The sequence below is a fragment of the Streptomyces sp. DSM 110735 genome (assembly GCF_016482685.1).
In the GTDB taxonomy this organism is placed as follows: domain Bacteria; phylum Actinomycetota; class Actinomycetes; order Streptomycetales; family Streptomycetaceae; genus Streptomyces.
In genome coordinates this window covers 1-56,079 of record NZ_JACYHF010000016.1, presented here as the reverse complement: position 1 = coordinate 56,079, position 56,079 = coordinate 1, and the positions used below count along the sequence as shown (strand labels likewise).

At 71.8% G+C, this 56,079-nt stretch carries 54 protein-coding genes (1 of these 54 only partly in view); 33 read left to right on the top strand and 21 right to left on the bottom strand.

The window, feature by feature from the left end; genetic code table 11:
• The 4 genes from IF655_RS22680 to IF655_RS31820 all read left to right on the top strand — a co-directional run.
• Positions 1-1,677, top strand: the 3' portion of a protein-coding gene (locus IF655_RS22680) for a hypothetical protein (RefSeq protein WP_206776289.1). It extends 297 nt beyond the left edge of the window; the window shows 1,677 of its 1,974 coding nt (coding positions 298-1,974); the start codon falls outside the window, past its left edge; it ends in the stop codon at positions 1,675-1,677.
• Entirely contained in the window at positions 1,674-2,378 is a 705-nt protein-coding gene (locus IF655_RS22675; protein ID WP_199586901.1) for a hypothetical protein, read from the top strand. Before IF655_RS22680 ends, IF655_RS22675 begins: the two co-directional genes overlap by 4 nt.
• Positions 2,379-2,573: 195 nt before the next feature.
• Positions 2,574-2,840: a helix-turn-helix domain-containing protein gene (locus IF655_RS31265; RefSeq protein ID WP_307815019.1), complete on the top strand. Its 267-nt coding sequence runs from the start codon at positions 2,574-2,576 to the stop codon at positions 2,838-2,840.
• A gap of 17 nt (positions 2,841-2,857) precedes the next feature.
• Complete coding sequence (locus IF655_RS31820) at positions 2,858-3,133, top strand: IS3 family transposase (RefSeq protein ID WP_374100319.1); 276 nt, start codon at positions 2,858-2,860, stop codon at positions 3,131-3,133.
• Positions 3,134-3,379: 246 nt separating this feature from the next.
• On the opposite strand, the gene IF655_RS22665 is transcribed toward IF655_RS31820, so the two are convergent.
• Complete coding sequence (locus IF655_RS22665) at positions 3,380-3,802, bottom strand: helix-turn-helix transcriptional regulator (protein WP_206776288.1); 423 nt, start codon at positions 3,800-3,802, stop codon at positions 3,380-3,382.
• A gap of 82 nt (positions 3,803-3,884) precedes the next feature.
• Entirely contained in the window at positions 3,885-7,541 is a 3,657-nt protein-coding gene (locus IF655_RS22660; RefSeq protein WP_199586899.1) for an NACHT domain-containing NTPase, read from the bottom strand.
• A 174-nt stretch (positions 7,542-7,715) separates the two neighbouring features.
• Between IF655_RS22660 and IF655_RS31260 the strand changes: the two genes are divergently transcribed.
• Positions 7,716-8,111 (top strand): hypothetical protein, encoded by a 396-nt coding sequence (locus IF655_RS31260; RefSeq protein WP_242488872.1) that lies wholly within the window; start codon positions 7,716-7,718, stop codon positions 8,109-8,111.
• Between the two features lie 15 nt (positions 8,112-8,126).
• Here IF655_RS31260 and proP read toward each other — a convergent pair whose 3' ends face one another.
• Positions 8,127-9,671, bottom strand: a complete 1,545-nt coding sequence (gene proP / locus IF655_RS22650; protein WP_374100314.1) for a glycine betaine/L-proline transporter ProP — start codon at positions 9,669-9,671, stop codon at positions 8,127-8,129.
• 321 nt (positions 9,672-9,992) lie between these two features.
• Here proP and mgrA point away from each other — a divergent pair, with 321 nt between their 5' ends.
• From mgrA to IF655_RS22620, 6 genes are all read left to right on the top strand, one after another.
• On the top strand, positions 9,993-11,039 hold the full coding sequence (gene mgrA / locus IF655_RS22645) for an L-glyceraldehyde 3-phosphate reductase (RefSeq protein WP_199586897.1): 1,047 nt from the start codon (positions 9,993-9,995) through the stop codon (positions 11,037-11,039).
• Between the two features lie 208 nt (positions 11,040-11,247).
• Positions 11,248-11,733 carry a cation:proton antiporter regulatory subunit gene (locus IF655_RS22640; RefSeq protein ID WP_199586895.1) on the top strand — a complete coding sequence of 162 codons (486 nt, stop codon included), beginning with the start codon at positions 11,248-11,250 and terminating at the stop codon, positions 11,731-11,733.
• Positions 11,734-11,738: 5 nt separating this feature from the next.
• On the top strand, positions 11,739-12,971 hold the full coding sequence (locus tag IF655_RS22635) for a cation:proton antiporter (RefSeq protein ID WP_199586894.1): 1,233 nt from the start codon (positions 11,739-11,741) through the stop codon (positions 12,969-12,971).
• 103 nt (positions 12,972-13,074) lie between these two features.
• On the top strand, positions 13,075-13,695 hold the full coding sequence (locus IF655_RS22630) for a DedA family protein (protein ID WP_199586893.1): 621 nt from the start codon (positions 13,075-13,077) through the stop codon (positions 13,693-13,695).
• 147 nt (positions 13,696-13,842) lie between these two features.
• The gene (locus tag IF655_RS22625; RefSeq protein WP_018545989.1) at positions 13,843-14,016 is read left to right on the top strand and encodes a CsbD family protein; all 174 of its coding nucleotides are present in this window, start codon (positions 13,843-13,845) and stop codon (positions 14,014-14,016) included.
• A 286-nt stretch (positions 14,017-14,302) separates the two neighbouring features.
• The gene (locus IF655_RS22620) at positions 14,303-14,731 is read left to right on the top strand and encodes an ATP-binding protein (RefSeq protein WP_206776287.1); all 429 of its coding nucleotides are present in this window, start codon (positions 14,303-14,305) and stop codon (positions 14,729-14,731) included.
• 30 nt (positions 14,732-14,761) lie between these two features.
• Here the strand turns inward: IF655_RS22620 and IF655_RS22615 are convergent, their stop codons facing one another.
• From IF655_RS22615 to IF655_RS22600, 4 genes are all read right to left on the bottom strand, one after another.
• Positions 14,762-15,775, bottom strand: a complete 1,014-nt coding sequence (locus tag IF655_RS22615; RefSeq protein WP_199586892.1) for an MASE1 domain-containing protein — start codon at positions 15,773-15,775, stop codon at positions 14,762-14,764.
• Between the two features lie 132 nt (positions 15,776-15,907).
• On the bottom strand, positions 15,908-16,738 hold the full coding sequence (locus IF655_RS22610) for a PP2C family protein-serine/threonine phosphatase (RefSeq protein WP_199586891.1): 831 nt from the start codon (positions 16,736-16,738) through the stop codon (positions 15,908-15,910).
• Between the two features lie 94 nt (positions 16,739-16,832).
• On the bottom strand, positions 16,833-17,153 hold the full coding sequence (locus tag IF655_RS22605) for a hypothetical protein (RefSeq protein WP_199586890.1): 321 nt from the start codon (positions 17,151-17,153) through the stop codon (positions 16,833-16,835).
• A gap of 72 nt (positions 17,154-17,225) precedes the next feature.
• Complete coding sequence (locus IF655_RS22600) at positions 17,226-18,446, bottom strand: hypothetical protein (protein WP_199586889.1); 1,221 nt, start codon at positions 18,444-18,446, stop codon at positions 17,226-17,228.
• Between the two features lie 219 nt (positions 18,447-18,665).
• Here IF655_RS22600 and IF655_RS22595 point away from each other — a divergent pair, with 219 nt between their 5' ends.
• From IF655_RS22595 to IF655_RS22585, 3 genes are all read left to right on the top strand, one after another.
• Positions 18,666-20,120: a glyceraldehyde-3-phosphate dehydrogenase gene (locus tag IF655_RS22595; RefSeq protein WP_199586887.1), complete on the top strand. Its 1,455-nt coding sequence runs from the start codon at positions 18,666-18,668 to the stop codon at positions 20,118-20,120.
• 157 nt (positions 20,121-20,277) lie between these two features.
• Complete coding sequence (locus tag IF655_RS22590; protein WP_199586885.1) at positions 20,278-20,856, top strand: TetR/AcrR family transcriptional regulator; 579 nt, start codon at positions 20,278-20,280, stop codon at positions 20,854-20,856.
• 58 nt (positions 20,857-20,914) lie between these two features.
• Positions 20,915-22,102, top strand: coding sequence for a GDSL-type esterase/lipase family protein (locus tag IF655_RS22585; RefSeq protein WP_199586883.1), 1,188 nt, complete (start codon positions 20,915-20,917; stop codon positions 22,100-22,102).
• Positions 22,103-22,197: 95 nt separating this feature from the next.
• Here IF655_RS22585 and IF655_RS22580 read toward each other — a convergent pair whose 3' ends face one another.
• Positions 22,198-22,839 (bottom strand): class F sortase, encoded by a 642-nt coding sequence (locus IF655_RS22580; RefSeq protein WP_199586881.1) that lies wholly within the window; start codon positions 22,837-22,839, stop codon positions 22,198-22,200.
• A gap of 168 nt (positions 22,840-23,007) precedes the next feature.
• Entirely contained in the window at positions 23,008-23,637 is a 630-nt protein-coding gene (locus IF655_RS22575; protein WP_199586880.1) for a hypothetical protein, read from the bottom strand.
• A gap of 326 nt (positions 23,638-23,963) precedes the next feature.
• Here IF655_RS22575 and IF655_RS22570 point away from each other — a divergent pair, with 326 nt between their 5' ends.
• The 6 genes from IF655_RS22570 to IF655_RS22545 all read left to right on the top strand — a co-directional run bounded on the left by IF655_RS22570 (position 23,964) and on the right by IF655_RS22545 (position 29,710).
• Positions 23,964-24,800 (top strand): fructosamine kinase family protein, encoded by an 837-nt coding sequence (locus IF655_RS22570; RefSeq protein WP_199586996.1) that lies wholly within the window; start codon positions 23,964-23,966, stop codon positions 24,798-24,800.
• A gap of 218 nt (positions 24,801-25,018) precedes the next feature.
• Positions 25,019-25,210, top strand: a complete 192-nt coding sequence (tgmA, locus tag IF655_RS22565; RefSeq protein ID WP_199586879.1) for a putative ATP-grasp-modified RiPP — start codon at positions 25,019-25,021, stop codon at positions 25,208-25,210.
• 17 nt (positions 25,211-25,227) lie between these two features.
• Complete coding sequence (gene tgmB, locus IF655_RS22560) at positions 25,228-26,211, top strand: ATP-grasp ribosomal peptide maturase (protein WP_199586878.1); 984 nt, start codon at positions 25,228-25,230, stop codon at positions 26,209-26,211.
• 35 nt (positions 26,212-26,246) lie between these two features.
• The gene (locus tag IF655_RS22555; protein WP_199586877.1) at positions 26,247-27,137 is read left to right on the top strand and encodes a Gfo/Idh/MocA family protein; all 891 of its coding nucleotides are present in this window, start codon (positions 26,247-26,249) and stop codon (positions 27,135-27,137) included.
• A 114-nt stretch (positions 27,138-27,251) separates the two neighbouring features.
• Positions 27,252-28,364 (top strand): PP2C family protein-serine/threonine phosphatase, encoded by a 1,113-nt coding sequence (locus tag IF655_RS22550; protein ID WP_199586876.1) that lies wholly within the window; start codon positions 27,252-27,254, stop codon positions 28,362-28,364.
• Between the two features lie 98 nt (positions 28,365-28,462).
• On the top strand, positions 28,463-29,710 hold the full coding sequence (locus IF655_RS22545; protein ID WP_199586874.1) for a serine hydrolase: 1,248 nt from the start codon (positions 28,463-28,465) through the stop codon (positions 29,708-29,710).
• A gap of 161 nt (positions 29,711-29,871) precedes the next feature.
• Here the strand turns inward: IF655_RS22545 and IF655_RS22540 are convergent, their stop codons facing one another.
• On the bottom strand, positions 29,872-31,377 hold the full coding sequence (locus IF655_RS22540; protein ID WP_199586873.1) for a helix-turn-helix domain-containing protein: 1,506 nt from the start codon (positions 31,375-31,377) through the stop codon (positions 29,872-29,874).
• Between the two features lie 161 nt (positions 31,378-31,538).
• On the opposite strand from IF655_RS22540, the gene IF655_RS22535 reads away from it, so the two are divergent.
• From IF655_RS22535 to IF655_RS22520, 4 genes are all read left to right on the top strand, one after another.
• Complete coding sequence (locus IF655_RS22535) at positions 31,539-32,159, top strand: L-threonylcarbamoyladenylate synthase (protein WP_199586872.1); 621 nt, start codon at positions 31,539-31,541, stop codon at positions 32,157-32,159.
• A 105-nt stretch (positions 32,160-32,264) separates the two neighbouring features.
• A complete protein-coding gene (locus IF655_RS22530) occupies positions 32,265-33,020 on the top strand; it encodes a dienelactone hydrolase family protein (RefSeq protein WP_199586871.1) in 756 nt (251 codons plus the stop codon).
• A 63-nt stretch (positions 33,021-33,083) separates the two neighbouring features.
• Complete coding sequence (locus IF655_RS22525) at positions 33,084-33,647, top strand: GNAT family N-acetyltransferase (RefSeq protein WP_199586870.1); 564 nt, start codon at positions 33,084-33,086, stop codon at positions 33,645-33,647.
• 96 nt (positions 33,648-33,743) lie between these two features.
• The gene (locus tag IF655_RS22520; RefSeq protein WP_206776286.1) at positions 33,744-34,940 is read left to right on the top strand and encodes a glycoside hydrolase family 64 protein; all 1,197 of its coding nucleotides are present in this window, start codon (positions 33,744-33,746) and stop codon (positions 34,938-34,940) included.
• Between the two features lie 79 nt (positions 34,941-35,019).
• On the opposite strand, the gene IF655_RS22515 is transcribed toward IF655_RS22520, so the two are convergent.
• Positions 35,020-37,428 (bottom strand): M4 family metallopeptidase, encoded by a 2,409-nt coding sequence (locus IF655_RS22515; RefSeq protein ID WP_199586869.1) that lies wholly within the window; start codon positions 37,426-37,428, stop codon positions 35,020-35,022.
• A 321-nt stretch (positions 37,429-37,749) separates the two neighbouring features.
• A complete protein-coding gene (locus IF655_RS22510) occupies positions 37,750-38,598 on the bottom strand; it encodes a helix-turn-helix domain-containing protein (protein ID WP_199586867.1) in 849 nt (282 codons plus the stop codon).
• Positions 38,599-38,786: 188 nt separating this feature from the next.
• On the opposite strand from IF655_RS22510, the gene IF655_RS22505 reads away from it, so the two are divergent.
• Positions 38,787-39,827 (top strand): LLM class flavin-dependent oxidoreductase, encoded by a 1,041-nt coding sequence (locus IF655_RS22505; RefSeq protein ID WP_199586865.1) that lies wholly within the window; start codon positions 38,787-38,789, stop codon positions 39,825-39,827.
• Here IF655_RS22505 and IF655_RS22500 read toward each other — a convergent pair whose 3' ends face one another.
• Entirely contained in the window at positions 39,828-40,790 is a 963-nt protein-coding gene (locus tag IF655_RS22500) for a TauD/TfdA family dioxygenase (protein ID WP_199586863.1), read from the bottom strand. It lies immediately after the preceding gene.
• A gap of 360 nt (positions 40,791-41,150) precedes the next feature.
• On the opposite strand from IF655_RS22500, the gene IF655_RS22495 reads away from it, so the two are divergent.
• Positions 41,151-41,759, top strand: coding sequence for a hypothetical protein (locus tag IF655_RS22495; protein ID WP_199586861.1), 609 nt, complete (start codon positions 41,151-41,153; stop codon positions 41,757-41,759).
• Positions 41,760-41,836: 77 nt separating this feature from the next.
• Here the strand turns inward: IF655_RS22495 and IF655_RS22490 are convergent, their stop codons facing one another.
• Positions 41,837-42,304: a peroxiredoxin gene (locus IF655_RS22490; RefSeq protein ID WP_206776284.1), complete on the bottom strand. Its 468-nt coding sequence runs from the start codon at positions 42,302-42,304 to the stop codon at positions 41,837-41,839.
• The gene (locus tag IF655_RS22485; RefSeq protein WP_199586859.1) at positions 42,301-42,684 is read right to left on the bottom strand and encodes a hypothetical protein; all 384 of its coding nucleotides are present in this window, start codon (positions 42,682-42,684) and stop codon (positions 42,301-42,303) included. Before IF655_RS22485 ends, IF655_RS22490 begins: the two co-directional genes overlap by 4 nt.
• A 183-nt stretch (positions 42,685-42,867) precedes the next feature.
• On the opposite strand from IF655_RS22485, the gene IF655_RS22480 reads away from it, so the two are divergent.
• Positions 42,868-43,821: an ATP-dependent DNA ligase gene (locus IF655_RS22480; protein ID WP_199586993.1), complete on the top strand. Its 954-nt coding sequence runs from the start codon at positions 42,868-42,870 to the stop codon at positions 43,819-43,821.
• A gap of 116 nt (positions 43,822-43,937) precedes the next feature.
• Positions 43,938-44,714: an NPP1 family protein gene (locus IF655_RS22475; RefSeq protein WP_199586857.1), complete on the top strand. Its 777-nt coding sequence runs from the start codon at positions 43,938-43,940 to the stop codon at positions 44,712-44,714.
• Between the two features lie 66 nt (positions 44,715-44,780).
• Here the strand turns inward: IF655_RS22475 and IF655_RS22470 are convergent, their stop codons facing one another.
• From IF655_RS22470 to IF655_RS22455, 4 genes are all read right to left on the bottom strand, one after another.
• Positions 44,781-45,305, bottom strand: a complete 525-nt coding sequence (locus IF655_RS22470) for a hypothetical protein (RefSeq protein WP_199586855.1) — start codon at positions 45,303-45,305, stop codon at positions 44,781-44,783.
• A gap of 222 nt (positions 45,306-45,527) precedes the next feature.
• Complete coding sequence (locus IF655_RS22465; RefSeq protein WP_199586853.1) at positions 45,528-46,373, bottom strand: ABC transporter permease; 846 nt, start codon at positions 46,371-46,373, stop codon at positions 45,528-45,530.
• Complete coding sequence (locus IF655_RS22460; protein ID WP_199586852.1) at positions 46,333-47,178, bottom strand: ABC transporter ATP-binding protein; 846 nt, start codon at positions 47,176-47,178, stop codon at positions 46,333-46,335. The genes IF655_RS22465 and IF655_RS22460 overlap by 41 nt, the downstream gene beginning before the upstream one ends.
• Positions 47,172-47,684 carry a MarR family winged helix-turn-helix transcriptional regulator gene (locus IF655_RS22455; protein WP_199586851.1) on the bottom strand — a complete coding sequence of 171 codons (513 nt, stop codon included), beginning with the start codon at positions 47,682-47,684 and terminating at the stop codon, positions 47,172-47,174. The genes IF655_RS22460 and IF655_RS22455 overlap by 7 nt, the downstream gene beginning before the upstream one ends.
• Before the next feature lie 174 nt (positions 47,685-47,858).
• Between IF655_RS22455 and IF655_RS22450 the strand changes: the two genes are divergently transcribed.
• Entirely contained in the window at positions 47,859-48,650 is a 792-nt protein-coding gene (locus tag IF655_RS22450) for an RNA polymerase sigma factor SigF (protein WP_199586850.1), read from the top strand.
• A gap of 286 nt (positions 48,651-48,936) precedes the next feature.
• Positions 48,937-49,752 (top strand): VOC family protein, encoded by an 816-nt coding sequence (locus IF655_RS22445; RefSeq protein WP_199586849.1) that lies wholly within the window; start codon positions 48,937-48,939, stop codon positions 49,750-49,752.
• 83 nt (positions 49,753-49,835) lie between these two features.
• Here the strand turns inward: IF655_RS22445 and glgX are convergent, their stop codons facing one another.
• Positions 49,836-51,977: a glycogen debranching protein GlgX gene (glgX, locus tag IF655_RS22440; RefSeq protein ID WP_199586848.1), complete on the bottom strand. Its 2,142-nt coding sequence runs from the start codon at positions 51,975-51,977 to the stop codon at positions 49,836-49,838.
• Positions 51,974-52,471, bottom strand: a complete 498-nt coding sequence (locus IF655_RS22435) for a pep a2 (RefSeq protein WP_199586847.1) — start codon at positions 52,469-52,471, stop codon at positions 51,974-51,976. The genes glgX and IF655_RS22435 overlap by 4 nt, the downstream gene beginning before the upstream one ends.
• A 303-nt stretch (positions 52,472-52,774) precedes the next feature.
• On the opposite strand from IF655_RS22435, the gene IF655_RS22430 reads away from it, so the two are divergent.
• The 3 genes from IF655_RS22430 to IF655_RS22420 all read left to right on the top strand — a co-directional run.
• Complete coding sequence (locus IF655_RS22430; RefSeq protein ID WP_018546029.1) at positions 52,775-53,074, top strand: DUF5133 domain-containing protein; 300 nt, start codon at positions 52,775-52,777, stop codon at positions 53,072-53,074.
• A 107-nt stretch (positions 53,075-53,181) separates the two neighbouring features.
• Positions 53,182-55,176: an alpha-1,4-glucan--maltose-1-phosphate maltosyltransferase gene (locus IF655_RS22425; protein ID WP_199586846.1), complete on the top strand. Its 1,995-nt coding sequence runs from the start codon at positions 53,182-53,184 to the stop codon at positions 55,174-55,176.
• Positions 55,173-56,079: alpha-amylase family glycosyl hydrolase (locus tag IF655_RS22420; RefSeq protein ID WP_242488871.1), on the top strand; the 907-nt coding region annotated here is incomplete at its 3' end. The genes IF655_RS22425 and IF655_RS22420, both read left to right, overlap by 4 nt.

Here is a 56,079-nt window from a genome sequence, read left to right as displayed (position 1 = left end):
GGCCAGATGCTGATGCTGTCCCGGCTGCTGTACCTGGTCGTCGGCTCGGTCGACGGGGTCCGCACCGCCGAGGCCGTCTCCCACCGGGTCAGCGGCCGCTACGGCGCCGAGGTCACCGCGCAGAACGTCATGTATCTGGTGGAGCGGCGCCTCACCCCGCTCGGGGTCACGCTCCCCGGGCCCGGCGAGGAGCGGGAGGCGAAGCTTCCGCGCTCCGATCTGATGCTGGCGCTGCGTGGCCACCGGGTGATCTTCCGTGAGGAGCAAGTGGCGCGGATCGCCTCGGCGTTGGCATGGCTGCACTGGCCGCCGGTGGTGGCGCTGGTGCTGGCCGGGGTGGCCGCGATCGACGTCTGGCTGTTCGCCGTCCACGGCGCGATCACCCCGCTGCTGCGGGTGCTGGAACAGCCGGTGTGGATGATCACCCTGTTCGTGCTCACCGTGGCCTCGCTGCTGTTCCACGAGTTCGGGCACGCCTCCGCCTGCCGCTACAGCGGGGCGGCACCGGGAAAGATCGGCTGCGGCATCTTCCTGATCTGGCCGTCGATGTACACGGACGTGACCGACGTGTACCGGGCGGGCCGTGCCGGGCGGCTGCGCACCGGGCTGGGCGGGGTGTACTTCAACGCCGTGTTCATGCTGGCGCTGGCGGCCGGCTACGCCCTGACCGGGCAGCCCGTCTTCCTCGCCGCCCTCTACCTCACCCACTTCGAGGTCCTCGAGCAACTGATGCCGGTCGTACGGCTGGACGGCTACTACATCCTCGGGGACCTCGCGGGCGTGCCGGACCTGTTCGGCAGGATCAAGCCGGTCCTGCTGGACATGGTGCCGGGCCGCCGCCGTCGTACGGGCGCCGGGGCGCACGATCTCAACCGCCCCGCGCGGATCACGGTCACCGCCTGGGTCCTGGCGGTGATCCCGGTGCTCGCCGCCGAGACGGCGTACGTCCTGTGGAACCTGCCCCGGCTGCTGACCACCGCGCTGCGCAGCCTCGCCCACCAGTGCACGGGGACGTACGCCGCCTTCGCCGACGGGCGTCCGGGCGCCGGGGTCGTGGGGGTCATCGGGACGCTGATGCTGCTGTGCCCGCTGGCCGGGGGCATCTATCTGGCCTGCCGGATCGGTGTCCGTCTGGCGCGTGCCGCGCTCCGGGCGACCCGGGACCAGCCCGCGAAGCGGCTGATCCTGGCGGCCGCGGTGTGCGTGAGTGTCCTCGGTCTGACGTTCGCGTGGTGGCAGGGGATCACCCCGCGACCGCTCCCGGCGGCGGCGCCGGTCACCCCCGCCCTGCAACCGGGCGCGCCCACGACCCGGACCCCGCGCCCCACGCCCGAGCCCTCCGGCTCCCCTTCCCCTTCCGCGTCGCGGCCGGGGGCGAGTGCTCCCGCCGTACGTCCGCTGCCGCGCCGTACGACCGTGGCACCGCGCCCTACCGCACGGCCCGCCGCGCCGCCCGTCACCGCCACGGCGACGCCGGACGAGCCGCCGGTCTCCGCGTCGGCACGTCCCACGTCCGCGCCCCCGGACCGGCCCTCGCCGTCCGAATCGGACGAGCCGGACCCCTCCGGTTCGGCGTCGGTGTCGCCCTCTCCGACCACCGACCCGCCCACGTCCGCTCCCGCGAGCCCGACCGGGCCGCCGGACGGACACCGCCCCCACCACAGGAGCCAGTCATGAAACACCGCAAGCCACACACCCGCCTTCTCAGGAGCCGGGTGGCCGGGATCGGCGTGGCGGCCACCGCTGCCTTTGCCGCGACCGCCACCGTTCCCGCCACCGCCGTCACCCTCCCGACCGCGCCCACCGCCCCGAGCGGCGCGGCCGGGAGGGCGGCGATCGCGGTGGACCTCGCCAACTCCCGTGCCGACAGGACCCACATGTACGACTTCGACGAGAGTTTCCGCATCCACGAGTACGGCCCCACGGTCGCCGTCACCGCCAACAACCGTGCCACCGCGATGTCGGTGGGCTGCTCGGCGGACGCCCCGTGCCGTTCGGTCGCGCTGTCCTTCCAGATCGTGACGACGGCGGGCAGCAACGCCCGCCTCATCAACGCCACCAACCTCAGCCGGGCGTCGAACGAGCACTGCCCGAGCTGCGAAACCCTGTCGGCTGCCTATCAGTTCGTGGTGGCCACCCCGCGCGAGTTCCATCTGAGCAAGGCGTCGCGGTCCGAACTCGCCGGTATCCAGCGGCAGGTGGACGCGCTGCGGACCTCGCGGCTGCCCATCGCCCGGATCCGTGAGCGGGCGGACGCGCTCGCGCAGCAGGTCAAGGTCATCCTCGACCGCGAGACGGCGCGTGCTCCGCGGGGCGACGCGCGTGACCCGCGCACCAACTTCGCGCCCACCGTGACCATGCACCGCCACATCCGCTGACCCCGGCCGGACCGAGCGGGGTCCGGTGCCCGCGGACGCGGCGCCGGACCCCGCTCGCCCGGCGCGGACACGGCCGCCGGAGACCCTCCCGCCCCGGTACGACGCGACCCGACCCACCCGGAAGAGACGTCAGGCTCCGCCCGTACGAGCGCGGGCGACGACCGGCATGAACCCCGACACCGGAGACGTGACCCCGTGAGCCCACACCACCCCGAGCTGCGTGACCTCGCCATGGAACTCCTCTCGCAAGGACGTCCGGCCAGGGAGATCGCGCAACGCCTGCGGATCTCGCCGCAGACCGTCTACCGCTGGCGCCGCACCCGTATCCCCCGCCCCGAGGCGGCGCAGACCCGCGGCCGCATCGCGGAGTTGGAGCGGGAGATCCTCATGCACCGCAGAACGATCGAGGCCCTGAAAGACGCGATGCCCCCAAAAGGCGCTACGCGGTCGTCTCTCAAGTAGCCGCGCACGGACACCCGATCAGCAAACTCGTCGCCCTCCTGGGTGTCTCCGAGTCCGGCTACTACGCCTACCGGAAACGGCCGCCGTCACCCCGCGCCCTGCGCCACGCCTGGCTCACCCAGCTCATTCTGACGATCCATCACGAGTCGGGCGCGTCCTACGGCTACCGCCGCGTCCACCAGGTACTCCACGACCGCTACGGCGTCACGGTCAGCCACGGCACGGTCGAACACCTCATGCGGCAGGCCCGCATCCACGGCAGGACCGGCCGCACCGCCGCCCCCAACCCCTGACGGACACCATGAACACAGCAGCAGCCCCGCTCGGTACGGCGCACCCGTACCTCCCCGTTCGGCCCGTGCCCGACGCTCCCGGTCCCCAGGCCCATCGCATCCGTCTCTACAGCGCGCTCGACACCCTGCGCGCGCCGCTGGCGGCGACCGACATCCAGGCCGTCTTCGACATCGCCGAACTCGACGCGGCCACCGTCCAGACGGTCATCGGCTGGATCACCGGTCCGCGCACGGCCGGACCGCCGACTATCCCGCCTCTTCCTCCGTCGGTTCTTCCGCTCCCGCCGTCAGCAGCGATTCCACCAGCACCGCCACGTGTCGGCGGTCCGCCGCGCTGAGCCGGCACACGCTCGCGATGAGGATCTCCACCTCGGGGTCGGCCTGTTCGGGCACCGACTCGTAGTAGAGGCTGACGCCCGCCGCCTCGGCCGCCGCCCGCCGCAGGGGCTCCACCGGAACACCGAGCCCCCGGGCCAGCCCCTCCAGCGTCGCCTCCTGCGGCATCCGTGCGAGCCGGGTCGCCGTCGCCAGGTGATGCACCGTGGACCGCGAGACGCCTCCGCGCCGCGCCACATCACCATAGGACCAGCCAAAACGATCCAACCTACTCCTGATCAGCTCCCGCAGCGAACTCGACACCACCGGCACATCCCATCGGAGACACAACATCCACCTGCCTAAGACCCAACGACCCGCCCCCCGAAGTCGTTCTGCCCCACACCCCGGTCGAGTGGCACGGGATCGACTCCCGTCACCGCCAGGCCACCTCGATCCGGTCCAGCGCCGCACGCAGTCCGGGGTCCCGCACGGCGGGGCGCAGCCAGTCGACGTCCGTCGGTCTCAACTGCCATAGACCGTCCTGGTCCAGGGGCAGCAGCAGACGTTCGGCGTGTACGGCCAGCCAGTCGTTAGCCCCGAGGTCGCGGGCGAGGCGGAGCAGCCCGACCACCAGCGTGGGCGATCGGCGGTCCTCCGGGATGTGATCGTGCAGGGTGAGGGCGGTGGCGAGGGTCGTCTCGGCGTCGACACGGTTCGCTCCTCGCCAGAGGTGCGTGGTCGTCGCCTGCTTGAGCAGGCTCTCCAGCCTCACTTCCGCCGTTCCGCCGTGCTCGAGCGCGGGCGCCTCGCGGCGGAACCTGCTGGTGATCCGGCGGAGTTCGGCGTGGGATACGTCCCGGCGTGCGGCCAGCCGCGCAAGACAGTCGGCCAACACCAGCCAGGTCCTGGCCGCGACTCCGCCGGAACCGGTGTGCTGGGGCGAGGTCAGGGCGTCCAGCAGGGCGATGGCAGCCTTGGGCGGTAAGTCGCCTGCCGCGTCGCGGAGATGGCGGGCGACAAGGTCGACTGCGAGGGCACGGTTATCGCCTCGCAGCGCCCTTAAGCCGATCAAGATGTCCGGGTGGAGTCCGTGCGGTGTCCTCGGGCTCGGGCGGCAGAGGAGGGCGTTGAGGTCGTGGGCTGCGGATGTGCCGGTGTCGCCGTCGAAGCGGTACGTGGTGAAGGCGTCCGGGAGGAGGTCGAGCAGGGGTGCCACAGCCTGGAGCAGACGCTGGAGATCAGCGTCCCAGGTGAAGGCGGCGAGGGCGTGCAGACGCGTGGAGAACGGCTGTTGCTCGACGACACGTGCGGTGTCCGTGGGCTTTTCGAGGTGGATCAGGTCGAGCGCCCACGCCGGGTCCAGCGGGGCGGGCTCGGTGTCGGGCAGGACGACGAGGTCCCGGGCGTCGCGGTCGGCGGGCTGGACTCGGAGCGAGGAGATGAAGGCGGTCCAGGATGCCTCCCCGAACTGTGAGCGCCACAGGTGGGTTTGGCGCTGCCATCGGTCGAGGGTGGCGTCCTCGCCGAGGACCCGGGAGAGCGGCAGGGGGGCATCGGTTCGGGCGGCGATGAGCAGGAGGTTCGCGGTGTAGATCGCGTCCTGCCGGGTGCGGTGCGGTGGGGCGGGGTGGTACGGGACGTGGGTGCGGCGGGAGTCGTCGTCGAGGGTCTGCCGGAAAAGTGAACCCAATAATTCCAACAGCTCGGAACGGTGTGAGGGCGGCAGCGGGGAGAGTAACTCCCCCACGTTCGCCAGAGCCTCCGCGCGGTCGCTGAGCGGGACGTGGGAGAGCAACGCGTGCAGGCGGCCGTCGTCTGTGGCGCCGCCGCCGATCAGGAGACAGTGCAGCTCGTCGGTGATCAGCCGGGCGAGGAGGTACTCCCCGAAGGTGGCGTGCAGGAATTCGTAGGAGCGCAGTTCCGTGTGGGTCACCACCGCCTGGGACTCGTGGATGAAGAAGAAGCGGCCGAACAGCAGCGGGGTGGGTTCTGGGGCGTCGTCGCCGAGGAGGACCGCCAGATCGTCCTCCGCCTCGTGCGCGGTGATGCTCTGCTTGCGGCGGTTGAACATGCCGATGGCGACGACGGAGAGGCGCTGCAACTCGCACTCGACCGCTTCCGTCCAGGTGGGTTTGCCGCCTTGGTACTTGGTGAGCTGTCGGCGCACGAATTCCGCCAACAGGCGTTCATACAGGCCGAGTCGGTCGATCCCGGTGCCCTCCTGCCTCGACAGCACGTTGTCCGAGGCGTCGTACAGGGCCAGCATCATCAACAGCAGCGGCTGAGAGGCGAGTTCGCGGTGCGGTCGGAGCGCCTCCGGAGTCAGAGGGCGCAGCCCGGTGTCGCGGAAGTACCGGCGGTTCGTGGCGTTCCATGTCCGGAGCCAGTGCGTGACGCGCGCGTCGTCGAAGGGTTCCAGGCGGATCACCGTGCTGGTGAGGGGAGTTCGAGCTTGGTCGGCCACGACCGTGCGGCTCGTGACGATCACGACGGTAGGGCGCCCCTGGTCGGTTTCGTTGCGCTGGAATCGCTCCACGCCCTGGAGGTAGTCGTAGTGGCGTCGGCTGTCGGCCTGGTCGGCGGCCGCCTGGAGCAGTTCGTCGAAGCCGTCAAGGAGGACGACGCGGACGACGCCGGAGTCGGGGCCCGTGACCTCGGACCAAGGTGTGCGGCGGCCGGTGGAGCGCCACAGTGCCTCCTCGATCTGGTCCCGGACGTCCAAGTCGGCCGACAGATGGCGGAGTTCGACGCGCAGGCAGGAGAACTCCGACGCCGGGAGCCGGGCGGCGATCAGCTTGGTGAGGAGGGACTTGCCGCTGCCGGGGTGGCCGAGGACGACCAAGGGGCCGTGGGTGGCGTCGTCGGTCAGCAGGTACGCCGCGAGGAAGTCAGCGAGGTCGTCCCGTAGCGGCATGTCCAGCCACCAGTCGTCGCGAGACAGTCCAGGGGAGGCGGTGTGTCCGGCGACGCGGAAGGCGGGGTCGACGTAGCCGGCCCCGAGCGTGGGGATACGCGGCCCGCCACCCTCGCCCGCCGCGAGAGGCGCCCGCAGTTGACCGCGGTGGTGGTCGGGCGCCTTGGCGCCCCCGGCGAACTGTTCCAGCAGGTCGGAGAGACCGGTGAGGGCGGTGGGGAGAGGTGAGTCGGTGGAGGGCGGCGGCTCCACGGCTTCGGGCGGGTCCTCCGTGTGGGAGGTGAGGCGCAGCTCGGGGCAGTCCCAGAGGACGTGGTCGAGGAGGGTCTCGTAGCGGCGCCAGGCGGTCCGGGCCAGGTCGCCGGGGTCGACCTCACGGGCTCCGGTGCCATGGACGAGGTCGGCCGCGTAGGAGTACGCCGTCTCGATCTCGTGGCGGCGACCCGCCGGGGTGCCGACCCTCGTGGAGCCCAGGGTGACCTGCTCCAGCTCGGTCACGATGTCGGTGGTGGGGTCGCCGTTGCGCGCCGGGCCCAGTTCGGGGTCGTACACGATGCCGGACTGCGCGACCGCCTGGCTGAACGCGGTCACGAGGACGGTCAGGTCGGCCGCGCACAGCAGGGCGGTGCGGGCGGTGCCGTGGCTCGACCGGACCCGTTCCGCGAACCCCTCCAGCACCGGGCGCGGGTCGGCCGACGTGCCGCCGGTCAGCCGCAGCGGTTCCAGGAGTTCCTCGGCCAGCCCGTGGAAGTCCGGGCGTCCGCCGACGAGGGTCCCGACCGCTCCGGCGAAGTCGAGCGGGGTGTCGACCGGCAGCGGCGGTGGCATCGCGCTCCGTCGCCCGGTACGCCGCCTCTCCGCCTGCCTCTCCGTCCGCCGCGCGGCAACCGCCGCCGCGTTCACCTCGACCTCCTCCAGCCGCAGCCGCCACCACCCCCGATCGAAGGTCAGTCCGGCGGGCGGACGAGGACCGCTTCGCGCGTGGCAGTACTCCACCACCCCGAGCACGTCGTCCCAGGAGGGCGGTGTGGCGCGTCGGGCGTTGAGGAGGGCCGAGACCGTCGGCTCGCTGCGGTGCAGGGCGCGGGCCAGATCGCTCTGCTGGACTCCGCAGCCACGGACCAGCCGACGGAGCAGCCCGCAGAAGTCCGCCACCGCGCCGGACGTCTCCCCCACCGCGCACCCCCGCTCTTCGGCCCGCTTCGGCGGGAACGGCGGACAGGTGCGGTCCGACCTGCCCCAACACCGAGGCTGTTTCGCGTGCTTTCGCGCTCCCGAACAGAAACTCCCCTTGCTGCCAAGGTCATTGCGTCACGCCGCGTACCCGAGCGACAAGAAGGAGACCAGCCCATGTCCCGGTTTTCCGCCGAACTGCCCGCGCTGTTGCTGTCCTTGACGCTCCTGAGCGCCTTCGTCGGAGTGGTGCTGCCCGCCGTGTGGTCATCACGGCCGGAGCGTCGGCGCGACGCCGCGCGTGTGCTCGGGCAATTGCTGGCGGGGCTGAGGCGTCCCGCTCCGCTCGCGCCGCCCCACACCGCGCTGTACACAGAAATCATGAGCGACGAGACATCTGCCGAGCTGTATCACCCCGGGGATGTGGTCCCCGCCTCCGGGATCTACGAGTGCGACTGCGGGCGGGCGCACGAGTACAGCACCGATGTGAAGGGGCACCGCTTCCCGCCGCTGCGGCACGACTGCGGGGGCCATGGGTGGCGGCTCAAGGCCGCCACCCCGTCGGGAGCCTGACGGCGCAGGACGGCGTCAGCCGCGTCCCGTCCCGGTCCGTTCCTCCGCCAGCGCGTACAGCTCCTTCGACGTGCTGATCAGCTCGCGGCGTTCCTCGCGCGAGCCGACCATCGGACGGGAGCCGTTGAGCGGCACCTGGGCGGTCTCGGGGAGGAACTTGACGGTGATCAGACCGATGAGACCCGCCAGCATGAGGTAGTACGCGGGCATCAGGTCGTCGCCCGTGACGTCGACCAGCGCGGCGGTGACCAGCGGGGTCGTGCCGCCGAACGCCGCGACGGCGAAGTTGAAGCCGATGCCCATGGCCGCGTAACGGACGGCGGTGGGGAAGAGGGCGGGCAGGGTCGCCGCGCTGGGGGCGGCGAAGCAGGCGAGCAGGGTGGCGAGGATCAGCACGCCGAGGATCGGCAGCCAGGTCCCGTGCGCCTTGATCAGCAGGAACGCCGGGATGGCGAGCACGATCATGGCGGCCGCTGCCCAGCCGTACAGCGGGCGTCGGCCCACCCGGTCGCTGAGGCGGCCGAGGAAGGTGATCAGGATGACGATCCACACCATGCCGATGAGCACGAGGACGTCGGCGGAGCTGCTGGATCGTTTCAGCGTCTCGGTCTGGTAGGTCGGCAGATAGCCGGTGACCATGTAGTTCGTGACGTTGTAGAGCAGGACCAGACCCATACAGATCAGCAGTCCGCGCCAGTGCCGCTGGATGATGTCCTTGAACTCGCTGCCCGCCGACTCCTGCGCGAGGCTCTTCTCGTGCTCGTCCAGTTGCTGCTGGAAGGCCGGGGACTCCTCCAGCTTGAGCCGCATGTAGAGGCCGATGACCCCGAGCGGTCCGGCGACCAGGAACGGGATGCGCCAGCCCCAGGAGAGCATCTGGGCGTCGGTGAGCCACAGGTTCAGCCCCGTGACCAGGGCAGATCCGAGGGCGTAGCCGACGAAGGTGCCGAAGTCGAGCCAGCTCGAGAGGAAGCCGCGCCTGCGGTCGGGTGAGTACTCGGCGACGAACGTGGTCGCGCCGCCGTACTCGCCCCCGGTGGAGAAGCCCTGCACCATGCGGGCCACCAGAAGCAGGATCGGCGCCGCGATGCCGATCGTGGCGTAGCCGGGGATGACGCCGATGGCGAAGGTGCCGAGCGCCATCATGATCATGGTGGTGGCCAGCACCTTCTGCCGTCCGACCCGGTCGCCGAGCGGGCCGAAGAAGAGACCGCCGAGGGGTCGTACGACGAACGCGGCCGCGAAGGTCGCGAACGAGGAGATGACCTGGGCGCCCGGGGAGGCGCCGGGGAAGAAGACCTTGCCGATGGTCGCGGCGAGGTAGCTGTAGACCCCGAAGTCGAACCACTCCATGCAGTTGCCGAGCGCCGAGGCGCCGACGGCCCGCTTGAGCAGCGGCGGCTCGACGACCTGGACGTCCTCCTTGCCGAAGGCTCCCCGGTTGCGGCGGAGTCTGCGGGTCAGCTCCTCGCGTACCTGGCGGGGCAGTGCCGTGACGGCCTGCGATGCCTTCGACCCCCTCCTGTGCGGCCTATCGCCGTCGGACGTCGCATCGCTCACGTGCCGCTCCCTTCACCGCCGGTGCCGCCGTCGTGCGCGCACCCCGGCGGCACCGGGTCATTGCCCTGTGCCTCATCCTGCTGCCCAGCGCCCCGCACGTCACACCGACAACAGGCACATGGGGGAACCGCACACACGAGGGCGGAAAATCCGGGGCGGTCGCACACAGGTGACGGGACCGGTCGCACACGGGTGATTCAGAAGCCGGGCCGCTCAATTCCATGACAGACGACGGTTGGACTTCCGAATCTTGAAGGCGCAGGGTGGACCAGCCCCTTTTTGTCTCGGGGCACCCCTACGGCACCACCCGGAGAACACCCGATGAACCACGTCGCGGACCCCGCTCGCTACGACGGCACCATGCGCTACCGGCGCACCGGCCGCTCGGGGCTGGACCTCCCCCTGCTCTCCCTGGGCTACTGGCACAACTTCGGCGACGACCGCCCCTTCGAGACCCAGCGCGAGATCGCGCTGCGCGCCTTCGACCTCGGGATCACCCACCACGACCTGGCGAACAACTACGGTCCGCCCTACGGCTCGGCGGAGATCAACTTCGGTCGGCTGATGCGGCAGGACCTCGCGCCGTACCGCGACGAGATGGTGATCTCCACCAAGGCGGGCTGGGACATGTGGCCCGGCCCCTACGGTCAGGGCGGCGGCTCGCGGAAGTATGTGCTGGCCTCCCTGGACCAGTCGCTGAAGCGTATGGGCCTGGACTATGTGGACATCTTCTACTCCCACCGGCTGGACGCCAGCACCCCGCTGGAGGAGACCATGGGGGCGCTCGACACGGCCGTCCGCCAGGGCAAGGCGCTCTATGTGGGCATCTCCTCCTACGACGCCGAGCGCACCCGGCAGGCCGCGGCCATCCTGCGTGAGCTGGGCACCCCGATGCTGATCCACCAGCCGTCGTACAGCATGCTCAACCGCTGGATCGAGACCGACGGACTGCTGGAGGCGGCCGAGGAGGAGGGCTTCGGCGTCATCGGCTTCACGGCGCTGGCGCAGGGCCTGCTCACCGGTCGCTACCTCGACGGCGTGCCGCAGGACTCGCGGGCCGCGCAGGGCAAGTCCTTCGACCCGGCCTGGCTGACCGAGGAGATGCGGGGTCGGCTGCGCGCCCTGAACGACATCGCCGCCCGGCGCGGTCAGACCCTCGCCCAGATGGCGCTGGCGTGGGCGCTGCGGGACGAGCGGGTGACCTCGCTGGTCATCGGCGCCTCGCGGGTGGAGCAGTTGGAGCAGAACGTGGCGGCTCTGGAGAACCTGGAGTTCACCGCCGAGGAGCTGGCCGAGATCGACAAGTACGCCACCGACGGCGGCGTCGACCTGTGGCGGGAGGCCCGGCTGGGCACCATGGGCGGCTGAGACCCCCCGCCCCCTGCCCGTGACTCCCGGCGTCCGGGCGATCTCCTCTCCCCCCTGTTTCGACAGTCGACCGACCTCCGAAACAGGGGGGACAAAAGACACATAACCCACCTGACCAGGCTGTTTCCCCCCGTGGCCGCGCACCGTCAAGATAAGGTGCCGGTAATGGCCACTTCAAGAAACAGTCAAGTCAGTCAGGGGGGTCGCCATGGGCGCCGCACGCACGAGTAGGACACCACTGCCGGGAATCGGCGTCCGGTACGACCTCACCACCAAGGAACAACGCCGCCTCTCGGTGGTGGCCCACCGGGACGGGTCACGCACGCTCAGCGCCTACCGCGAGGACGACCCCGACGCCTGCGCGCTCTCGGTCCAGCTCACCGGCGGGGAGGCGGACGCCCTCGCCGGTGCGCTGAAGCCGACGCACCACAGCCCGAACCTGCTGTCCACGACCGAGCTGGGTCTGGTGGCGGAGCGGATCGCGCTGTCCTCGGTCTCGCACTGGAACGGGCGGCTGCTCGGCGAGACCCGGATGCGCACCGAGACCGGCGTCTCGATCGTGGCGGTGCTGCGCCGCGCGGACGCCATCCCCTCCCCCGGTCCCGGCTTCCGGCTGGCCGGCGGGGACACGCTCATCGTGATCGGCACCCGCGAGGGCGTCGACGCGGCCGCGGCCATCCTCGGCAGGGAGTGATCGGGATGCACTCCTCCGCGGTCTTCCTGATCGAGTTCGGCGCCATCATCCTGGCCCTCGGACTGCTCGGCCGTCTCGCCGCGCGGCTGCGCTTCTCTCCCATTCCCCTCTATCTCCTCGCGGGTCTCGCCTTCGGGGAGGGCGGTCTGCTGCCGCTCGGCGCGAGCGAGGAGTTCGTGGCGATCGGCGCCGAGATCGGCGTGATCCTGCTGCTGCTCATGCTGGGCCTGGAGTACACGGCGGGCGATCTCGTCTCCAACCTGCGGACGCAGTACCCGGCGGGGCTGGTGGACGCCGCGCTCAACGCGCTGCCCGGCGCCGCGATGGCGCTGATACTCGGCTGGGGTCCCATCGCCGCCGTGGTCCTCGCGGGCATCACCTGGATCTCCTCCTCCGGCGTCATCGCCAAGGTCCTCGGCGATCTGGGGCGCCTCGGCAACCGTGAGACACCGGTGATCCTCAGCATCCTGGTGCTCGAGGACCTGTCGATGGCGGTCTATCTGCCGGTGATCACCGCGCTGCTGGCCGGGACCGGTCTCGCGGCGGGCAGCGTCACGCTCGCCGTCGCCCTCGGCGTCGCCGGGATCGTCCTGCTGGTCGCGGTGCGCTACGGCCGGGTCATCTCCCGGTTCGTCTCCAGCGACGACCCGGAGAAGCTGCTCCTGGTCGTGCTGGGTCTGACGCTGCTGGTCGCGGGTGTGGCGCAGAAGCTCCAGGTGTCGGCGGCGGTGGGTGCCTTCCTGGTGGGCATCGCGCTGTCCGGCGAGGTCGCCGAGGGTGCCCACAATCTGCTGGCGCCGCTGCGGGACCTGTTCGCGGCCGTGTTCTTCGTGTTCTTCGGCCTGCACACCGACCCGGCGAGCATCCCGCCGGTCCTGCTGCCCGCGCTCGCGCTGGCCGTCGTCACCGCGCTCACCAAGATCGCCACGGGTTACTGGGCGGCGCGGAGAGCGGGGGTTTCCGTGCGCGGCCGGTGGCGGGCGGGCGGCACGCTGGTGGCGCGGGGCGAGTTCTCGATCGTCATCGCGGGTCTCGCCGTCACCTCGGGCATCGACTCCCGGCTCGGTCCGCTGGCCACGGCGTACGTGCTGATCCTGGTCGTCGTCGGCCCGCTGACCGCTCGCTACACCGACGCGGTCGCGATGCGGCTGACCCGGTGGCGGCGGTCGCGCCCGGCGCCGGTGGAGGCGACGGCCGAGGCGGCGGAGCCCGCGGCGGACCCCGTCGGCCGCGCCTAGGGCGCGCGAAGACCGGCGGAACCAGCACCCGCTGGAGCCCCCCTGGGCGGTCTTCCCGCAGGTCAGTGCGGGCGAGCGGGCCGGTGCGGCGTACCGTTGGGGCATGGCGCCTCCGTTGCCCGGCCCGCTGGCCGATCTGGCCCCGCTGCTCGGCCATTACGGCTACTGGGCGGTGGGTGCCGTCGTCTTCCTGGAGGACTTCGGGGTGCCCGCACCCGGCGAGACGATTCTGCTCGCGGCGGGGGTCTACGCGGGCGCGGGCGAACTGAACATCGTGGCCGTGGGTTGCATCGCGTTCGTCGCGGCCGTGCTCGGCGACAACCTCGGCTACGTGATCGGTCGTACCGGTGGCCGGGTCTTCGTGGAGCGGTGGGGCAAGTACGTCTTCCTGACGCCCAAGCGCTTCCAGGCGGCCGAGGAGTTCTTCCACCGGCACGGCGGCAAGATCGTCACCGTGGCCCGGTTCGTCGAGGGGCTGCGCCAGGCCAACGGGGTGATCGCGGGCACCACCCGGATGCCCTGGCCGCGCTTCCTCGCCTTCAACGCGCTCGGCGCGGCCCTGTGGGTGGGCCTGTGGTGCACGCTGGCCTATGTGGCGGGCAGCCACATCACGACGGTGTACGACGAGATCGTCCGCTACCAGCGCTATGTGCTGATCGGCGTGGCCGTGGTGGTCGCGGCGCTGGTCGTACGCCATGTGGTCCGGCGCCGTCGGCATCGCTGACGGTGTGGGGACCCGGCACACGGGGTGTTCCGGCGAAGCCCTCGAAATGTTCCGGTGGGGACGGAAGTGCCGTACGGGTTTGGACCCGGGCGGAGCGGACAGGCGGAGGGGGACAGCGGACCCGAGACACGTTGGGATGTGAACCCCATGGCTGGCGACCAGAAGGCCAAGGCCAAGGCCGAACAGGCCAAGGGCAAGCTCAAGGAGACGATGGGCCGCGCCGTCGGCAACGAGAAGATGGAAGCCGAGGGCCGCATGGAAGGCGCGCGCGGGGATGCCCGCGAAGCCAAGGAGAAGACGAAGGACACGTTCAAACACTGAACCGGCGCCACACCGCACCGGTGCCGGGCGGGTCCGGAGTTCCCTTCACGGGGCTCCGGGCCCGCCCGTGTGTGCGGGCGCGGGCGTGTCACAGGAGCGCTCACCTGGGACGGGTGTGCGATCGGGCGATTGAGGGCCGGATGCTCTTGTCCGGCGGCACAGCGGGTAACCGCAACAGGGACGGCACGGCCTTCCGTGATCGCGAGGAAGGGATCGGAACGGCCCCTGAGGAGAAGGGCGACGACCCATGGACCTCCCCTTCAGGACGCAGACGACGGGGACACGCTTGCCCGCACGCATCGGCACGACAGCGCCTCTGCGCGCCAGGCGGGAGTGGGACGCCGGTGTGCCCTCGCTCTCCGAGGCGCGGGAGGCGGTCGGTGCGCTGCTGGCCCGGGTGCGGCCGGTACCGGCCCGCCGGGTGGTGCAGGACGCCCAGTTGGTGGTCAGCGAGCTGGTGACCAACGCGTTCAAGCACGCGGCGGGACCGTTCGCGCTACTGCTGGAGTTGTCCCCGGACGGGGGCGCGTTGCGCATCGGCGTCACGGACGGCTCCCCCGATCCGCCCCGGCCCCAGCCGCCGGACCCCGGACGCATCGGCGGGCACGGGCTGCGGCTGGTGACGCTGCTGTGCGCCACGTGGGAGGTCACTCCGCACCACGGGGGCAAGCAGGTGACCGCGACGCTCCCCCTGACGGTCCCGCCCAAGCACTGACGGTTCCGCCGGAACACCGAGGAGTCCCGGTCAGGGTCCCCGGCCGGGCGGTGTGGGCCGGTCCGGGGCGTAGGGGGTGGAGGGCGCGGGTCTGGGCGGCGGTCCGTCGCCGGTGGTGAGGTGTTCGAGCACCTCCACCAGTTCCTGGCAGGCGTGTTCGACGGAGCGCCGGGTGTGGCGCTGCTCGGTGATCACGGCGGACAGCAGGAGCGCGGTCAGCGCCATCGTCCCGTTGAAGCCCTGGAGCTTGGCCATGACCTCGACGCGGCTCAACTCGGCGAACGCCCCGGTGCCCTCGGTGGCGGCGCGGGCGGCCAGCACGGAGGTGAGCAGCGCGCAGCCCACGCTGCCCGCCAGTTCGAACCGCAGCGCGCCCCAGATGATGACCGGGTAGACGAGGAACAGCAGGCTGAAGGAGCTGTAGACGGCCAGGGGCACGACGCAGCAGGCGGCCACCGCGAGCGCCAGCGCCTCCTTCCAGCGCGTGGTCGGGGGTTTGCGGGCCTGGCGGAGCAGGAGCAGCAGCGGGGTGACGAGCAGGACGCCCATCGCGTCGCCCACCCACCAGGCGAGCCAGACGGTGGGGAACGCGTGCGGGGGCAGCGCGTCGGTGGCGACGAGCAGCCCGACGCCGGTGGTGGCGCTGATCAGCATGGCGCCGAGCGCGGCGAGGAACACCAGGGCGACGCCGTCGCGCAGGCGGCTCAGGTCGGTGCGGAAGCCGGTACGGCGCAGCAGTACGGCCGCGCACAGGGGGGCGGCGGTGTTGCCGAGCATGTAGCCGAGGGCGTAGGGCGCGGGGGTGCCGAGGTAGGCGACGACCAGGAACGCCCCGAGGGTGATCCCGGGCCAGCAGCGCAGCCCGAGGAGGAGCAGGGCGGCGACGGCGACGCCGGTCGGCGGCCAGATGGGGGTGACGACGACGCCGTCCACGACGAGGCGGCGCATGAGCCCGAGCCAGCCCGCCGTGAAGTAGCAGGCGGCGACGGCCAGGATCCTGAGGGCCGGGCCGGCCGCCCGGCGCGCGTCCAGGATTGCCACCACATGAGCACTTTCACACCGGCGCCGCGTCCTCGGCCACGCGAGAGGGGCGCCGACCGGCCCTAAGACTGAAACGGCGGGGCCGTATGGACCCGTGCGCCGTCGGGAAGCAGCCGCCCTGCGCGACGTTACGGTCTACCCCGCGTCGTCCGGGCCGTCGTGTCCGACCACGAGCACGGCGGCGTCGTCCTCGTGCCCGATGTTCTCCGCGCCCTTGATCACGGCGGCCGCGAGCGCGTGCACCTCGAGACCCGCGACGGCGGCGATGCCCGCGAGCCGTACGACCTGGTCGAGCCCCTCGTCGATGCTGAGCGAGGGGCCCTCCACCACACCGTCGGTGAGCAGGACGAACACTCCCCCGGTGGTCAGCCGGTGACGGGTGACGCGGTACTCCATGCCGCTCTGGATGCCGAGCGGCGGTCCGCCGAGGTCGTGGACGACCCCGGACTTGCCGTCCGCCGTGGCCCAGACGAAGGGGATGTGTCCGGCCCGCGCGCTCTCCAGGACGCCGGTGGCGGGGTCCAGGCGCAGGAAGGTGCAGGTGGCGAAGAGGTCGCTGCCGAGGGTGAGCAGCAGGTCGTTGGTGCGGGCGAGGAGTTCGCCGGGTTCGCTGGTGACGGAGGCGAGCGCGCGCAGGGCCGCCCTGACCTGGCCCATGAAGGCGGCGGCCTCGATGTTGTGGCCCTGGACGTCGCCGATGGACAGACCGATCCGGCCGTCGGGCATGGCGAAGGCGTCGTACCAGTCGCCGCCGACGTTCAGTCCCTGGTAGGCGGGGGCGTAGCGCACCGCCAGATGGAGTCCGGGCAGGCGTGGCAGGTCCCGGGGCAGCATGCCGCGTTGCAGGGCGATGGCCAGCTCGACCTGGGTGCGCTGCAGCTCCGCCCGCTCGCGCGCCTGCGCGGTGAGCGAGCCGAGTCGGGCCAGCAGTTCGTCGCCGTCGTCCGTGGAGCGCTTGCGGAACATCGGTCACTTCCGGCTGGGCGGAGACACCTGGGGCACCTTGTGAGCGATTCCTGGCGTCTTGTCGTCTCGTAGGGTGAATACCCGGTACGACCGGTCAGCGCACCTGCGAATCGATGCCGGTGATCACGGCGGGTCCGAGCGGCGCGGTGCGCTCGTCGAGCCCTGCGGTGCGCAGCGCGGAGTCGGCCAGGCGCCGGGCTTCCTGCTCGGCGTGCGGGCCGGTGTCCGCCTCGACGGTCAGGCGCAGGGTGAAGGTGTCGTCCTCGTTGACGGTGAGGGCGTCCAGGTCCTCGTCGCTGCCCATGGTGGTGGTGTGCGGGTCGGCGGGGCGCAGGGCCCGGCCGAGCCGTGCGCGGGCGTCGGGCTCGATCCCGTCGGTGAAGGTACCGGGCACGGTGATGACGTACGTGGTCATGGCGTTCCTTTCCTCGGGCCTGCCCTCCTACCCCCGATCGCGGCGCTCGCACAGCCCCAGCGGCCGTACGGGTCACAGCGGGGCGTGAGCCAGCATGACGTAGGCGCCGTAGACCAGGGAGACGGCGGCCAGGGCGCCGCCGATCAGCAGCACCTGGGCGCGGCGGGGCGCCCAGGCGCGGGCGAGCGCCCGGGCGGGCGGGATGAGCAGCGGGAAGTCCGGGAGCAGGAAGCGCGGTTTGGAGGAGAAGGAGCCGGAGCCGCAGAGCACGAGCAGGACGAGGACGCCGCTGAAGACCACGAGGACCAGCGGGGCGCGGTCCAGGCAGAGCAGTCCGAACAGGACGAGGGAGATCACGACGACGAGCAGGGCCACCGGGTAGACGAACTTGCCGCCGTGGGCGAAGAGGGCGCCGAGGAAGCGGACGGCGCCCGCGCCGAGGTCGAAGCGGGAGCCCCAGGCACTCTGCACGGTGAAGTAGCCGCCGGGCACGTCGCCGGTGCGCAGACCGACCCAGAGGACGTAGCCGAGCCAGCCCAGCGGGGAGAGGAGGGCGCCGATCCAGAGCGCGGGCGGTACACGGCCGTGCCGGCGCCATGCCTCGTGGGCGGCGGCGACGCAGACGGCGACGGCCACGGCGAAGCCGGTGGGGCGGGCGAGCCCGGCGAGCAGGGCGAGGGTGCCCGCCCACAGCCAGCGGCGGCGCAGCACGCAGTACAGGGAGAAGGCGGCGAGCGCGGCGAAGAGGGATTCGGTGTAGGCGACGGTGAGTTCGACGGCGTGCGGCAGGACCGCCCACAGCCCGACCAGGGCGGTGGCGACGGCGCGGCCGTGCAGCAGATGGCCGACGAGGTAGACGCCGTAGGCGGCGACGAGGGCGGCGGTCCAGGAGATCAGCAGGGCGGCGGCGCCGGGGGCGAGCGGGAAGACCTGGGTGAGGGCTCTGATCAGCGCGGGGTAGAGCGGGAAGAAGGCCCAGTCGGTCTGGACGCCGCCGGTCGGGGTGATCCAGATGAGGCGCCCGTATCCGTGCTCGGCGATGTGCAGATACCAGCGGGCGTCCCAGGCGTGGGCGAGGTTGTGGACCAGGGGGCGACCGGCGAGGAGGTTGCCGGTGATCACGGCGGCGATCCCGGCCAGCCGGACGCCCGCGAACAGCGCGAGGGCGGTGAGGGCGCCGTCCGGCATCCTGGCGCGGACGACGCCGGGCAGCGCTCGGGCGCGCAGGGGACGGGCGCGCGGGGGACGGAGGGGGGCGACCGGTTCGGGCCGCGGCACGGAGGACGTGATCACGTTCCGACCTTGGACACGGGGTGGGGGCGGTGCAACGCGCGGCCCGGGTGTCGCCCCGTCTTCCACCCTGATTCAGGAACGATCACCCCTGATTCAGGGCTGTTTCAGGGATGCCGAGGGGGTCGCGGCTGTTCGGAGGCACCCCCCGGCAGTGCCGTGAACAGGTAGAAGTAGGGTGTGTTCACCATATGAGCGCCGCCTAGCTCGAAAGATAGATCTGTGACTGTCAACGACGACTCGTTCACGAACTGGAAGAACCGCGAGGAGATCGCGGAGTCGATGATCCCGATCATCGGGAAGCTGCACCGCGAGCGGGACGTGACCGTCCTGCTGCACAGCCGCTCCCTGGTGAACAAGTCGGTGGTCAGCATCCTCAAGACGCACCGTTTCGCCCGGCAGATCGCGGGCGCGGAGCTGTCGGTCACCGAGACCATGCCGTTCCTCCAGGCACTGGCCGGTCTCGACCTCGGGCCGTCCCAGATCGACCTCGGGATGCTCGCCGCGCTGTACCAGGCGGACGACCGGGGGCTGAGCGTGGCGGAGTTCACCGCCGAGGCGGTCGCCGGGGCCGCCGGCGACGACAGGATCGAGCGCCGCGAGCCGCGTGACGTGGTGCTCTACGGCTTCGGCCGGATCGGCCGGCTCGTCGCCCGGCTGCTGATCGAGAAGGCCGGGTCGGGCAACGGTCTGCGGCTGCGCGCGGTCGTCGTGCGCGGCGGTGGCGCCCGGGCGGGCGGCGACCTGGTCAAGCGCGCCTCGCTGCTGCGCCGCGACTCGATCCACGGCCAGTTCCAGGGCACCATCACGGTGGACGAGGACGCGGGCACGATCGTGGCCAACGGCAACACGATCCAGGTGATCTACGCGGACGACCCGTCCGCCGTGGACTACACCGAGTACGGCATCCGGGACGCCATCCTCATCGACAACACCGGCAACTGGCGTGACCGCGAGGGGCTGTCGAAGCATCTGCGGCCCGGCATCGACAAGGTCGTGCTGACCGCGCCCGGCAAGGGCGACGTGCCGAACATCGTGCACGGCGTGAACCACGACACGATCAAGCCGGACGAGCGGATCCTGTCCTGCGCGTCCTGCACCACGAACGCCATCGTGCCGCCGCTGAAGGCGATGGACGACGAGTTCGGTGTGCTGCGCGGCCATGTGGAGACGGTCCACTCCTTCACCAACGACCAGAATCTGCTGGACAATTACCACAAGGCGGAGCGCCGGGGCCGGTCCGCGCCGCTCAACATGGTGATCACCGAGACCGGTGCCGCGTCCGCCGTGTCGAAGGCGCTGCCGGAGCTGAAGGCGCCGATCACCGGCAGCTCCATCCGGGTGCCGGTGCCGGACGTGTCGATCGCGATCCTCAACCTCCGGCTCGGCCGCGAGACCACCCGTGACGAGGTGCACGACTACCTGCGCGAGGTGTCGCTGACCTCCCCGCTCAAGCGGCAGATCGACTTCACCACGGCACCCGACGCGGTCTCCAGCGACTTCATCGGCTCGCGGCACGCCTCGATCGTCGACGGCGGCGCCCTCAAGGTCGACGGGGACAACGCGATCCTCTACCTCTGGTACGACAACGAGTTCGGCTACTCCTGCCAGGTGGTCCGGATCGTCCAGCACGTGTCGGGCGTGGAGTACCCGACGTTCCCGGCGACCACGGTCTGACGCTCCGACCGCGCACGCACCGGCGACCCCACGACGGCCGCCGACCGGAAACCCCGGTCGGCGGCCGTCGTGCCGTTTCCGAGGCTAAGGATCATTCCTATTTGCCTAATAGCTTTAGGCACCCGCATAATCGTCCTGTCTTCCCAGGAGGTGTTCCATGGCGCGTGCGGGTCTGAGCACGGAGCGGCTGGTCCGAGCCGGGGCGGAGCTGGCCGACGAGGCAGGGTTCGACCAGGTCACGGTGTCGGCGCTGGCCCGGCGGTTCGACGTGAAGGTGGCGAGCCTGTACTCGCACGTGCGGGGCAACCACGACCTGCGGACCCGGATCGCCCTGCTCGCGCTGGAGGAGCTGGCCGACCGCGCCGCCGAGGCGCTCGCGGGGCGGGCCGGCAAGGACGCCCTGACCGGCTTCGCCAACGCCTACCGCGACTACGCCCGCGCCCACCCCGGCCGCTTCGCCGCGGCTTCCTACCGGCTCGACCCGGAGGACGCCGCCGCGAGCGCGGGCGGACGGCACGCGCGGATGACCCGGGCGATCCTGCGCGGCTACGACCTCCCCGAGCCCGAACAGACCCATGCGGTACGGCTGTTGGGCAGCGTGTTCAGCGGCTGGGTCGGGCTGGAGTCGGCGGGCGCTTTCGACCACAGCTCCCCCGGCTCGCAGGAGTCCTGGGAGCGCAGCCTGGACGCGCTGGACGCGCTGCTGCGCAACTGGCCCTCCGCCCAGGCGACTTGACCGAGCGCGCGCCCCCTTCCCGACCACAGATCCCCTTCTCTTCCGACAGGCAGTGCCGATGACCACCGTCTCCGACGACCTGACCACCACGCCCCTCACCGACGACCTCGTGCGCGGCGCCCTCGAACTGGAGCGCACCGAGCGGGGGTTGCTCCCCCACCGGCTGCCAAGGCGCGCCCGCGCCCAGTGCGCCGACCCCCAGTTGCACATGGTGGAGTCCCAACCGGCGGGCGTACGGCTGGTGTTCCGTACCCGCGCCACCACCGTCGAGCTGGACACCGTGCCCACCAAGCGGGTCTACGTCGGCGCGCCGCCCCGCCCCGAGGGCGTCTACGACCTCCTGGTGGACGGGCGCCCGGCGGGCAGCACCTCCGTCGCGGGCGGGAACACCCTGCTGATCGACATGGCGGCGGGTACCGCCGAGCGGCGTCCCGGACCGGTGGGCACCGCGCGCTTCACCGGTCTGTCCCCCGAGGACAAGGTCGTGGAGATCTGGCTGCCGCACAACGAGACGACCGAGCTGGTCGCGCTGCGCACCGACGCGCCCGTCACCGCCGCAGGGGAGCGGGAGCGTCCGGTGTGGCTGCATCACGGCAGCTCGATCAGTCACGGCTCGGACGCCGCGTCTCCCACCGGCACCTGGCCCGCCGTCGCCGCCGCGCTCGGCGGGGTGGAGCTGATCAACCTCGGTCTCGGCGGCAGCGCGCTGCTCGACCCGTTCACCGCCCGCGCGCTGCGGGACACGCCCGCGGACGTGATCAGCGTCAAGCTGGGCATCAACCTGGTCAACACCGATCTGATGCGGGTGCGCGCCTTCGGGCCCGCCGTGCACGGCTTCCTCGACACAATCCGCGAGGGGCACCCCGACACACCGCTGCTCGTGGTCTCGCCCATCCTGTGCCCGATGCACGAGGACACGCCGGGACCGACGCTGCCCGACTTCACCGCGCTGAGCGAGGGACGCCTCGCCTTCCGGGCGGCCGGTGATCCGGCGGAGCGGGACCAGGGCAAGCTGACGCTGAACGTGATCCGCGAGGAGCTGACCCGCATCGTGCGTCAACGCGCCGCCGAGGACAGGCACTTGCACCTTCTCGACGGGCGCGAGCTGTACGGCGGGACCGACTTCGCGGAGCTGCCGCTGCCCGACGGGCTGCACCCGGACGGCGCCGCTCACCGGCGCATCGGGGAGCGGTTCGCCGCGCTGGCCTTCGCCCCGGGCGGTCCGCTGGCGGCGCGGGTCCGCTGAGCGCGGTCGGCATCCACCGAGCACACCCCGCGCCCACCCCCACCCCCGCCCGCGCCCGCGCCCGCGCCCGCGCCCGCGCCCGCGCCCGCCGAGCGTCACACCAGGTGCGCGAAGACCACCAGGTTCTCCGTGTAGTCCTTGGCCGTGTGGTCGTAGTCGCCCGCGCAGGTGATCAGGCGCGCCTCGGGGCGGGAGGCGTTGTCGTACACGCGGTCGCTGGGGAAGTCGTCCTTCTCGAAGGTCTCGGCGCTGTCCACGACGAACTTCGCGGTGCGCCCGTCGGCGCGCTCGACGGTGAAATGGTCGCCGGGGAGCAGCGCCTCCAGACCGGCGAAGACGGCGGCGGAGGTCTTGGTGTCCACGTGTCCGGCGATGACCGAGGTCCCCTTCTCGCCGGGCGAGACGCCCTTGCTGTACCAGCCGACCAGGTTGGTGTTGTCGGCGGGCGGCGGCTCCAGGCGGCCGTCGGAGCCGAGGACCAGGGCGGTGAAGGGGGCGTTCACCCCGATCTTGGGGATGATCAGCCGGGTCGGGGCGGACCGGGGCAGCGCGGGACCCGCCGGTCCGGTGGCGGCGGTCGTACCGGCGGCGCGTGCCGCGCCCGGGACCGTGCCGGTGCCGTGGTGGCCGCCGAGCACGCTGAGCACGAGGACGACGATCGCCACGCTCCACAACGTCAGGCGGCCCCCGCGGGCAGCCTGTTCGTCGGCGCGGTGCGGGGAGGGATCTGCTGCCATCGGACACCACCTCACTCGGTCACGGCAGCGCGTTTCGGGACCGGGGCGCCGGCCGCCGGACCGGGTGGGTACCGGCGGCCGTGGCCCCTGTCCCTGTCGCCGGACTCCCTTCGTCCGCGGCGGGCGGGCGCGGGGAGTCCGACGACAGGGGCGGGGAAGGCAGTCCGGTCAGGCCGAACGGGACGCCTTCCGGCGCCGCAGCACGTACGCCCCGGCCGCGCCCGCGACGAGCACCGCGAGACCGCCCGTCGACATGCCGGAGTCGTCGGCGAGTCCGCCGCCACCGGTGTGCATCCCGCCGCGCGGCTCGTCGTCGCTGTCTCCCTTGCCGCCGTCTCCCTTGCCGGAGCCGGAGCCGGAGTCGCTCTTGCCGCTGTCCCCCTTGTCCTTGTAGGTCTCCGGGTCGAAGCGGCTGTCGCCGCTCCCGCTGCCGCTGCCGCTGGAGCTCCAGTCGTCGCCGCTGCCGCTGCTGCTGCCACTGCTGCTGCCGCTGCTGAGGACGGAGGCGAGGGCGCCGCCGCCCGTGTGCATGCCGCCGCGCGGCTCGTCGTAGCCGCCGCCGTCGCCGTAGCCGCCGCCCGAGTCCTTGCCGGAACCCTTGTCGGACCCCTTGTCCTGGTCGTCGCCTGAGCCCTTGCCGGACCCCTTGCCGTGGTCGCTGCCGGAGCCGCTGTCCTGCTTGTTGTACGAGGAGTCGTCCCGGCCACCGTCGTCCCCGGCGAGCGCGGCTCCGGGGGCGGCGAGGGCGAGGGCGGCGGATGCGGCCGCCGTGGCGAGAAGAATGCGGGCAGAACGCATATCGGTGTCCTTCCGCCGTGGCCGGGCAGCGGATACCTCATCGGCTGTCAGGACCCGGCCCCGACACGACAACCGTCGAGCAGCCCGCCCCGGCGCGCGATCCAGGCCGCCCAGCCGGGTCACCTCTCCACCCGTCTGTCCCAGCGACACGCCGCGAGCGCCCCCGGACGGGTCAACGGTGATCACGCCGGAGACGGAGGACCGCGCTGCGGCGACACAACTTTGGCCGGATTTCGTCGTAGTAAAGCGCGAAGTTCCGCCCATGGGGCACCTCTGACGGGTCGTACCCTGTGGGCGTGATCGAGCAAGGCGAGGCTCCAGGGGCGGTGGCGTCCCGGCTCACCGGGCGCCGTCCCGCGAACGGCCAGGCTCCGTCCGGGTCGCCCGCGGTGGTGATGCTCGAGGACGGTACGGCGGTGATGGTCAAGCGCGGCGACGCCCCGGGCGCGGTGCGCGCCGAGGCGGCGGGGCTGCGCTGGCTCGGCGCCGCCGGGGCGGTGCGGGTGCCCGAGGTGCTCGGCGCCGACGAGCGGTGGCTGGTCACCGAGCACGTGCCGACCGGGCGTCCGGACGCCGGTGCCGCGCTGCGTTTCGGCCAGGCGCTGGCGGAGCTGCACGCGGCCGGTGCGCCCGCGTTCGGCGCCGCGCCGCCGGACGGTCCCGAGGAGGCGTTCATCGGCCGGGCGCCCATGCGCAACGTCCCCGGCGAGAACTGGCCGCGCTGGTACGCCGAGCACCGGGTGCTGCCGTATCTGCGCGCGGCGGTGGACGCGGGGACGATCCGGCCGGGCGAGGCGTCCGTGGTCGAGACGGTGTGTGAGCGGCTGCCCGAACTGGCGGGACCCGCCGAGCCGCCCGCGCGGCTGCACGGCGACCTGTGGCAGGGCAACGTGCTCTGGGGCGCGGACGGTGACGTCCGTCTCATCGACCCGGCCGCGCACGGCGGGCACCGGGAGACCGACCTCGCGATGCTGACGCTGTTCGGCTGTCCCGAGTGGGACCACGTGCTCGCCGGGTACGAGCGGACGACCCCGCTCGCCGCGGGCTGGCGCGACCGGGTCGGCATACATCAGCTCTTCCCGCTGCTCGTGCACGCGGTGCTGTTCGGCCGGTCCTACGCCGACCAGGCTCTGACGGCGGCCCGTACGGCCCTGACCGGCTGAACCGGTCCCAGGGCGTGGCGAGTCGCCGCGCGGGCATCCGAACTCCGCCGAACCCGCGGCGATTTGACGCAGCCAGTTCCCCGCCCCCGGCGTCTTTCCGGCTGACGCCGAAGGGCGCTGCCCGCACCACCTCCGGACACCGGTCACGGAGTGTGAGGAAACCAACCAATCGTTCGATTCGTATAAGGACGTGAAAGAACGAATCAGGGAGGACGACCATGCAACCGTTCACGCTCAACTACGCACGACCCGCTGTGCAGTTGGATGTCCCCGCCCCGTACGCGTACGACTCGGGGCTCCAGTTGAACGTCCTCCCGGACGGAAGGATCGCCGCCACCGACCACGCGACGCTGCACGCCCTGGGGACCACCACCTCCACGGCGGGCTCCAAGACCCACTTCGACGACTGAAGCGCGGGCCCCGGACGATGACCGTGCTCATCCTCACCAGCGACGAGGACGTGACGGCGGACATGGTGGTCCTCCACCTGGGCGAGACGGGCGTACCCGTCGTCCGGCTGGATCCCGCCGATCTCACCAACGGGGTGGCGTTGTCGGGCGAGTTGACGGGCGGGTCCGCCGACGGGCATCTGTCCGTCGGCGGCCGTCTGGTGCGTGTCGGCGCGCTGCGCTCGGTGTGGGTGCGCCGCCCCGGCCGGGCGGCCGCCCGCGCCGCCCGGCCGTCCGACTGGCTGACGGAGGAGTCCACCCAGGCGCTGTACGGGATGCTGCGGTGCGCCGGGGCACGCTGGATGAACCATCCGGACGCGGCCCGGCGCGCCCGGTACAAGCCCTGGCAACTGCATGTGGCCCGGCGCAGCGGGTTCGCCGTGCCCGCCACGCTGATCACGACGTTTCCCGAGGCGGCGCGGGAGTTCGCGGACCGCTACCCGGACCTGGTGGTCAAGCCGGTCTCCGGGGCGCATCCGCAGGAGCCGCCGCGTGCGGTGCCGACCAGCCGGGTCGCGCCGGACACCGACTTCACGGCCGTCGCCTACGGTCCGACCCTGCTCCAGCAGCGGGTCGCCAAGCGGGCCGACATCCGGCTGACCGCCGTCGGGGACCGGCTGCTCGCGGCGCGCAAACCGGCCGATCCGGACGCCCACCCCGACGACGTGGACGTACGGTTCGCGCCCTCCGTCTCGCCCTGGCTGCCCGCCGAGGTGCCGCCGCGGGTGGCCGAGTCCGTGCACCGCTATCTGCGCGAGGCGGAACTCACCTACGGCGCCTTCGACTTCGCCGAGGACGGGGACGGGGTGTGGTGGTTCCTGGAGTGCAATCAGTCGGGCCAGTTCGGTTTCGTCGAGCTGGAGACCGGTCAGCCGATCGCCCGGACCATCGCGCGCTGGCTGGCCGGAGACGGAGAGCCGGGGCGGACGTATCTGAGGGGCGAGAGGGACATGGCGCCCTGACGCCGGACGACCGGCTCGACGGAGAGGAACGCGACATGCGCATCGGACTGCTGGGGACGGGACCCTGGGCGCGGGCGGCGCACGCGCCCGCGCTCGCGGCCCACACGGCCGTGGACTTCGCCGGGGTGTGGGGGCGCCGCCCGGAGGCTGCCGCCGAGCTGGCTGCGGAGTACGGCGTCCCGGTGTACGAGGACGTGGACGCGTTGCTGGCCGAGGTGGACGCGGTGGCGCTGGCGCTGCCGCCGTCGGTGCAGGCGGGGCTCGCGGTGCGGGCGGCACGTGCGGGCTGCCATCTGCTCCTGGACAAGCCGCTGGCGGTGGACGTCGCCGAGGCGCGCGAGGTGACCCGGGCGGTGGAGCGGGCCGGGGTCGCCTCGGTGGTGTTCCTGACCACCCGCTTCCAGAAGGAGCCGGAGGAGTGGATCGAGGAACAGGCTGCCGAGTCGGGCTGGTTCACGGCGCGGGCGCAGTGGCTGGGCGCGGTGTTCACGACCGGCAGCCCGTTCGCCGCCTCGCCCTGGCGGCGCGAGAAGGGTGCCCTGTGGGACGTGGGTCCGCACGCGCTGTCGGTGCTGCTGCCGGTCCTCGGTGACGTGCGCGAGGTCCTCTCGGCGGTGCACGGTCCCTCGGACACCGTCCACCTGGTGCTCGACCACGCGACGGGCGCCTCCAGCACGCTGACCCTGAGCCTGACGGCACCCCCCGCCGCGGCGGGCGCGGACGTGGAGCTGCGCGGCGAGGCGGGCGTGTCCCTCCTCCCCCGCGGCTCGGAGGGCGCGGTGCCCGCGCTGGTCCGGGCTGTCGACGCGCTCCGGGACGCGGCGCGCACGGGCCGTCCGCATCCGTGCGACGCGGCGTTCGGTCTGCGGATCACCGAGATCCTGTCGGTGGCGCAGTCCCGGCTGACGGCGGCGACGGCGGGCTAGGCGCCGGGCGGCCGGGGCGGGTCGCCCCGGGCGGGGTCGGCCGGTCGGGGGGTGCCTGCCCCGGCCGGGTGTCCGGAAAAGGCCCCGGTGGCGGCCCCGGCGTAGCGTGGCCGTGTGAGATCGTTGCGCGGCCGGTCAGGGCGCCGGAGCCGGGAACGTCGCGGCTGGCTGCGAGGTGCGCCGCCGCCGAGCTGGGTGCGGGTGCTCCCGGTGCTGCTCCTGGTGGCCGTGTCCCTGGCGACACTGGTGACCCCGCACGCGGGCGACCTGGGATTCCTGCTCGGCGCGATCCCGCCGCTCGCGGTGCTGTCGTACGGTCCGCTGGCGACCGCCCTGCTGGGTGTGCTGGTGGTGGTGGCCCTGCTCATGCCGCTGACCCATCTGAACCGGCCCGGCGACACCGATCTGCTCACCATCGTGTTCGTCTCCGTGCTGAGCGTGTTCGTCTCCTATGTGCGCAGCCACCGGGACGCGCAGCTCGGCACCGAGCGCGCGATCGGCGAGGCGGTGCAGCGGGCCGTACTCCCCGAGCTGCCGGAGCGGGTCGGCGCGGTCGCGTGCGCGGGGTTCTCGCGGGCCGCGCAGGGCGGGACGCTGGTCGGCGGGGACTTCTACGACGTGCGCGACGGGCCGTACGGGGTGCGCGCGGTGATGGGGGACGTACGGGGGCACGGTCTTGAGGCGGTGGCCACGGTGGTGGCGCTGCTCGGGGCGTTCCGCGAGGCGACGCTGGACCAGCCGGACCTGGAGGCGGTGGCCGCGCGGATGGACCGCAGGCTCACCGTGGACTCGGCCGGGGTGCGGCACGCGGAGCTGTTCGCGACGGCCGTGCTGCTGGAGTTCTCCGCCGACATGCGCTCGGTGCGGGTGGTGGCGTGCGGGCATCCGCCCCCGGTGCTGCTGCGCGCGGGCCGCGCCTGGGAGACGACCGTGACGCCGGGACCGCCGCTGGGCATCGGTCTGGTCGGGGTCGATCCGCCGAAGGAGGTGACGGTGGACCTCCGTCCGGGCGACCGGCTGCTGCTCGCCTCCGACGGGCTGTGGGAGGCGCGCAACGCCGACGGCGCCTTCTACCCGGTGCCCGAGCGGCTGGCCGCGCTCTCCTGGCACGGCGCGCCCGAGCTGCCGAGCGCGCTGTGGACGGACGTACGGCGGCTCGGGTACGAGGTCCGCGACGACGCGACGGTGCTGGCGCTGGCACCGGTGCCGACGGGCGGCGCCCGCTGAGCGCTCCTATGCTGGGACTTCGGGTCGTCGACGTCTCGCCCACCGCACGGTCGTGCCCCAGGTGCCACGGTCGTGTCCGAGGTGCTTGGAGGCAGCCCATGCCCCGTTCACCCGTACGCACGCGCCGGGGGACGGCCGCCGCTCTGGCCGCCGTGGCGCTCGCTCTGCCGCTCGCCGCCGCTCCGGCGGGAGCCGCCCCGCTGCTCGCACCGTCCGCCGCGCCCAGCCCCTCCCCGTCGGACAGCTCCGACGGCGGGGTGCGCGCGCTGACGCCCGAGGTTGCGGACCGACTGGACGACGCCGTGCGCAAGGTGATGGACGAGGCGCGGGTGCCGGGGGTGACGGTCGGCATCTGGACGCCGGACGAGGGAAGTTACGTCCGCTCCTTCGGGGTGGCCGACAAGGGCGACGGGCGCCGGATGGCGCCGGACCTGTACACGCGGATCGGCAGCGAGACCAAGACGTTCACGGTCACCGCGCTGCTCCAGCTCGTGGACCAGGGGAAGGTCTCGCTGGACGACCCGATCGCCAAGTACATCGGCGGTGTCCCGAACGGCGACAGGATCACCCTGCGGCAACTGGCCGGGATGCGCAGCGGACTGTACAACTACTCGGACGACCCGGACTTCTTCAAGGCGCTGACCTCCGATCCGCAGCGCTCCTTCACCCCGCGCGAGCTGCTGGACTACGCCTTCAAGCACCCGCCGCTCTTCGAGCCGGGGCGGAAGTTCGACTACTCCAACACCAATCTGATCCTGCTCGGCCTGGTCGTGGAGCAGCAAAGCGGGCAGCAACTCGGCGACTACATCCAGGAGCACATCCTGGACCCGGCGGGGATGAACCGTACGTCGTTCCCGTCCGGCGCGGAGTTCCCGAAGCCGCATCCGCAGGGGTACACGAACCAGACCGCCGACGGGAAGGTCGAGGAGACGGCGGGCTGGAACCCGTCCTGGGGCTGGGCGGCGGGCGCGATGGTCTCCACGCTGGACGATCTGCGGACATGGGCTCCCACGGTGGCGACGGGTGAACTCCCCGACGGCAGAAGGATGCTCGACGCGTCGACGCAGCGCCAGCGCCTGGTGACCCCGCCGACGGGCGTGCCGGGCGCGGGGTACGGGCTCGGCATCTTCGACGTGCACGGCTGGATCGGGCACAACGGCTCGCTGCCGGGGTACGAGTCGCTGACCGTCTATCTGCCCTCGGCGCGGACCACGCTCGTGGTGCTGCTGAACACCGACATCGACCACGACGGGCAGGAGCCGAGCACGCTGTTCGGGCAGGCGATCACGCGGATCATCTCCCCGGGACACGTCTTCGACCTGCCCGCGCAGCCCGCGGCGCGCTGAGTGGCCGCCAAGCAGGGCTGAGCTGCCGCGAAGCAGGACGGCACAAGGGGGCGGGGCCCCGACCGGTCCCCCGCTCCGGTCGTGCCCCACCGACCGTCGAATCTACGCGCGGCGCGCGGTGGTGGCCATCGCGTCCGTGCCCGGTCCGGGGCGGCGACCACTCACTCGTGCACAGGGGCGTCCGCTTGGTCCCCGTTCGATCCGTCGTGCGGGGGCGGACGGAGGTCGCCGCAGGCCAGATGGGCGAGGACCACCTCGTACAGATCGGTGCCGCCCGCCAGCAACTGCCGTTCCAGGACGGGTTCGGCGGCCCGGACGTGCTCGCGCACGGTCTGGGCGTGGACGCCCCGTTCACGGGCGGCGCGTTCGGCGTTGGCCCCGGCGGCGATCCAGGCGCGCAGGGTGCCGCGCAGGTCCCGGCCGTCGTCGTCGAGGCGGCCGAGCAGGGTGCCGGCCCACTCGCGCAGCGCGGGCGAGCCGAGCAGTCCGCCGAGTCCGGCGGGCGTACGGGGGCGGGCGGCGGCGGGGTCGTACGGTCCGTGCGCGGCTTCGGTGACGAGGGCGAGGCGTACGGCGGCGCGTGCGGTGAGGTCGGTCAGGTCGGTGCCGAGCAGGGCGGCGACGCGGTCCATGCGGGCGCGGACGGTGTTGCGGCTGACGCCGAGCACTTTGGCGGCGTTGACGGCGGTGAAGTCGAGGCCGAGCCGGGTGGTGGCGAGGAGTTCGGCGCGGATGTGGTGGGGCAGGGTGTCGAGCGGGCGGAGCAGGGCGGCGGACCAGGCGCGCAGGGCGGCGGGGTCCAACAGCCGCTCGGGGTGGGTGCGTTCGGCGTAGACGGCGCTGCGGTCGGGGCGGTGGCGGGCGACGGCGAGGGCGCTGACGGCCTGTCCGTAGGCGGTGGCGGTGCGGGCGAGGCGCTGGCGGGTGCTGCCGCCGAGGTAGACGCCGGGGCGGTCGCCGAGGAGGGCGCGCAGCCGCTGTCCTGCGGCGGGGGCGGGGCTGACGACGATGACGTGGCCGTCCATGGCGGGGCAGCGCACGACGAGCGCGCCGCCCTCGGTGGCCCGGGCGCAACCCTCGGCGAGGGCGTCTCGTTCGGCGGGGGACGCCTCGACGACGTAGACGCGGGCGGTGTCCGCTTCGAGCAGACCGGGCCAGAGTCCGGCGGCGACGCGGCGGGCGGAGACGACCTCCTCGACCATGAGCAGTTGCAGGATCGCCAGGCGCAGGTCGGCGGAGGCGCGGCGCAACCGGCGTCCGGCGTCGGCGAGTTCCGCCTCGCGCAGCAGGAGGGCGAGGACGGTGGCGGTGCGGTGGACGATCTCGGCGGCGCGGCGGTCGAAGGGTTCGGCGCGGGCGACGGCGAGGGCGGCGCCGGTGGTCGTGGTGAGCCGGAGGTGGCGGCCGTCCTCCTCCAGGGCGGCGGAGGAGAGTCCGCCCCGGGCGACGCGGCCGACGAGCGCGGCGTCGAGCGGCAGGGGGTCGCCCGCGAGGACGGTGCCGTGCGCGTCCTGGAGGCTGACCGAGGCGTGGACGGTCTGGGCGAGCCACGCGACGACGCGGCGCGGGTCGCGGGCGGCGGGGCGGAGCTGGTCGAGCAGTTGCTCCGCCCAGGGGGCGTCGGGGCCGTACGGCTCCCGGGGGCCGTCGGCTGCTCGGGCGGCCACGTCGTCTCGCTCCTCATATCGCTGCTGACCTCGGGTTTCGTCGGTGGACGTTACCCGAAGTGCGGGCGTGTGACGCCTGGGTGTGCCGCAGAACACGGCGCGGTGGGGGCCGCGCGGGCGGGGTGCGCGTGCGGAACGCGGGGACGGCTTAAGCTCGGCGGATGGCGAAGTATTACGACGTGCATCCCGACAACCCGCAGCCGCGCGCCGTCGCGCAGATCGCCGACGCGGTCCGTTCGGGGGCGCTGATCGCGTATCCCACGGACTCCTGTTACGCGCTGGGCTGCCAACTGGGCAGCAAGGACGGCATGGAGCGCATCCGCTCGATCCGTCATCTGGACGACCGGCACCATTTCACGCTGATGTGCCGGGACTTCGCGCAGCTCGGACAGTTCGTGCAGATCGACAACGACGTGTTCCGCGCGATCAAGGCGGCGACGCCCGGGAGTTACACCTTCATCCTGCCCGCCACGCGTGAGGTGCCGCGCAAGTTGCTGCATCCGAAGAAGCGGACGGTGGGGGTGCGCATCCCGGACCATGTGGTGACGCAGGCGTTGCTTGCGGAGCTGGGCGAGCCGCTGGTGTCGAGCACGCTGCTGCTGCCGGACGAGGCGGAGCCGCCGACGCAGGGCTGGGAGATCAAGGACCGGCTCGACCATGTGGTGGACGCGGTGGTGGACTCCGGGGAGTGCGGCACGGAGCCGACCACGGTGGTGGACTTCTCCGGCGGGGAGCCGGAGATCGTGCGCCGGGGCGCGGGGGACGTGTCGCTGTTCGAGTGAGGCGGCGGGCCGGGCGCTCTCTCGCGGATCTTGCGTGGCAGCATGAGCCGGGAGGGGCGCCGGGGCATCTGGCCGGGCGCCGGTGACGCCAGGAGGCTTCGAGCGATGACCGCCGTCGAGGGCACGAACGTGGAGATCCCGACGAAGGACGGCGTCGCCGACGCCTATCTCGTCCACCCGGCGGACGGAAAGCCGCACCCGGGCGTCCTGTTCTACCAGGACGCCTACGGACTGCGGCCCCGGCTGCGGGAGATGGCGGACCGGCTGGCCGCCGAGGGGTACACGGTCCTGGTGCCGAACGTGTTCTACCGCCGGGGCGCGGCGCCGGTCGTGGAGCTGCCCGAGTTCATCGACCCGGGCGCCGACCCGTCCATCTGGCGGCGTCTCGGCCCGCTCGTCGGCTCCCTGACTCCCGAGCAGGCGGAGCGCGACGCGGACGCCTTCCTGGACCGGATGGCCGCCGACCCGCTGGTCGCGGACGGCCCGGTCGCCCTGGTCGGCTACTGCATGGGCGCCCGCCTGGTGCTCCGTACGGCTGCCACCCACCCCGACCGCGTCGCGGCAGGCGCCGGCTTCCACGGCGGCAACCTCGCCACCGAGGAACCCGACAGCCCCCACCTCGGCGCCGGCAACATCACCGCGGAGCTGTACTTCGGCCACGCCGACCAGGACCACTCCCTGCCCCGGGAGCAGATCGACCGCCTCGACGACGCCCTCACCACGGCGGGCGTCCGCCACACCGCCGAGGTCTACCCGGGTGCCCGCCACGGCTACACCCAGTCGGACACGACGGAGTACGACGAGGAGGCGGCCGAACGCCACTGGCGCGCCCTGCTGGACCTGCTGCACCGGACGTTCTGACGCGGCGTGCCCCGGCGGACAATTCGCTACCGGCCACACCCGCGCGCTCCATAAGGTGCTGCGATGGACCTCACCTTCCGGCGCTTCGCCCCCTCCGAGGCCGACGCCCTCGTGGACTTCCTCACCGGCGACACCTGGCCGTTCCACGCCTCGGCCGCGCCCGGGGTGGACGAGGTCCGGCGGTGGATCTCCGAGGGCAGGTACGACGGCGAGGAGAACCGGGCCTTCTGGATCGTCGCGGGCGACGGCACGGCGGGGCTGATCCGCCTGATGGATCTGGCCGACGACACCCCTCTGTTCGACCTGCGCGTCCGGTCCCGGTGGCGCGGCACGGGCATCGGCGGCACCGCCCTGACCTGGCTCACGCGGTATCTGTTCGAGGAGTTCCCGCGCGTCCGGCGGATCGAGGGCACCACCCGGCAGGACAACGCGGCGATGCGGCGCGCCTTCCGGCGGTGCGGGTATGCCAAGGAGGCGCATTACCGCGACGCGTGGCCGGGAGCCGACGGGTCGGTGCACGACGCGGTCGGGTACGCGATCCTCCGGCGGGACTGGGAGAGTGGCAGCGTGACGGTGCCTCGGTGGGACGACGAGGACATGATCACGGAACGTATCCGGCCGGAGTAATTGACAGTCCCCCGTTCCGCCCGCACTCTGAGAGCGCTCTCATGCAGGTACGGACCAATTTCCGTTCCGCCCCGATCCCCACACGGAGGTGGAGAGTTGACTCGAAGAATCCCGCGGTTCGCGACGAGCGCGGCGGCTGTGGCCGCCCTGGTCGGCGGGGTGGTCGTGTTCGGTGCGCCGCAGCAGGCCAGTGCGGCGGTGCCGGACACGATCCCGCTCCAGATCACGAACAACTCGGGCCGGGGTGACCAGGTCTACATCTACGACCTGGGCACCCAGTTGTCCTCGGGACGCCAGGGCTGGGCCGACGCGAACGGCGGCTTCCACGCCTGGCCCGCGGGCGGCAACCCGCCGACCCCCGCGCCCGACGCCTCGATCGCCGGGCCAGGTCCCGGCCAGACCGCCACGATCCGGATACCGAAGTTCTCCGGCCGGATCTACTTCTCCTACGGCAAGAAGCTCGACTTCCGGCTCACCACCGGCGGTCTGGTCCAGCCGGCCGTGCAGAACCCCTCGGACCCCAACCGCGACACCCTGTTCAGTTGGTCCGAGTACACGCTGAACGACGGCGGTCTGTGGCTCAACAGCACGCAGGTCGACATGTTCTCGGCGCCGTACGCGGTCGGGGTCAAGCGTGGTGACGGGTCGACCGTCAGCACGGGTCACCTCAAGTCCGGTGGCTACACGAACGTGCTGAACACGCTGCGCGGCAAGTCCGGTTGGTCGGGCCTGGTCCAGACCCGCTCGGACGGCACCGTGCTGCGCGCGCTCTCCCCGCTGTACGGCGTGGAGACCGGGGCGCTGCCCTCCAACGTGATGGACGACTACGTCAACCGGGTCTGGCAGAAGTACTCCTCGCAGACCCTGACGGTCACGCCGTTCACGGACCAGCCGGGCACCAAGTACTTCGGGCGGGTTTCGGGCAACGTCATGAACTTCACCAACTCCTCCGGCGCGGTCGTGACCAGCTTCCAGAAGCCGGACGCGGGCAGCATCTTCGGCTGCCACAACCTGCTTGACGCGCCGAACGACCAGGTGCGGGGCCCCATCTCCCGTACTCTGTGCGCCGGTTACAACCGCTCCACCCTGCTCACCAACCCCAACCAGCCGGACTCCTCGGACGCCGGTTTCTACCAGGACGGGGTGACGAACCAGTACGCCAAGGCGATTCACTCCCAGATGGCCGACGGCAAGGCGTACGCGTTCGCGTTCGACGACGTCGGCAACCACGAGTCGCTCGTCAACGACGGCAACCCGCAGACGGCGTACCTCACGCTCGACCCGCTGAGCTGAGCGCAGCCCACCCGCACACGACGCGGCCCCCGTGCACGGAAGGTTCCGTGCACGGGGGCCGCGTCGCGGTGTGCGCAGGTCAGCTCGTCGTGAGGGCGGTGTCGTCCACCACGAAGCTGGTCTGGAGCGAGGAGTCCTCGACCCCGTTGAACTTCAGGGTGACCGTCTGGCCCGCCAGCGAGGACAGGTCGAAGGTCTTCTGGGTGTAGCCCGACGCCTTGTTGAGGTTCGAGTACGTCGCCAGCGTGGTCGAACCGGCGGTCACCGTCAGCTTGTCGTACTGCGCGCTGGTGGTGGTCTCCGCCGAGTCGATGTGCAGCCAGAAGGTGAGCGACGCCTTGCAGCCCGCGGGGATCGTCACCGACTGGGACAGCGTGTCGGTGTGCGAGGAGCCGTAGCCGTCGAGCCACGCCTTGTACGAGCCGCCGTGGCTGGCCTGCCCGCTGTCGGTGGTGATGACGCCGCTGCTCGCGGTCCAGCCGGTGTTGCCCGACTCGAAGCCGGGGTTGGCCAGGAGCTGGGTCGAGGAGCAGCCGCCGCCGGTGGCGCTGACCGTCCAGGAGAAGGCAGCGGTGCCGGTCTTGCCCGCCGAGTCGGTCACCGTGACGGTGGTGCTGGAGGTGCCCGCGGTGGTGGGCGTGCCGGAGATCAGACCGGTGGAGCTGTTGATGGACAGCCCGGCGGGGAGCCCCGAGGCGCTGTAGCTGAGCGCGCCGCTGTTGGTGCTGCTCGCCTGGATCTGGAGGCTGACCGCCTTGCCCACGGTGGCGGACTGGCTGCCCGGGTTGGTGACGGTCACCCCGTCGGCGGGCGGGTTGATGTGGCTGCCGACGTTGATCCCGGCGAAGGCGTTGCCGACCGCCGCGTACTCGGCGGAGTTGGCGCCGTAGAGCGCGGTGGCCGCGTTGAGGGCGGCGGTGCGGGCGGCGGCGTAGTTGGTGCTGGACGTCATGTACGTCGTCAGCGCCTTGTACCAGATCTGCAGCGCCTTGGCCCGGCCGATCCCGGTGACGGCGACGCCGTCGGAGGTCGGGCTGTTGTAGGTGACGCCGTTGATGACCTTGGTGCCGCTGCCCTCGGAGAGCAGGTAGAAGAAGTGGTTCGCCGGACCCGAGGAGTAGTGCACGTCGAGTCCGCCGAGGCTGGAGGACCAACTGTCCTTCGACGCGCCGTCCTTGCTCGGCTTGTCCATGTAACGCAGCGGCGTGCCGTCGCCGTTGATGTCGATCTTCTCGCCGATGAGGTAGTCGCCCGGGTCGGAGCTGTTGTTCGCGTAGAACTCCACGCCCGTGCCGAAGATGTCGGAGGTCGCCTCGTTCAACCCGCCCGACTCACCGGTGTAGTTGAGTCCGGCGGTGTTGGAGGTGACGCCGTGGCTCATCTCGTGACCGGCGACGTCCAGCGAGGTCAGCGGGTCGTTGTTGCCCGTGCCGTCGCCGTAGGTCATGCAGAAGCAGGAGTCGTCCCAGAACGCGTTCACGTACGCGTTGCCGTAGTGCGCGCGGGAGTAGGCGCCGACACCGTCGTTCTTGATGCCGCTGCGGCCGAACGTGTTCTTGTAGAAGTCCCACGTCTCCTGCGCGCCGTAGGCGGCGTCCGCGCCCGCCGTGGCGGCGTTGGACGTGGTGCCGTTGCCCCAGGTGTCGCTGGTCTGGGAGAACAGCGTGCCGGTGCCGGAGGTGCCGTGGTTGAGATTGTACGTCTTGTGGCCGCCGCGCGTGCTGTCGGTGAGGGTGTAGTTGGAGCCCGACTGCGCGGTGGTCAGCGTGACCTGGCCGCTGTACTGGGTGTTGCCGACACCGGTCTGGATCGCCTGGTAGCGGTACAGCTCCTTGCCGGTGGTCGCGTCGGTGATCACGTGCAGCTTGCTCGGGGTGCCGTCGTCCTGGAAGCCGCCGATCACGGACTCCCAGGCGAGCTTCGGGGTGCCGGAGCCGGCCCAGATCACCTTGCGCGCGCTGTCGGCGGCGGGCTTGTCCGCCTTCAGTGCCTTGGCGGCCTTGAGCGCCGTGGACTGCGCGGCGGACTTGGTGACGGTCGCGGTGGTGGAGGCGACCTTGAGGGTCCGCTTGTTGTTGAAGGTGGTGCTCACCGTGCCCTTGGCCAGGGAGGCGGGCGGGGTGTGCACCACGAGGTCGCCGCCGAGGACCGGCAGCCCCGCGTAGGTGCGCTCGTAACGGGTGTGCACGGTGCCGTCGTTGTCCTTGACGACGTCCCGGACGACCAGCTTCTCCTTGGCGCCGAGGCCGAGGGTGCGGGCGGTCTGGGTGGTGGCGCCCTTGGCGCTCTTGAGGAGCGCGGCGTGCTGGGCGGGGGTGAGCTTGGCCTCCAGACCGCCGGTGCGCAGCGGGCTGGGGTGGGGGGCGGCGGGCCGGGCTGCCGCGGGGTTCGCCTGGATGCCGACGGCCAGGAAGGCCGCGGTGGAGACCAGGGCGGCTCCGACCGTGGCGCCTCTGCGGGAAAGGCGTCCGTGGGGAAGGCGTCTCACTCGTACTCCTCCTGCTGCGGCCGCCGGGGGCGCGGCCGGTGACAGACCGGGCAGACGGATGTGCTGCCCGGGCGAGCTGAGCTGTGCGGGACCGTGCTGTGCGACGAGACGTGAAGCGTGAAGAGCGTGGGAAGGATGTGCGTACCGGGCGAGAATGGCACCGTTGACCAGCACATGTCATCCACGACGAGGGCAACCGAGGGTTTTCCCTAGGGCTCGCAAAGCGCCCGTAACACGCTGGTGATCCTCAAACCTCGGTCGGCAAAGCCTTCTTGACGACTCGTCAAAGAAACGGCAAGACGGGTGAGGGAGGGGCGGCGGTCAGGCGCGGCGAGCGGCCGGGGACTGCGCGAGGCGCCGCAGGGCGTCCTCGGAGGAGCTGCCGGGCCGGGCGGTCCACACGACGATGTGCTGGTCGGGCGCGGTGGAGCTGGTCAGCGTGTCCCAGTCGAGGACGAGGATGCCGGCCACGGGGTGGCGGAACACCTTGCTCCCGGTGCCCTGGACGGCGACCTCGCGCGCCTGCCACCAGCGCTGGAAGTCGCTGTAGGCGGACATCCGGGCCAGCAGCGCGCGCAGCCGGGGGTCGTCGGGGCGGCGCGCGGTGTGCATCCGCAGATACGCCACGCACGCCCGAGCCCCGGCGCGCCAGTCGTCGTAGCGGGCGCGCATCTCGGGGTCCGAGAAGAGCAGCCAGATGTAGTTGCGGTCCCGCTCGGGGTGCCTGCCGAAGTCGGTGAACAGGGCGGCGGCGAGCCGGTTCCAGGCGAGGACGTCCATGGTCCCGGACAGCACCAGCGCCGGGGACGCGGTGAGCTGGTCCAGCAGCCTGCGGGTGTGCGGGGTGACGGCGCGCCCCGGGCCCGGGGGCGGATCGAACGGCGGTCGTCCGGCCAGCCCGAACAGATAGGCGCGCTGGTCGCCGGTGAGCCGCAGGGCGCGGGCGAGCGCGTCCAGGACGGGCGCCGAGGCCCGCATCCGTCCCTGCTCGACCCGGGTGTAGTAGTCGGTGCTGATCGACGCCAGCCGGGCGACCTCCTCGCGGCGCAGACCCGCCACGCGGCGCGGGGTGCCGGTGTCGGGCAGCCCCACCTGCGCCGGGTCCAGCTCGGCCCGCCGGGCCCGTAGATAGGTGCCCAGCCCCTTCGGGTCGCCGCTGACGCCGCTCATGTCTCCAGTGTGGCAGCGCCGGGCGCGGGACGCGGGGTCGGCGGGAAGCGGCCCGCACAGCCCGTGATCGACCACCGCGCCGTTTTTCCGATCACACGGTTGTCACATTCAACTGCGAGAATCGGTTCGTTCCCGGCCGAGTGGGGTCGGAGCGCTCTCCGAGTGCCGTACGAGTGGTGGAGGAGGCCGTGGCGTCCATGTCGCGTCCGCTGCGCAAGCTGGGGTTTCTGACGATCGGGCTGTTCGACCCGGCGGATCCCGCCCGGGGTCACACGGACACGCTGGAGATCATCGAGCTGGGCGAGCGGCTGGGCTTCGACAGCGCGTGGGTGCGGCACCGGCACCTCCAGTACGGCATCTCGTCGCCGGTCGCCGTGCTCGCCGCCGCCTCGCAGCGCACCCGGCGCATCGAGCTGGGCACCGCGGTGATCCCGCTGGGCTGGGAGAACCCGCTGCGTCTCGCCGAGGACCTGGCCACGGTGGACGTGCTCTCCGGCGGTCGCCTGAACGCCGGGGTCAGCGTGGGACCGCCGATCCACTACGACCAGGTCAGGGAGGCGCTGTATCCGGTCTCCGCCGAGGCGGAGGATTTCGGGTACGGGCGGGTGCGGCGCCTGCTCGACTTCGTCGCGGGCGAGCGGGCCACGGACTTCAAGGGCGCCGAGGGCTTCGAGCAGTACTCCGACGTCGTCCAGCCGCACTCCCCCGGTCTCGCCCGGCGCATGTGGTACGGCGGCGGCAGCCTGGCCTCGGCGCGCTGGGCCGGCGAGCAGGGCATGAACCTGCTCACCAGCAGTGTCGTCAAGGCCGAGGACCCGGACGCGCCGCTGGACTTCGCGGCGATCCAGCTCGCCCAGATCCGGGAGTTCCGCGCCCGGCACCCCGAGGGGGAGGCGGCCCGGGTCTCCCAGGGTCTGGTGGTGATACCGACCGACTCCGCGACGGCCGAACAGCGGGCGCGGTACGCCGAGTTCGCCGCCGCCCGGCTGCCCCGCACGACCTCGCCGCAGGGTCCGGCGCGGCTGCTGTTCGCGCCGGACCTGGTGGGCACCAGCGAGGAGATCGCCGGGCGACTGCACGCGCACGCCGCATTCCGTGAGGTGGACGAGGTGGCGTTCGCACTGCCGTTCACCTTCCGGCACGAGGACTACGTGCAGATCCTCACCGACATCGCGACGAAGCTCGCTCCGGCGCTGGGGCGCCCCGACAGCGGGCACCCCGGCGGCTGATCACCAGCGCCCCGGCTCCGTACCCGTGAGCGCCTCGGACGGCCTGCCGTCCACCCCGACCGGCACCTCGCCCGCGAGCATCACCCGGTGCATGATCCGGGGGTGGTCGAGGTGGGCGTTGTCGCTGGGCGCCAGGTGCACGGTGGCCCGGTTGTCCCAGAAGGCGACACTGCCCGGCGCCCAGCGGAAGCGGACGGTGTACTCGGGGCGTACGACCTGCTCCAGGAGCATCTCCAGCAGGGCGGCGCTCTCGGGGCGGGAGACGTCCTCGATCTGCTCGACGTAGTAGCCGTTGACGAAGAGCACCCGCTCGCCGGTCTCCGGGTGGACGCGGACCAGCGGGTGCACGGAGGCGACCTGGTGGTCCAGGAGACGGCGGAGATAGGCGTCGTCGCCGGGGCGGGGCTGGTAGCCGACGCCGAGCCGGTGTTCGGCGCGCAGGCCGTCCACGAAGGCGCGCACCGGCGCGGACAGACCCGCGTAGGCGGCGGCGAGGTTGGCCCAGGTGGTGTCGCCGCCGTAGGGCGGTACGGTCTCGGCACGCAGGATGGTGGCGGCGGGCGGGTCGACGCGGGCGCCGTGGTCGCAGTGCCAGCCGCGCAGCAGGGTGTGCCGACGGCGGCGCAGCCACTCGTCCTGCTCCATGCCGAAGCGGCCGCCCAGCTCCAGCCGGTCGGCGGTGGTCTCGACCTCGGGGAAGCCCTCCGGCGAGGCGCTGCCCCGGCGGCCGAGGACGACCGGCTCGCCGAAGCGGCGGGCGAAGGCGACGTGCGCGGCGTGGTCGAGGTGCTGGTCCCGGAAGAACACCACCTTCCAGCGCAGCACCGTCTCCCTGATCAGCTCCGCCACCGCGTCGTCGAGCGGCGCGGCGAGGTCCACGCCGGTGATCTCGGCGCCGATGTGCCCGGCCACCGGCAGCACCTCCACGCCCTTGATCGGGTCCACCACGCTGTCCGTCGTCATGTGTCGCTCCCTGGTCTTCGTCCGTGGTCCCAGGGTGATCGTGTCAGCCGGACGCCCTTTCTGGCGACAGTGCCCGGAGGTACGGTCTCCGGGCGCGACTGCGGATCAGGCGCGGGTAATTCCGCCGCGCTCTTCGAGACGCACGCCGAATGAAGCGTCTTGCGTCGCTCCTCGAAGGCGCAATGGGCGACATCTGCCGCAAACTCTCTTTTACTTCCTCCACGCCACCCAACACACCGAAACGCAACCGCCGGTACAGCTCAGCAGAGCCCATTCACCCAGCGATTACTGGGCAGTTGACCTGAGGGTTTCGTGATAGTCTCCTCGTTCGAAGGGACCGGGCAAATTGAAAGGGAAATCGTGAACACGGAGAAGATCGCCGCTCGCCGCCTCTCGCTGGAAGAGGTGACGCAGCTCGGCGTGAAGGACAAGGTCTTCGTTTCCGCCGACACGGCAGAACTCAAGCTTCCCGGCTGCTATGTCCCCGCTTTTCTGACGAAGTCCGGTGAGGATTTCGAGGGCGGCTCGATAACGGCGAGGACCATATTCCAGGAAGAGGTCTCCTGCCTTCCCGACGACGAGAACGAAGCCGGGATCTACCTGGCCGACGAGAACGGCTCGGCGACCATCGAGGTCCTCCAGTCCGCCGGCGTCGTCCTGGACCTGGCGCTCTTCGTCCCCAGCGGGGACAAGGGAGCCCTCTCGGCCCTTTACGCCGCGGCACGGCAGGCGTTCGGCGCCGACGTCGTGCAGATCTGGCGCCAGGGCCTCAAGGAGGTCCCCGACGTCAAGGTCGACATCTTCGAGGAGCAGATCCCCCGGGGTCGCAAGGGCGGCGACAGCCCCAAGCGTGACCGTCGTGCGATCGACACCTACCCCACCCGTGCGGACTTCATCGAATTCACCGCGGGCTGGAAGCCGGTCGTCGAGGTCCACCGGCCGGTTGTCGACGACACCCCGACCATCTGAGGCGGCATCTCCTCTTTCCCGGTCCGGGAGAACGTCTCTCCCGGACCGGTGGAACGCCGAAGCACCGTTCCACTCGATTAGGCGCGGGCGGCCCGCAGGGCGGCCAGCGCCCGGTCGGCGTGGGTGTTCATGCGCAGTTCGCTGCGGACGATCTCCAGGACGGTGCGGTCGGCTCCGATGACGAAGGTGGCCCGCTTGGTGGGGGCGAGCGAGAAACCCCGCTTCACGCCGAAGCGCTCGCGGACCGTGCCGTCGGCGTCGGAGAGCAGCGTCATCCCGAGCGTGTGCTTGTCGGCGAACTCCCGCTGCCGGTCCACCTCGTCGCCGCTGATGCCGACGGGACGCGCCCCGACCTCTGCGAACTCGGCGGCGAGGTCGCGGAAGTGGCACGCCTCGGCGGTGCAGCCGGCGGTGAGGGCGGCGGGATAGAAGAAGAGCACCACGGGCCCGTCCGCGAGCAGCTCGCTCAGACGGCGGGTGGTGCCGGACTCGTCGGGGAGCGCGAAGTCCTCGACGGTGTCCCCGATCCGGATCTCGGCGCTCATGCGCGTCCCTCCCCGGCGCGGGCGGCGACGCCGCGGGCCCACAGCACCAGCGGCACCTGGAGGGGCAGCCGGGCGAGGGCGGCGTTGCGCTGCGGGGCGGGACGGTTCCGCCAGTCCACGGCCATCTGCACGTTCGCCGGGAACACCCCGACGAAGAACGCGGCGGCGGCTTTCGCGGCCAGCGGCCGGGTGCGGCGCGCGGCGATACCCGCGGCGAGGGCGAGTTCGACGGCTCCGCTGCCGTAGGTCCAGGCACGGCGGGAGCCGGGCAGCGCCTTCGGGATGGTCGCGTCGAACGGGCGCGGAGCGGCGAAGTGGGCGACCCCGGCGGCGGCCAGGAGACCGGCCAGCAGCAGGGGTGAGCGTTCGGACCGGGGCATGGTGCCTCCTCCAGGTGACCTGACGCCGGATATTACTGCACGGTAGGCGCTGCGCGGATCACGGGGCACCGCGCGGGGACGGGCGGCGCGGGCCGTTCGGGGGAAACCGCGCCCTGACGTGCGTGGAAGCGCCTCCGGCGGTCGAGATCTTCAGCCGTGACCACCCTGCCCCTCGTCGCGCCGATGCTCGCCACTCCCGGCACGCTGCCGCCCCCGGCGCAGGACCACCGGTGGGCGTACGAGACCAAGCAGGACGGTCAGCGGGTGATGGTGTACCTGCCCGGCGACGGCACGGTGCTGCTGCGCGCCCGCTCGGGCGAGGACATCACCGCCGCCTATCCCGAACTCGCCCCGCTCGGTACGGCGTTGGGCTCCATCCCGGCGGTGCTCGACGGCGAGGTGCTCGCCCTGGACGAACAGGGCCGGGCCGACTTCCAGTTGCTCCAGGGCCGGATGGGTCTCGCCCACTCCCCCGCGCTCGCGGCCCGCCGGGCCGGTCAGGTGCCGGTCCATCTGGTGCTGTTCGACGTGCCCTTCCTGAGCGCCCCGCTCCTGCGCACGCCCTACGCGCGGCGGCGGACGGCGCTGGAGGACCTGGGGCTCGACGGACCCCACTGGTCGGTGCCGGGCGCGATGGTGGGGCACGGCGCGGAGGCGCTGCGCACGACCCGGGAGCACGGTCTTGAGGGGCTGGTCTGCAAGCGGCTGGACTCGGCGTACGAGCCGGGGGTGCGCTCCCGCGTCTGGATCAAGATCCGTAATCAGCGCAGCGTGGACGTGATCGTGGGCGGCTGGCTGCCCGGCAAGGGGCGCCTGTCGGGGCTGCCCGGTGCGGTGCTGCTCGGTCAGCGCGGCGGCGGGCGGCTGCGGTACGCGGGACGGGTGGGCACCGGCTGGAGCGAGGCGGAACGCGTCGAACTGGCTGCGCTGCTTGCCGAGTTGGCGAGCGAGGAGTGCCCCTTCGACCCGGTGCCGAGGATCGCGGAGGCGCGCTGGGTGCTGCCCCGGCTGGTCGGCGAGGTCGGCTACAGCACCCGCACCCGCGCGGGGCTGCTGCGTCAGCCGACGTGGCTGCGGATGCGCCCGGATCTGACGCCCGAGGAGTCGGCGGCGGATGTGCCGGAGGGCACCGACTGAGGCGGAGGGTGTTCCTTCGGCCAGGGTTCACCGGTGGGACACCCGGGGTGACACGGGAGCGCACACCTGTGCCAGGATGCTGAACTCCCTTACCCCCCAACCGAGTTGGAGACTCAGTGGCTTCGTTCACGTCCCCACGGAGACGCGGCGGATGGCTGGCCGCGCTCACCGGCGCCGCCACGCTCGTGCTCACCACCCCCGCCTTCGCCGCCGGTGGCCCTCCGCAGGCTCTGCCGCAGAACGCGGAGGCAGATGAGCTGAAGTACCAGCCCGCGTTCGACTACGACACCGACGGCTGCTACTCGACCCCGGCGATAGGTCCCGACGGCACCATCAACCCGGGACTGAACCCGACCGGCGCGCTCAACGGCAACTGCCACGACGCGTCCGACCTGGACAACACCAACAGCTACTCGCGCTACAAGTGCAACAACGGCTGGTGCGGCTATCTGTACACGCTGTACTTCGAGAAGGACCAGGCGCTGCCCGGTGTCAGTCTCGGCGGCCACCGCAACGACTGGGAGCACGTGGCGGTCTGGGTGCAGGACGGCCAGGTGAAGTACGTCTCGACGTCCAACCACGGCAAGTTCACCGTGCACCCCGTCTCCGAGGTCCGCTTCGAGGGCACGCACGCCAAGGCCGTCTACCACAAGGACGGCATCAGCACCCACTGCTTCCGGCTGGCCAACTCCAACGACGAGCCGCCGGAGAACGACAAGCACACCTGGCAGTACCCGCCGCTGGTCGGCTGGAACGGCTACCCGCCCGGGCTGCGCGACAAGCTCAGCTCCTACGACTTCGGGAGCGCCAACTTCCCGCTGAAGGACGCCAGTTTCGCCTCGCACCTCACCGCGGCGAAGCCGTCCGGGATTCCGTTCGATCCGAACGCCTGACAGACCGGGGGCGGTTCACCGCTGCCGGTGAACCGCCCCTCGTGTCGGCTGATGTCGTGGGACGCCTCAGGCGCCGCCGGGCTCGGCCTGGTCCCTGAGGAAGGCGGCCAGTTCGTGCGCGAGGCTCACGGCCCCGGCGCTCGCGGCGGTCGCGGCAGGCTGCGTCTCGGTGATCCCCACGCCCCCGGTCCACAGCCGGCGGTCGGCCCACTCCTCGTCCACGCGCGGCTGCACCTGGACGTCGACGTGGGTGAGGGCGGTCTCGGGCGCCGCCGCGCACAGGACGGCGGTGGCCCGGCGCAGCGGGTGGACGTCGAAGCCCTCGATGAACTGGGAGTTGCGCCAGTCGATGAAGGCGCCCTCGCCGTCGGGACCGACGCGGACGTCGATCTGACCGTCCTCGAGCTGCACGCCGTAGGGGCGCGTGCCCCGGTTCTCGAAGGTCACCCGGAGACCGAAGTAGGTGAGCCCGGCGGCGGCGTCGTCGCGCCCGCGCGGCGGCTCGGTGCGCTCCAGGCGGTGGACGCGGACCCGCAGACCGGCGAAGTCCTCGTACTCCTGCCAGTCACCGACCACGTTCGGCTCGTACACGGTTCCCCTCTCGACCATCCGGGAGCTGCTGTCTATCTGTGGGCCGAGCGCACTGTCAAATAAGCCGAATACGGCGTGGCCTGGCGGTTCGCCCGGTTTGATCGGTGATCAAGCCCTGCGCAGGAGGAACGGCATGGGAGGGGGTTCCATGCCGCGGACCTCGCGTGCCGCACATCACGTCCGGTCCCGGCCGACACGCCGCGCGGCCAGGCCCGGCGCGGATCAGCGCACCAGTCGGCCGAGCAGGGAGGAGGCGGCCGTGATGCCGAGGACGGCGGCCAGCGCGAGCACGCCGAAGTCGGCCGGAAGGTGGGCGGGGGTGCCGAGCAGCAGTCCGCGCAGGGCGTCCACCTGATAGCTGAGCGGGTTCACCCGACTGACGGCCTGGAGCCAGCCGGGCATCACCGAGACGGGGTAGAGCGCGTTGGACCCGAAGAACAGCGGCATAGTGATCGCCTGTCCGAAGCCCATCAGCCGGTCGCGGCTGAGCACGATGCCCGCGATGGTCATGGACAGGCACGAGAAGAACACGGCGCCGAGGATCACGGCGACGGCGACCCCGAGGAGCTTGAGCGGGTTCCAGGTGAGGGCGACCCCGAGCAGGGCGGCGATCACGATCACGACGACGGCCTGGATCAGCGACTTCACCCCCGCCGCGAACGCCTTGCCGGTGATCAGCGCCGAGCGCGGGGTGGGCGTGACGAGCAACTTGTCCAGGGTGCCCGCGTCGCGCTCCCAGATGATCTGAATGCCGTAGAAGATCGCGATGAACATCGCGGACTGGGCGATGATGCCGGGCGCCAGGAAGTCGATGTAGGGGATGCCCCCGGTGGGGATCGCCCGGATACGGGTGAAGGTCTGGCCGAAGATCAGCAGCCAGAGGGCGGGCTGGACGGCGCGCGTGTACAGCTCGGTGCGGTCGTGGCGCAGCTTCTGCAGCTCGACGGCGCACATCGCGGCGACCCGGGTGGGCAGCAGCAGAAGGCCGGATCGCGGGCGGGGCGGCCCGCTCGGCGCGGGGACGCGCTCAGCCGACTCGGCGCGCGGTGCGGCGGGTGCTCCGGACATCGCGGAAATCTCCTCCCGTTCGGTCGTCGAGACCGCTTCCGGCGACGTCCCGGAAGACGTCCTCCAACGTGGGCACGGTGTCGGTGCCCAGCCGTTCGGCCAGACCCCGGCGCAGCTCGGCGGGGGTGCCAAGGGCGCGGACGCGGCCGTGGTGCATGAGGCCGACGCGGTCGCAGTACTGGTCGGCCTCGTCCATGTAGTGAGTGGTGAGCAGGACGGTCATGCCGGTGGCGGCGCGTACGGAGTCGATGTGCTCCCAGACGCCGGTGCGGGCGATGGGGTCGAGTCCGATGGTGGGCTCGTCGAGGATGAGCAGCCGGGGCTCGCTGACCAGTGCCTGGGCGAGTTCGAGGCGGCGGACCATGCCGCCGGAGTAGGTGCCCGCGAGCCGGTCGGCGGCGTCGCTGAGTCCGACGGCGTCCAGGGCGTGGGCGACGCGCTCGGCGCGCTCGCGGCGCGGCACGTCGAAGACGCGGGCGAAGAGGACGACGTTCTCGCGTCCGGTCAGTCCACTGTCGGCCGAGAGCCGCTGGGGGACGTAGCCGATCATGCGGCGCACGTCCATGCGTTCGCGGGCGGCGTCGTGCCCGAAGACGCGGACGGCACCGGCGGGGACCGGCAGCAGGGTGGTGATGCAGCGGATGGCGGTGGTCTTGCCCGCGCCGTTGGGTCCGAGCAGTCCGAACACCTCGCCCTCGCGGACGGTCAGGTCGAGTCCGTCGACGGCTCGGGTGCCGCCGAAGGCGTAGTTCAGTCCCGTGCAGGTCACGGCCGCGCCGGGGGCGGCCGGGTCGTCGCTCACCATGGTTCCTCGGTCTCCCTCGGGGCGTGTCGGTCCGCGCCGGTGTCCTCGGGTTCCTCGTGCAGGGCGGTGGCCAGTCTGCGCAGCGCGGGGAGCGCGGCGCGCAGCGCCTCGCGGTCGTCCGCGTCGAGCGCTGCCACCTCCTGCCCGACCAGTTCGGCGCGGCGGCGGCGCCACTCTCCCAGCCGTCCGGACGCGGCCGGGGTGAGCCGCAGCCGGGCGGCGCGGCGGTCGGCGGGGTCGGTCTCGCGGAGCAGATAGCCCTCCCGGACCAGCCGGTTGACCAGGGTGGACACGGAGTTCCCGGCCAGGTGCAGGGCGCGGGCGGCCTCGGAGACGCCGAGACCCGGTCGCTCCTCGACCAGCCGCAGCAGTTCGACCTCGGCGCCGCGCAGCCGGGGCGCGGTGAGCCCGGCGCGCAGCCGCCGCCGGAGCAGCCGCTGGACGCGTACCAGGGTGTCGGCCAGCTCCTCCGAGAAGGCGTCGGGACGCTCCCTTTCCTCTGTCACTCCTGGAGATTACCTCTGTTACAGAGGTAATGAAGTCAAGGACAGGTCAAGCACTTCGCACCGTTTGGCGGCTTGTGCACATACTTGTTTTGGTTTGCCGGACATCGGGAAGGCGAACCTCGAGTGCCCCCCGGGGCACATCCGCGACCCAGCACCCGCTGAGAGAAGTGCGCGATGCCTGTCACCGGCAGCACGAAGACTCACCCCCATGACGACGCTCCCGACACGGCGGCGGCCTTCGAGCGGCTCGCCGGGCTGCCCGACGGGCCACGGCGCCGGGCGCTGAGGGACGAGCTGGTCCGGCTGTGGCTGCCCATGGCCGAGCGGATCGCGGTGCGCTTCCGCGGGCGCGGCGAGTCGCTGGAGGATCTCTACCAGGTGGCGGCGCTCGGTCTGGTCAAGGCGGTCGACCACTACGACCCGGAACGCGGTCGCGCCTTCGAGGCGTACGCGGTCCCGACCATCACCGGCGAGATCAAGCGGCACTTCCGTGACCACATGTGGACGCTGCACGTCCCCCGGCGCGTGCAGGACCTGCGCAACCGGGTCCGCGTCGCGTGGAAGGAGCTGGCCCAGACCACCTCGGGCCGCGCTCCCACGGTAGAGGAGCTAGCCGAGCGCACCGGTCTCACCGAGGACGAGGTGCGCACCGGCATGGAGGCGCTGGAGTGCTTCTCCGCGCTCTCGCTGGACGCCGAGGTGGCCGGCACCGAGGGCTTCGCGCTCGGTGACTGCCTCGGGGAGCCGGACCCCGGGTTCGACCTGGTCGTGGACCGGGTGGCGGTCAGCCCGTTCCTCGCCGCGCTGCCCGAGCGCGAGCGCACCATCCTCTATCTGCGGTTCTTCCGGGGCATGACCCAGAGCCGCATCGCCGACCAGCTCGGGATCTCGCAGATGCACGTGTCCCGGCTGCTCACGGGCTGCTTCGACCGGCTGCGCGAGGAACTGCTCGCGGAAGCGGGCTGAACGGACGCCGGACCGGAAGCGGACCGGGCGGAGGCGAGCGCCGATCCGCACCGCGATTTCACCCCTTCGGGTCTCCCCCGTCACCCCCGCCCTTCACTTTCTTTCACTCGTTCGGACTACTCGCCCCCGCACTCACCGCGATCCCGTACAGCCGTGGGGCGGCGGTGTCGGACGCCCCTGCCTGCCCGGGCGTTGCCGGGGTACTCGGGAGGCATTCGACCCCCGTCCGGCCGGACACTGGTGCGGACCGGTGGCCGCCCGGCCCCGAGAGCAGGACGCGACTGCCATGAATCACGACACAGCCGTCAGCGGTGGACCGAGGAAGCGGAAGGACGCCCCCTCGACGCATTCCTTCTTCGGCGCACCCTGCTGGGTGAGCCTGACCAGCCGCGACCTGCAGGCCACCGAGGAGTTCTACACGGCCGTGCTCGGCTGGCGCTGGCGCGAGGCGGAACTGGGCGACCGGTTCCGGGTCGCGCTCGCGGGCGGGGTGCCGGTGGCCGGCATCGCCGCCGTGGCCACGATGTGGCAGACGGCGGTGGCCTGGACGCCGTACTTCGCGGTGCCGGACGCCGATGTGGCGGCGGCACGCACGCGCGAGCGCGGCGGCACGGCGGCGGTGGGTCCGCTGTCCTTCCCGCCGGGCCGTGCCGCCCTCCTCGCCGACCGCGACGGCGCCACCTTCGGCATCTGGCAGGGCGAGCTGGTCTCCAACTGGGAGACCTGGCGCCGCTCGGCGCCCACCTTCATCCGGCTGCACACCCGCAACGCCTTCGACTCCGCGATCTTCTACGGCGAGGTCCTCGACTGGGCGACCGGGGCGCCGGGCTGCTGCGAGGTCGAGTACGAGGGCGGCGAGGTGGTGCTGCGCAGCCAGGGCGACGTGGTGGCGCGCATCGACTCGGGCGCGGTGGAGGCGGCCCCCGACCCCTCCGTACGCCCGCACTGGCAGGTCCACTTCGCGGTGTCGGACGTGGCCCGCTGTGCGCGCGGCGCCGAGAAGCACGGCGGCAGCGTGCTGAGCGAGCAGGCGACCGAGGCGGTGCTGCGCGACCCGGACGGGGCGCAGTTCACGGTGACCTCGCGCGACCCCCGTGGCTGACGCGCGCGGTCCTCGTAGCTGACGCGCACACAGGAAGGGGCGCCCACCAACCGGTGGGCGCCCCTTCCTGTGTGCGGGCGGGCTCAACCGCCCCGGGAGGGACGGGAGAGCAGGATCAGGCTGCGGGACTCGACCCGCAGCCTGCTGCCCGCCTTGCGCTCGCGTTCGTCGGGGACGCCGTCGGGGTCGGCGGTGTCGATCAGGGTGGTCCAGCGCTCGCCGTAGGACTCGCCGGGCAGCCGGAAGTCGACCGGTTCCCAGTAGCCGTTGAGGAGGATCAGGAAGGAGTCGTCGACCACGCGCCGTCCGTAGGCGTCTCGTTCGGCAATCGCGTCGCCGTTGAGGAACACGCCGACCGAGTACGCGTCGTCGCGCTGCCAGTCCTGGTCGGACATCTCGCGCGCGTCGGGCCGCAGCCAGACCAGGTCGGGCAGCCGCCGGGCCGCCTTGGCCGCGGGCTCGCCGTGGAAGAACCGGCGTCTGCGCAGCACCGGGTGCCCGGCGCGCAGGGCGATGATCCGGCGGGTGAACTCGGTCAGGCACCGCTGTTCGTCGTCGAGGTCCCAGTCCACCCAGGAGACCTCGTTGTCCTGGCAGTAGGCGTTGTTGTTGCCGCCCTGGGTGCGGCCGAGTTCGTCGCCGTGGGCGAGCATCGGGATGCCCTGGCTCAATAGCAGCGTGGCCAGCAGGTTGCGCTGCTGACGGGCGCGCAGTTCGAGCACGGCGGGGTCGGCGCTCTCGCCCTCGACCCCGCAGTTCCAGGACCGGTTGACGCTCTCGCCGTCCTGGTTGTCCTCGCCGTTGGCCTCGTTGTGCTTGTCGTTGTACGACACGAGGTCGCGCAGGGTGAAACCGTCGTGCGCGGTGACGAAGTTGACGCTGGCGCGCGGTCTTCGCCTGCTGGCCTGGTAGAGGTCGGAGGAGCCGGTCAGCCGGGAGGCGAACTCCCCGAGCGAGCCGGGTTCGGCGCGCCAGAAGTCCCGTACGGCGTCACGGTACTTGCCGTTCCACTCCGACCACAGCGGCGGGAAGTTGCCGACCTGGTAGCCGCCTTCGCCCACGTCCCACGGCTCGGCGATCAGCTTGACGCGGCTGATCACCGGGTCCTGCTGGATCAGGTCGAAGAACGCCGAGAGCCGGTCCACCTCGTGGAACTGCCGGGCCAGGGTTGCCGCGAGGTCGAAGCGGAAGCCGTCGACGTGCATCTCGGTGACCCAGTAGCGCAGCGAGTCCATGATGAGCTGGAGCACGTAGGGGTGGCGCATCAGCAGGCTGTTGCCGGTGCCGGTGGTGTCGTAGTAGTGCGCCCAGTCGCCGTCGACCAGGCGGTAGTACGACGCGTTGTCGATGCCCCGGAAGGAGAGGGTGGGTCCCTGCTCGTTGCCCTCGGCGGTGTGGTTGTAGACCACGTCGAGGATGACTTCGAGTCCGGCCGCGTGCATCGCCTTGACCATGGCCTTGAACTCGTTGACCTGCTGCCCGCGCGAGCCGAGGGCGGCGTAGGCGTTGTGCGGGGCGAAGAAGCCGATGGTGTTGTAGCCCCAGTAGTTGGTCAGCCCCCGGTCGCGCAGCACGCCGTCCTGGGCGAACTGGTGGACCGGCATCAGCTCGACCGCGGTGACTCCGAGCGAGGTGAGGTGCTCGGTGACGGCGGGGTGGGCGAGACCCGCGTAGGTGCCGCGCAGCCGCTCGGGGACCTCGGGGTGGGTGCGGGTCAGCCCGCGCACGTGGGTCTCGTAGATGACCGACTCGGAGTACGGGATGTCCGGCGGCCGGTCGTCGCCCCAGTCGAAGTAGGGGTCGGTGACGACGCCGAGCATGGAGTGCCCGGCGCTGTCGGCCGGGTCCGGTCCCTGGGGGGCGCGTTCGTAGAGGGAGGCGTCGTTGTCGGTCTGACCGTCGACGGCGCGGGCGTAGGGGTCGAGCAGCAGCTTGGTGGGGTTGCAGCGGTTGCCGAGCGAGGGCTGCCAAGGACCGTGCACCCGGTAGCCGTAGCGCTGCCCCGGACCGACGCCGGGCAGGTAGGCGTGCCAGACGAAGCCGTCGACCTCGTGCAGCGGCACCCGCGTCTCGCGCCCCTTGTCGTCCACGAGGCTGAGGTCGACGCGCTCGGCGACCTCGCTGAAGAGGGCGAAGTTGGTGCCCTGTCCGTCGTAGGAGGCGCCCAACGGGTAGGGGTGCCCGCTCCACACGGGCACCCCTTTCCGGGACTTGCGCGCCGTCACCGGGCGCCCGCCAGCACGTCGGGGGCGGCAAGCGCGGCCACGGGCAGCGCCCGGGGCAGGTCGAGCACCCGGCGCAGGCTGGGCACCGGGGCGGTGGCGACCAGCGGGACGCGCTGGTCGGAGCGGGCGCGCTGGGAGAACCAGATCACCTTGCCGCCGCCTGCGGTGGCGCAGCATCCCCAGCCGTCGCTCATCGCCGCGAGGTCCGCGAGGCAGGCCCGCAGGTCCTGGTCGGGGCGCAGCTCCCGGTCGTCGCCGCCGACGGCGGTGATCAGATGCTGGCCGGTCCACCACATCTCGATGGAGGTGGCCTTGTCCGTGGCGTGCCGGTCGATGGCCCGCAGCAGCAGCTCGGTGCCGTGGCGGACGGGACCGACGAGGTTCTCGAGGTCCCAGTAGCGCAGATGGGCGGCCATGATGCGGCTGACCTGTCCCACCCGTTCCGGGCCGACTTCCACGTCGAGGTGGTAGTAGCAGGGCACTGCGGTCTTCATCGTCGCTTGCTCCTCACCGGCGAAGCTCCCGCCCCGTCGCCCCGCTCGGGAGGGATTCCCGGTCACGTGGCGTGAGCTCCGATCGCTTCTGAGTCACTCCCACAGTGCGGGGGCTACGCCATTCGTGCAACACGAGCATCACGAACGGCCGGGTCGTTGAAGCTCCAACAGGACGATGCGTGTGTACGCGTGCACCATGAGTGAAAACCTCGATCGACGTCATGGCGCCGTGCGCTGGTGTGCGCGGTGCCACCCGAGCCTCGGGAACGCGCCCGGTCGAGAGCGGGAAAGGTGAAGTGGGCCATGCTGCTACCGGCCAAGGCCGAAGTGGCCCGGCAGTTGCGGCGTTACCGGGCGTGGGAGCGTGTGATGCTCGCCTCGCCCCACGACCGCACGGTCCGGGGCACCTTCGAGGATTCGGGCTACACCCTGTGCGTGCTGATGGGAAAACGGTGCGCGCGGGAGGCCGCCGACGCGGCCGAGCGGTATCTGCGCTCCACCCTGACCGGCTATCTGCGCGAGCAGGACGGTCGGCCGCGAGGGGACAGGGCGGCGCGACGCGCGCAGTCCCCGGAGCGGCGTTCCACGGCGCCACGGCCCTGAGCTGGCACCGTACATGGCGTTCCCCACGGGGCGGCAGCAGCCGGCCTGTATCGGATCGCGAAGCCGGGCCCGTGTGCCCGGCTTCGCGCACGGCGGAGGTGAGATCCATGCGCAGGACTCCGGCCATCGGCCGCGTACCGGTACGTGATGTCCGGCCGTCCGTGGAATGCGGAAGGCGCCCGGCGAAGGCGGTGACCGGGGAGACGTTCCTGGTGACCGCCACCGTGTTCCGCGAGGGGCACGACGTGGTGGGCGCCAACGTGGTCCTGCGCAATCCCAAGGGCCGGCGCGGTCCTTGGCTGCCGATGCGGGAGCTGTCCCCCGGCAGTGACGTGTGGGGTGCCGAGGTCACGCCGGACATGACGGGCCGCTGGACCTTCCGGGTCGAGGCGTGGAGTCATCCGCTGGCGACCTGGCGGCACGCGGCCGGCATCAAGATCCCGGCGGGCATCGACACCGGTCTGGTCCTGGAGGAGGGCGCGGAGCTGTACGAACGGGCCGCCGCCGGAGTGCCCAAGGGCGCCGAGCGCGACCTGGTCCTGGCTGCCGCCCGCGACCTCGGCGACGACAGCCTCACGGTGGACGACCGGCTGAAGGGCGCCCTGTCGGCGGAGGTGTCGGACCTCCTGGAGCGTTACCCGCTGCGGGAGTTGGTGAGCGCGTCCGACCCGATGCCGCTGCTGGTGGAGCGCGAACGGGCGCTGTACGGCTCCTGGTACGAGTTCTTCCCGCGCTCGGAGGGGACGGTCGAGCAGCCGCACGGCACCTTCCGCACCGCAGAGCGCCGCCTGGAAGCCATCGCCGAGATGGGCTTCGACGTGGTCTACCTCCCGCCGATCCACCCCATCGGCACCACGCACCGCAAGGGCCGCAACAACACGCTGACCGCGACCCCGGACGACGTCGGTGTGCCCTGGGCGATCGGTTCGCCGGAGGGCGGTCACGACAGCGTGCACCCGCAGTTGGGGACGCTGGAGGACTTCGACCATTTCGTGAGCCGGGCGCGGGAGCTGGGACTTGAGGTCGCCCTGGACTTCGCCCTCCAGTGCTCCCCGGACCACCCCTGGGTGGAGAAGCACCCGCAATGGTTCCACCACCGCCCCGACGGCACGATCGCCTACGCCGAGAACCCGCCGAAGAAGTACCAGGACATCTACCCCATCGCCTTCGACGCCGACATGGACGGTCTCGTCACGGAGACCGTGCGCGTCCTGCGGCACTGGATGGAGCACGGGGTCCGCATCTTCCGCGTGGACAACCCCCACACCAAGCCGGTCGTGTTCTGGGAGCGGGTCATCGGGGAGATCAACCGCGCCGACCCCGATGTCCTCTTCCTGGCCGAGGCGTTCACCCGCCCCGCGATGATGCACACCCTCGCGCAGGTCGGCTTCCAGCAGTCGTACACGTACTTCACGTGGCGCAACGGCAAGCGGGAACTGACCGAGTACCTGACCGAGCTGTCCGGGGACGCGGCCGCCTACATGCGCCCCAATTTCTTCACCAGCACCCCGGACATCCTGCACGCCTATCTCCAGCAGGGCGGTCGTCCCGCCTTCGAGGTCCGGGCGGTGCTCGCGGCCACGCTCTCCCCCTCCTGGGGCGTCTACAGCGGCTACGAGCTGTGCGAGAACCAGGCGTTGAAGCCGGGCAGCGAGGAGTACCTCGACTCGGAGAAGTACCAGCTCAAGCCCCGCGACTGGGAGGCGGCCGCCCGCGAGGACCGCACCATCGCCCCCCTCATCACCCGGCTCAACGACATCCGTCGCCGGCATCCCGCGCTACAGCGCCTGCGGAATCTCCGCTTCCATCAGACCGACAACGACTCCGTGCTCGCCTACAGCAAGAGCACGGGGACGGACACGGTCATCGTGGTCGTCAACCTCGACCCGCACCACACCCAGGAGGCCACGGTCTCGTTGGACATGCCGCAACTCGGCCTGGACTGGAACGCCGGCCTGTCCGTCCACGACGAACTGACAGGCGAGACCTACCACTGGGGCCGGACCAACTACGTCCGTCTCAGCCCCGGCCACGCACCCGCGCACGTACTGCACGCCGCCGGGCGGGCGACGCCACAGATCGGAGGGCCTTCAGCGTCATGACCGTGAACGAACCCGTGCCGGACACTTTTGAGGACACTCCCGCCCGGGACCGCGACCCGGAGTGGTTCAAGCGCGCCGTCTTCTACGAGGTCCTGGTCCGCTCCTTCCATGACAGCGACGGCGACGGCATCGGGGACCTGAAGGGTCTCACCGCCAAGCTGGACTATCTCCAGTGGCTCGGCGTCGACTGTCTGTGGCTGCCGCCGTTCTTCAAGTCCCCCTTGCGGGACGGCGGTTACGACGTGGCCGACTACACGTCGGTGCTGCCGGAGTTCGGGGACCTCGCGGACTTCGTGGAGTTCGTGGACGCGGCCCACCAGCGCGGGATGCGCGTGATCATCGACTTCGTCATGAACCACACCAGCGACCAGCACCCGTGGTTCCAGGAGTCGCGCAAGAACCCCGAAGGTCCGTACGGCGACTACTACATGTGGGCCGACGACGACAAGCAGTACCAGGACGCGCGGATCATCTTCGTGGACACCGAGGTCTCCAACTGGACCTTCGACCCGGTGCGCGGCCAGTACTACTTCCACCGCTTCTTCTCGCACCAGCCCGACCTCAACTACGAGAACCCGGCGGTGCAGGAGGAGATCCTGGCCGCGCTGAAGTTCTGGCTGGACCTCGGCATCGACGGCTTCCGTCTCGACGCCGTGCCGTACCTCTACGCCGAGGACGGCACCAACTGCGAGAACCTGCCCGCCACGCACGAGTTCCTGCGGCGCGTCCGGCGCGAGATCGACACGCAGTACCCGGACACCGTGCTGCTCGCGGAAGCGAACCAGTGGCCCGAGGACGTGGTCGACTACTTCGGCGACTACCAAGTGGGCGGCGACGAATGCCACATGGCGTTCCACTTCCCGGTCATGCCGCGCATCTTCATGGCAGTCCGGCGTGAGTCGC

What these genes read in the sequence shown, in the direction of transcription:
- IF655_RS22525 (WP_199586870.1), top strand. Translation starts at nt 33,084, where the DNA reads ATGGACCTCACCTTCCGGCGCTTCGCCCCCTCCGAGGCCGACGCCCTC.
- IF655_RS22630 (WP_199586893.1), top strand. Translation starts at nt 13,075, where the DNA reads ATGGCGCCTCCGTTGCCCGGCCCGCTGGCCGATCTGGCCCCGCTGCTC.
- IF655_RS31260 (WP_242488872.1), top strand. Translation starts at nt 7,716, where the DNA reads ATGTCCCGGTTTTCCGCCGAACTGCCCGCGCTGTTGCTGTCCTTGACG.
- IF655_RS22500 (WP_199586863.1), bottom strand. Translation starts at nt 40,790, where the DNA reads ATGACGACGGACAGCGTGGTGGACCCGATCAAGGGCGTGGAGGTGCTG.
- IF655_RS22430 (WP_018546029.1), top strand. Translation starts at nt 52,775, where the DNA reads ATGCTGCTACCGGCCAAGGCCGAAGTGGCCCGGCAGTTGCGGCGTTAC.
- IF655_RS22625 (WP_018545989.1), top strand. Translation starts at nt 13,843, where the DNA reads ATGGCTGGCGACCAGAAGGCCAAGGCCAAGGCCGAACAGGCCAAGGGC.
- IF655_RS22605 (WP_199586890.1), bottom strand. Translation starts at nt 17,153, where the DNA reads ATGACCACGTACGTCATCACCGTGCCCGGTACCTTCACCGACGGGATC.
- IF655_RS22580 (WP_199586881.1), bottom strand. Translation starts at nt 22,839, where the DNA reads ATGGCAGCAGATCCCTCCCCGCACCGCGCCGACGAACAGGCTGCCCGC.
- IF655_RS22610 (WP_199586891.1), bottom strand. Translation starts at nt 16,738, where the DNA reads ATGTTCCGCAAGCGCTCCACGGACGACGGCGACGAACTGCTGGCCCGA.
- IF655_RS22575 (WP_199586880.1), bottom strand. Translation starts at nt 23,637, where the DNA reads ATGCGTTCTGCCCGCATTCTTCTCGCCACGGCGGCCGCATCCGCCGCC.
- tgmA (WP_199586879.1), top strand. Translation starts at nt 25,019, where the DNA reads ATGCAACCGTTCACGCTCAACTACGCACGACCCGCTGTGCAGTTGGAT.
- IF655_RS22530 (WP_199586871.1), top strand. Translation starts at nt 32,265, where the DNA reads ATGACCGCCGTCGAGGGCACGAACGTGGAGATCCCGACGAAGGACGGC.
- IF655_RS22555 (WP_199586877.1), top strand. Translation starts at nt 26,247, where the DNA reads ATGCGCATCGGACTGCTGGGGACGGGACCCTGGGCGCGGGCGGCGCAC.
- IF655_RS22665 (WP_206776288.1), bottom strand. Translation starts at nt 3,802, where the DNA reads ATGTTGTGTCTCCGATGGGATGTGCCGGTGGTGTCGAGTTCGCTGCGG.
- IF655_RS22640 (WP_199586895.1), top strand. Translation starts at nt 11,248, where the DNA reads ATGGGCGCCGCACGCACGAGTAGGACACCACTGCCGGGAATCGGCGTC.
- IF655_RS22425 (WP_199586846.1), top strand. Translation starts at nt 53,182, where the DNA reads ATGCGCAGGACTCCGGCCATCGGCCGCGTACCGGTACGTGATGTCCGG.
- IF655_RS22480 (WP_199586993.1), top strand. Translation starts at nt 42,868, where the DNA reads ATGCTCGCCACTCCCGGCACGCTGCCGCCCCCGGCGCAGGACCACCGG.
- tgmB (WP_199586878.1), top strand. Translation starts at nt 25,228, where the DNA reads ATGACCGTGCTCATCCTCACCAGCGACGAGGACGTGACGGCGGACATG.
- IF655_RS22510 (WP_199586867.1), bottom strand. Translation starts at nt 38,598, where the DNA reads ATGAGCGGCGTCAGCGGCGACCCGAAGGGGCTGGGCACCTATCTACGG.
- IF655_RS22460 (WP_199586852.1), bottom strand. Translation starts at nt 47,178, where the DNA reads ATGGTGAGCGACGACCCGGCCGCCCCCGGCGCGGCCGTGACCTGCACG.
- IF655_RS22445 (WP_199586849.1), top strand. Translation starts at nt 48,937, where the DNA reads ATGAATCACGACACAGCCGTCAGCGGTGGACCGAGGAAGCGGAAGGAC.
- IF655_RS22590 (WP_199586885.1), top strand. Translation starts at nt 20,278, where the DNA reads ATGGCGCGTGCGGGTCTGAGCACGGAGCGGCTGGTCCGAGCCGGGGCG.
- IF655_RS22490 (WP_206776284.1), bottom strand. Translation starts at nt 42,304, where the DNA reads ATGAGCGCCGAGATCCGGATCGGGGACACCGTCGAGGACTTCGCGCTC.
- IF655_RS22435 (WP_199586847.1), bottom strand. Translation starts at nt 52,471, where the DNA reads ATGAAGACCGCAGTGCCCTGCTACTACCACCTCGACGTGGAAGTCGGC.
- IF655_RS22465 (WP_199586853.1), bottom strand. Translation starts at nt 46,373, where the DNA reads ATGTCCGGAGCACCCGCCGCACCGCGCGCCGAGTCGGCTGAGCGCGTC.
- IF655_RS22450 (WP_199586850.1), top strand. Translation starts at nt 47,859, where the DNA reads ATGCCTGTCACCGGCAGCACGAAGACTCACCCCCATGACGACGCTCCC.
- IF655_RS22545 (WP_199586874.1), top strand. Translation starts at nt 28,463, where the DNA reads ATGCCCCGTTCACCCGTACGCACGCGCCGGGGGACGGCCGCCGCTCTG.
- IF655_RS22675 (WP_199586901.1), top strand. Translation starts at nt 1,674, where the DNA reads ATGAAACACCGCAAGCCACACACCCGCCTTCTCAGGAGCCGGGTGGCC.
- IF655_RS22585 (WP_199586883.1), top strand. Translation starts at nt 20,915, where the DNA reads ATGACCACCGTCTCCGACGACCTGACCACCACGCCCCTCACCGACGAC.
- mgrA (WP_199586897.1), top strand. Translation starts at nt 9,993, where the DNA reads ATGAACCACGTCGCGGACCCCGCTCGCTACGACGGCACCATGCGCTAC.
- IF655_RS22635 (WP_199586894.1), top strand. Translation starts at nt 11,739, where the DNA reads ATGCACTCCTCCGCGGTCTTCCTGATCGAGTTCGGCGCCATCATCCTG.
- IF655_RS22485 (WP_199586859.1), bottom strand. Translation starts at nt 42,684, where the DNA reads ATGCCCCGGTCCGAACGCTCACCCCTGCTGCTGGCCGGTCTCCTGGCC.
- IF655_RS22535 (WP_199586872.1), top strand. Translation starts at nt 31,539, where the DNA reads ATGGCGAAGTATTACGACGTGCATCCCGACAACCCGCAGCCGCGCGCC.